At 76.1% G+C, this 57,671-nt stretch carries 51 protein-coding genes and 1 pseudogene (2 of these 52 cut by a window edge); 34 read left to right on the top strand and 18 right to left on the bottom strand.

The features are described 5' to 3' along the window. The 3 genes from hglS to H7K62_RS24140 form a co-directional block, all read left to right on the top strand. Positions 1-1,051 carry the 3' portion of a 2-oxoadipate dioxygenase/decarboxylase gene (gene hglS / locus H7K62_RS15875; protein ID WP_186720065.1) on the top strand. It extends 362 nt beyond the left edge of the window, so 1,051 of the gene's 1,413 nt are visible here — the last part of the coding sequence; its start codon lies beyond the left edge, outside the window; it ends in the stop codon at positions 1,049-1,051. Positions 1,052-1,076: 25 nt separating this feature from the next. Next, complete coding sequence (amaB, locus tag H7K62_RS15870; protein ID WP_186720063.1) at positions 1,077-2,615, top strand: L-piperidine-6-carboxylate dehydrogenase; 1,539 nt, start codon at positions 1,077-1,079, stop codon at positions 2,613-2,615. 104 nt (positions 2,616-2,719) lie between these two features. After that, positions 2,720-3,571, top strand: coding sequence for a cold-shock protein (locus H7K62_RS24140; protein ID WP_370591807.1), 852 nt, complete (start codon positions 2,720-2,722; stop codon positions 3,569-3,571). Positions 3,572-3,659: 88 nt separating this feature from the next. Here the strand turns inward: H7K62_RS24140 and H7K62_RS15850 are convergent, their stop codons facing one another. Continuing rightward, positions 3,660-5,279: an APC family permease gene (locus H7K62_RS15850; protein WP_222437703.1), complete on the bottom strand. Its 1,620-nt coding sequence runs from the start codon at positions 5,277-5,279 to the stop codon at positions 3,660-3,662. Between the two features lie 157 nt (positions 5,280-5,436). Between H7K62_RS15850 and fabG the strand changes: the two genes are divergently transcribed. From fabG to H7K62_RS15835, 3 genes are read left to right on the top strand one after another with little or no spacing between them, the layout of a single operon-like run. Beyond that, on the top strand, positions 5,437-6,201 hold the full coding sequence (fabG, locus tag H7K62_RS15845) for a 3-oxoacyl-ACP reductase FabG (protein WP_186720059.1): 765 nt from the start codon (positions 5,437-5,439) through the stop codon (positions 6,199-6,201). A 17-nt stretch (positions 6,202-6,218) separates the two neighbouring features. Further along, the gene (locus tag H7K62_RS15840) at positions 6,219-7,112 is read left to right on the top strand and encodes an LLM class flavin-dependent oxidoreductase (protein WP_222437702.1); all 894 of its coding nucleotides are present in this window, start codon (positions 6,219-6,221) and stop codon (positions 7,110-7,112) included. 43 nt (positions 7,113-7,155) lie between these two features. Then, entirely contained in the window at positions 7,156-8,025 is an 870-nt protein-coding gene (locus tag H7K62_RS15835) for an aldo/keto reductase (protein WP_186720057.1), read from the top strand. A 10-nt stretch (positions 8,026-8,035) separates the two neighbouring features. Here H7K62_RS15835 and H7K62_RS24135 read toward each other — a convergent pair whose 3' ends face one another. From H7K62_RS24135 to H7K62_RS15820, 3 genes are read right to left on the bottom strand one after another with little or no spacing between them, the layout of a single operon-like run. Beyond that, entirely contained in the window at positions 8,036-9,655 is a 1,620-nt protein-coding gene (locus tag H7K62_RS24135) for a SpoIIE family protein phosphatase (protein ID WP_186720048.1), read from the bottom strand. Positions 9,656-9,679: 24 nt separating this feature from the next. Continuing rightward, positions 9,680-10,723 (bottom strand): YeiH family protein, encoded by a 1,044-nt coding sequence (locus H7K62_RS15825; protein WP_186720045.1) that lies wholly within the window; start codon positions 10,721-10,723, stop codon positions 9,680-9,682. Next, the gene (locus H7K62_RS15820) at positions 10,710-11,006 is read right to left on the bottom strand and encodes a GlsB/YeaQ/YmgE family stress response membrane protein (RefSeq protein WP_186720044.1); all 297 of its coding nucleotides are present in this window, start codon (positions 11,004-11,006) and stop codon (positions 10,710-10,712) included. The genes H7K62_RS15825 and H7K62_RS15820 overlap by 14 nt, the downstream gene beginning before the upstream one ends. Positions 11,007-11,183: 177 nt before the next feature. Between H7K62_RS15820 and H7K62_RS15815 the strand changes: the two genes are divergently transcribed. Continuing rightward, complete coding sequence (locus H7K62_RS15815; protein ID WP_186720037.1) at positions 11,184-11,678, top strand: flavin reductase family protein; 495 nt, start codon at positions 11,184-11,186, stop codon at positions 11,676-11,678. An 18-nt stretch (positions 11,679-11,696) separates the two neighbouring features. Here the strand turns inward: H7K62_RS15815 and H7K62_RS15810 are convergent, their stop codons facing one another. From H7K62_RS15810 to H7K62_RS15795, 4 genes are all read right to left on the bottom strand, one after another. After that, positions 11,697-12,680 (bottom strand): coiled-coil domain-containing protein, encoded by a 984-nt coding sequence (locus H7K62_RS15810; protein ID WP_186720035.1) that lies wholly within the window; start codon positions 12,678-12,680, stop codon positions 11,697-11,699. 34 nt (positions 12,681-12,714) lie between these two features. Beyond that, positions 12,715-14,880 carry a coiled-coil domain-containing protein gene (locus H7K62_RS15805; RefSeq protein WP_186720033.1) on the bottom strand — a complete coding sequence of 722 codons (2,166 nt, stop codon included), beginning with the start codon at positions 14,878-14,880 and terminating at the stop codon, positions 12,715-12,717. Between the two features lie 88 nt (positions 14,881-14,968). Further along, positions 14,969-15,787: an SGNH/GDSL hydrolase family protein gene (locus H7K62_RS15800; protein ID WP_186720031.1), complete on the bottom strand. Its 819-nt coding sequence runs from the start codon at positions 15,785-15,787 to the stop codon at positions 14,969-14,971. Positions 15,788-15,826: 39 nt separating this feature from the next. Continuing rightward, positions 15,827-16,513 (bottom strand): uracil-DNA glycosylase, encoded by a 687-nt coding sequence (locus H7K62_RS15795; protein ID WP_370591806.1) that lies wholly within the window; start codon positions 16,511-16,513, stop codon positions 15,827-15,829. Between the two features lie 45 nt (positions 16,514-16,558). Here H7K62_RS15795 and H7K62_RS15790 point away from each other — a divergent pair, with 45 nt between their 5' ends. The 7 genes from H7K62_RS15790 to H7K62_RS15760 all read left to right on the top strand — a co-directional run bounded on the left by H7K62_RS15790 (position 16,559) and on the right by H7K62_RS15760 (position 24,718). After that, positions 16,559-16,819, top strand: coding sequence for a DUF3263 domain-containing protein (locus H7K62_RS15790; RefSeq protein ID WP_370591805.1), 261 nt, complete (start codon positions 16,559-16,561; stop codon positions 16,817-16,819). A 60-nt stretch (positions 16,820-16,879) separates the two neighbouring features. Then, on the top strand, positions 16,880-17,482 hold the full coding sequence (locus H7K62_RS24130; protein ID WP_186720029.1) for a LytR C-terminal domain-containing protein: 603 nt from the start codon (positions 16,880-16,882) through the stop codon (positions 17,480-17,482). A 380-nt stretch (positions 17,483-17,862) separates the two neighbouring features. Next, on the top strand, positions 17,863-18,069 hold the full coding sequence (locus H7K62_RS15780) for a cold-shock protein (protein ID WP_186720027.1): 207 nt from the start codon (positions 17,863-17,865) through the stop codon (positions 18,067-18,069). A gap of 302 nt (positions 18,070-18,371) precedes the next feature. After that, positions 18,372-20,000 carry a chaperonin GroEL gene (gene groL, locus H7K62_RS15775; protein ID WP_186720025.1) on the top strand — a complete coding sequence of 543 codons (1,629 nt, stop codon included), beginning with the start codon at positions 18,372-18,374 and terminating at the stop codon, positions 19,998-20,000. Positions 20,001-20,106: 106 nt separating this feature from the next. Next, positions 20,107-23,184, top strand: a complete 3,078-nt coding sequence (locus tag H7K62_RS15770) for a glycoside hydrolase family 2 TIM barrel-domain containing protein (protein ID WP_370591804.1) — start codon at positions 20,107-20,109, stop codon at positions 23,182-23,184. Positions 23,185-23,219: 35 nt separating this feature from the next. Further along, positions 23,220-23,828, top strand: a complete 609-nt coding sequence (locus H7K62_RS15765) for an RNA polymerase sigma factor (protein WP_186720023.1) — start codon at positions 23,220-23,222, stop codon at positions 23,826-23,828. Further along, complete coding sequence (locus H7K62_RS15760) at positions 23,825-24,718, top strand: hypothetical protein (RefSeq protein ID WP_186720020.1); 894 nt, start codon at positions 23,825-23,827, stop codon at positions 24,716-24,718. The genes H7K62_RS15765 and H7K62_RS15760 overlap by 4 nt, the downstream gene beginning before the upstream one ends. Positions 24,719-24,725: 7 nt before the next feature. Here the strand turns inward: H7K62_RS15760 and H7K62_RS15755 are convergent, their stop codons facing one another. Next, complete coding sequence (locus tag H7K62_RS15755) at positions 24,726-25,709, bottom strand: carbohydrate kinase family protein (RefSeq protein WP_186720019.1); 984 nt, start codon at positions 25,707-25,709, stop codon at positions 24,726-24,728. A 96-nt stretch (positions 25,710-25,805) separates the two neighbouring features. Here H7K62_RS15755 and H7K62_RS15750 point away from each other — a divergent pair, with 96 nt between their 5' ends. From H7K62_RS15750 to H7K62_RS24115, 4 genes and pseudogenes are all read left to right on the top strand, one after another. Continuing rightward, positions 25,806-26,573 carry a DeoR/GlpR family DNA-binding transcription regulator gene (locus tag H7K62_RS15750; RefSeq protein WP_186720018.1) on the top strand — a complete coding sequence of 256 codons (768 nt, stop codon included), beginning with the start codon at positions 25,806-25,808 and terminating at the stop codon, positions 26,571-26,573. Beyond that, positions 26,570-27,961: a 6-phospho-beta-glucosidase gene (locus tag H7K62_RS24125; RefSeq protein WP_186720017.1), complete on the top strand. Its 1,392-nt coding sequence runs from the start codon at positions 26,570-26,572 to the stop codon at positions 27,959-27,961. The genes H7K62_RS15750 and H7K62_RS24125 overlap by 4 nt, the downstream gene beginning before the upstream one ends. A gap of 9 nt (positions 27,962-27,970) precedes the next feature. Then, a pseudogene (locus H7K62_RS24120) lies at positions 27,971-28,849 on the top strand (alkaline phosphatase family protein); the annotation flags it as partial. Positions 28,850-28,897: 48 nt separating this feature from the next. Continuing rightward, complete coding sequence (locus tag H7K62_RS24115; protein WP_370591813.1) at positions 28,898-29,563, top strand: HAD family hydrolase; 666 nt, start codon at positions 28,898-28,900, stop codon at positions 29,561-29,563. A 60-nt stretch (positions 29,564-29,623) separates the two neighbouring features. Here the strand turns inward: H7K62_RS24115 and H7K62_RS15735 are convergent, their stop codons facing one another. Beyond that, positions 29,624-32,764 (bottom strand): alpha-mannosidase, encoded by a 3,141-nt coding sequence (locus H7K62_RS15735; protein ID WP_186720015.1) that lies wholly within the window; start codon positions 32,762-32,764, stop codon positions 29,624-29,626. A gap of 43 nt (positions 32,765-32,807) precedes the next feature. Beyond that, entirely contained in the window at positions 32,808-33,605 is a 798-nt protein-coding gene (locus H7K62_RS15730; RefSeq protein WP_186720013.1) for a DeoR/GlpR family DNA-binding transcription regulator, read from the bottom strand. Between the two features lie 196 nt (positions 33,606-33,801). On the opposite strand from H7K62_RS15730, the gene H7K62_RS15725 reads away from it, so the two are divergent. From H7K62_RS15725 to H7K62_RS15665, 13 genes are all read left to right on the top strand, one after another. Further along, complete coding sequence (locus H7K62_RS15725; protein ID WP_186720012.1) at positions 33,802-35,091, top strand: extracellular solute-binding protein; 1,290 nt, start codon at positions 33,802-33,804, stop codon at positions 35,089-35,091. Positions 35,092-35,114: 23 nt separating this feature from the next. Then, positions 35,115-36,074, top strand: coding sequence for a carbohydrate ABC transporter permease (locus H7K62_RS15720; protein WP_186720008.1), 960 nt, complete (start codon positions 35,115-35,117; stop codon positions 36,072-36,074). An 86-nt stretch (positions 36,075-36,160) separates the two neighbouring features. Next, positions 36,161-36,937: a carbohydrate ABC transporter permease gene (locus H7K62_RS15715; protein WP_186720163.1), complete on the top strand. Its 777-nt coding sequence runs from the start codon at positions 36,161-36,163 to the stop codon at positions 36,935-36,937. A gap of 11 nt (positions 36,938-36,948) precedes the next feature. Beyond that, positions 36,949-38,172 carry a GNAT family N-acetyltransferase gene (locus H7K62_RS15710; RefSeq protein WP_186720006.1) on the top strand — a complete coding sequence of 408 codons (1,224 nt, stop codon included), beginning with the start codon at positions 36,949-36,951 and terminating at the stop codon, positions 38,170-38,172. A 15-nt stretch (positions 38,173-38,187) separates the two neighbouring features. After that, complete coding sequence (locus H7K62_RS15705; RefSeq protein ID WP_186720004.1) at positions 38,188-39,297, top strand: Gfo/Idh/MocA family protein; 1,110 nt, start codon at positions 38,188-38,190, stop codon at positions 39,295-39,297. Continuing rightward, positions 39,294-40,223: a TIM barrel protein gene (locus tag H7K62_RS15700; protein ID WP_186720002.1), complete on the top strand. Its 930-nt coding sequence runs from the start codon at positions 39,294-39,296 to the stop codon at positions 40,221-40,223. The genes H7K62_RS15705 and H7K62_RS15700 overlap by 4 nt, the downstream gene beginning before the upstream one ends. 9 nt (positions 40,224-40,232) lie before the next feature. Next, positions 40,233-41,120 (top strand): DUF4031 domain-containing protein, encoded by an 888-nt coding sequence (locus H7K62_RS15695; protein ID WP_186719995.1) that lies wholly within the window; start codon positions 40,233-40,235, stop codon positions 41,118-41,120. Continuing rightward, positions 41,117-41,566: a molybdenum cofactor biosynthesis protein MoaE gene (locus H7K62_RS15690; RefSeq protein WP_370591803.1), complete on the top strand. Its 450-nt coding sequence runs from the start codon at positions 41,117-41,119 to the stop codon at positions 41,564-41,566. The genes H7K62_RS15695 and H7K62_RS15690 overlap by 4 nt, the downstream gene beginning before the upstream one ends. Before the next feature lie 86 nt (positions 41,567-41,652). After that, entirely contained in the window at positions 41,653-43,047 is a 1,395-nt protein-coding gene (locus H7K62_RS15685; RefSeq protein WP_186719993.1) for a sensor histidine kinase, read from the top strand. After that, on the top strand, positions 43,044-43,715 hold the full coding sequence (locus H7K62_RS15680) for a LuxR family transcriptional regulator (protein WP_186719992.1): 672 nt from the start codon (positions 43,044-43,046) through the stop codon (positions 43,713-43,715). The genes H7K62_RS15685 and H7K62_RS15680 overlap by 4 nt, the downstream gene beginning before the upstream one ends. A 65-nt stretch (positions 43,716-43,780) precedes the next feature. Continuing rightward, the gene (locus H7K62_RS15675; RefSeq protein ID WP_186719991.1) at positions 43,781-44,626 is read left to right on the top strand and encodes a hypothetical protein; all 846 of its coding nucleotides are present in this window, start codon (positions 43,781-43,783) and stop codon (positions 44,624-44,626) included. 1 nt (position 44,627) lies between these two features. Next, positions 44,628-45,530: a signal peptidase I gene (locus tag H7K62_RS15670; RefSeq protein WP_186719990.1), complete on the top strand. Its 903-nt coding sequence runs from the start codon at positions 44,628-44,630 to the stop codon at positions 45,528-45,530. Then, positions 45,527-45,838: a hypothetical protein gene (locus H7K62_RS15665; RefSeq protein ID WP_186719989.1), complete on the top strand. Its 312-nt coding sequence runs from the start codon at positions 45,527-45,529 to the stop codon at positions 45,836-45,838. The genes H7K62_RS15670 and H7K62_RS15665 overlap by 4 nt, the downstream gene beginning before the upstream one ends. 8 nt (positions 45,839-45,846) lie before the next feature. Here H7K62_RS15665 and H7K62_RS15660 read toward each other — a convergent pair whose 3' ends face one another. Together H7K62_RS15660 and moaA are read right to left on the bottom strand one after the other, a co-directional pair. Then, positions 45,847-46,107, bottom strand: coding sequence for a MoaD/ThiS family protein (locus tag H7K62_RS15660; protein WP_186719987.1), 261 nt, complete (start codon positions 46,105-46,107; stop codon positions 45,847-45,849). Between the two features lies 1 nt (position 46,108). Next, positions 46,109-47,272, bottom strand: a complete 1,164-nt coding sequence (gene moaA, locus H7K62_RS15655) for a GTP 3',8-cyclase MoaA (RefSeq protein WP_186719985.1) — start codon at positions 47,270-47,272, stop codon at positions 46,109-46,111. Between the two features lie 224 nt (positions 47,273-47,496). Between moaA and H7K62_RS15650 the strand changes: the two genes are divergently transcribed. Continuing rightward, positions 47,497-49,680, top strand: a complete 2,184-nt coding sequence (locus H7K62_RS15650) for a hypothetical protein (protein ID WP_186719983.1) — start codon at positions 47,497-47,499, stop codon at positions 49,678-49,680. 534 nt (positions 49,681-50,214) lie between these two features. On the opposite strand, the gene H7K62_RS15645 is transcribed toward H7K62_RS15650, so the two are convergent. After that, positions 50,215-51,054, bottom strand: coding sequence for an aldose 1-epimerase (locus tag H7K62_RS15645; RefSeq protein WP_186719981.1), 840 nt, complete (start codon positions 51,052-51,054; stop codon positions 50,215-50,217). Positions 51,055-51,081: 27 nt separating this feature from the next. Here H7K62_RS15645 and H7K62_RS15640 point away from each other — a divergent pair, with 27 nt between their 5' ends. Next, positions 51,082-52,017 (top strand): XdhC family protein, encoded by a 936-nt coding sequence (locus H7K62_RS15640; RefSeq protein ID WP_186719979.1) that lies wholly within the window; start codon positions 51,082-51,084, stop codon positions 52,015-52,017. Here H7K62_RS15640 and H7K62_RS15635 read toward each other — a convergent pair. From H7K62_RS15635 to H7K62_RS15625, 3 genes are read right to left on the bottom strand one after another with little or no spacing between them, the layout of a single operon-like run. Next, positions 52,007-52,297, bottom strand: a complete 291-nt coding sequence (locus H7K62_RS15635; protein WP_186719977.1) for a WXG100 family type VII secretion target — start codon at positions 52,295-52,297, stop codon at positions 52,007-52,009. The genes H7K62_RS15640 and H7K62_RS15635 overlap by 11 nt on opposite strands. Before the next feature lie 51 nt (positions 52,298-52,348). After that, a complete protein-coding gene (locus H7K62_RS15630; protein WP_222437700.1) occupies positions 52,349-54,007 on the bottom strand; it encodes a sensor histidine kinase in 1,659 nt (552 codons plus the stop codon). A 17-nt stretch (positions 54,008-54,024) separates the two neighbouring features. Further along, the gene (locus tag H7K62_RS15625; protein ID WP_186719975.1) at positions 54,025-54,753 is read right to left on the bottom strand and encodes a response regulator transcription factor; all 729 of its coding nucleotides are present in this window, start codon (positions 54,751-54,753) and stop codon (positions 54,025-54,027) included. Positions 54,754-54,905: 152 nt separating this feature from the next. Between H7K62_RS15625 and H7K62_RS15620 the strand changes: the two genes are divergently transcribed. Continuing rightward, entirely contained in the window at positions 54,906-56,270 is a 1,365-nt protein-coding gene (locus tag H7K62_RS15620) for a sugar porter family MFS transporter (protein WP_186720160.1), read from the top strand. Here H7K62_RS15620 and xylB read toward each other — a convergent pair. Then, a protein-coding gene (xylB, locus tag H7K62_RS15615; RefSeq protein WP_186719973.1) for a xylulokinase crosses the window boundary here: on the bottom strand, positions 56,254-57,671 show its 3' portion. Its footprint extends 22 nt past the window's final position; 1,418 of the gene's 1,440 nt are visible here — the last part of the coding sequence; its start codon lies beyond the right edge, outside the window — the gene reads right to left on this strand; the stop codon is at positions 56,254-56,256. The genes H7K62_RS15620 and xylB overlap by 17 nt on opposite strands.

The raw sequence follows: 57,671 nt of genomic DNA, 5'->3' as shown, positions 1-57,671 counted from the left end.
GCTCGCGGCCAACCCGTTCCGGGTGTTCACCTCGATGCTCGCCGTGGACGACGCGCGCTTCTTCGACGCCCCCACCCGCGAGCGCCTGCAGCGGTTCGTGGAGGAGCGTCGCCTGTTCGGCGAGCCCCTGCTGTCCCTGGCCGACCGCGCCGCTGCCGAGGGCGGCCTGCCCGCGGCCGAGGCCGACGAGCTGCTGCGCCTCGCCACCGACGCCTTCCGGCTGTCCACCGAGCCCGTGGACCGCGCCTGGTACACCCACCTGGAGCGGATCTCCGCGGTGGCGGCCGACATCGGCGGGGTGCCCGCCACGCACATCAACCACCTCACGCCGCGCGTGCTCGACATCGACGACCTGTACCGGCGGATGTCCGAGCGCGGCATCACGATGATCGACGAGGTGCAGGGCCCGCCCGCGTGGGAGGGCCCCGACGTGCTGCTGCGCCAGACCTCCTTCCGCGCCCTGGCCGAGGAGCGGACCTTCCGCGAGGCCGACGGCTCCGTCACCACGGGCTCGCTGCGGGTGCGCTTCGGCGAGGTGGAGCAGCGCGGGATCGCGCTGACCGCCGCTGGGCGCGACCTGTACGACCGGCTGGTCGCCGAGGTCGACACCCGCCGCGCCGCCGGAGACCAGCGCACCCGCGTGGAGGTGGCCCGCGACGTGTGGCGCGAGCACCTGCCGCGCACCGAGGCCGACCTCGTGGTCGCCGGCCTGGCCTGCGGCGAGGTCCGGCTCGTCGACGGCGCGGCGCTGCCCGACGCCCAGGCCGACGGCTCGCTGTCGCTGCGCGCGCTCGTGGACGCCGGCGCCGTCGTCGTCGACCCGGTGGTCTACGAGGACTTCCTGCCGCGCAGCGCGGCGGGCATCTTCCAGTCCAACCTCACCGACGCCGGCACCAAGGACGCCGAGCTGGCCGGCGCCGAGTACGACGCCGACCGGCTCTCCGCGATCCTCGGGAAGACCGTGCTCGACCCGATCGCGCTGGCCACCGACCAGATGCAGCGCTCGGTGGACGCCCTGTCCGCCCAGCTGCACCTCCCCGTCACCCGCTGACCCCGATCCAGAGGACGCACCCGCCATGACCGCACTGACCGGAACGATCCCCGCCGCCGGCGCCCTGGCCGCCGACGTCGCCGCTGCCCTCGACGCGCTCGGCGTGGACCGCGCGCTGCTCACGGGCACCCACGAGTGCCGCTCGCCGATCACCGGCGAGGTGCTCGCCAGCACCCCGGAGCACACGGCCGCCGACGTCGAGAGCGCCGTCGCCGCCGCGCACCGCGCCTTCCCGACCTGGCGCGACGTGCCCGCCCCCGTGCGCGGCCAGCTGGTCAAGCGCTGGGGCGAGCTGCTCACCGAGCACAAGGAGCACCTCGCCACGCTCGTGCAGGCCGAGGTCGGCAAGATCCGCTCCGAGGCCCTCGGTGAGGTCCAGGAGATGATCGACATCTGCGACCTGGCCGTCGGCCAGAGCCGCCAGCTCTTCGGCAAGACCCTCCCGTCCGAGCGCCCGGGCCACCGCCTGGCCGAGACCTGGCACCCGCTCGGCGTGGTGGGCGTCATCAGCGCCTTCAACTTCCCCGTGGCCGTCTACGCCTGGAACACCGCGCTCGCGCTGGTCTGCGGCGACACCGTGGTGTGGAAGCCCGCCGAGACCGCGCACCTGTGCGCGCTCGGCACCGACGCGCTGCTGGCTCGCGCGGTGCGCGAGGTCGGCGCCCCTGAGGGGCTCCACGGGGTGGTGCTCGCCGACCGCGTGGCCGGCCAGGCGCTGGTCGACGACGAGCGGGTCGCCCTCGTCTCGGCCACCGGCTCGGTGCGCATGGGCCGCGAGGTGGCCCCGCGCGTGGCCGCCCGCTTCGGGCGCGTGCTGCTGGAGCTGGGCGGCAACAACGCCGCCGTCGTCGCCCCCAGCGCCGACCTCGACCTGGCGCTGCGCGGCATCGTCTTCGCCGCCGCCGGCACCGCCGGCCAGCGCTGCACCACGCTGCGGCGCCTCATCGTCCACACCTCGGTGGCCGACGCGCTGGTCGAGCGCATCGCCGCCACCTACGGGGGCCTGCCCATCGGCAGCCCCACCGCCGACGGCGTCCTCGTGGGCCCGCTCGTCTCGCAGGCCGCCTACGAGGCGCAGCAGGCAGCGCTGGAGCAGGCCGTCGCCGAGGGCGGCGAGGTGGTGGCCGGCGGGAAGCGCGTGCTGGCCGACGAGGCCCCGGGCGCCTACTACGTCGAGCCCGCCGTGGTCCGGATGCCCGCGCAGTCCGCCGTGGTGCAGGAGGAGACCTTCGCACCGATCGTCTACGTGCTCACCTACGACACCTTCGACGAGGCGATCGCCCTCAACAACGGGGTGCGCCAGGGGCTCTCGAGCGCGGTGTTCACGCGCGACCTCGAGGAGGCCGAGCGCTTCCTGTCCGCGGGCGGCTCCGACTGCGGCATCGCGAACGTCAACATCGGCACCTCGGGCGCTGAGATCGGCGGTGCCTTCGGCGGGGAGAAGGAGACCGGCGGCGGGCGCGAGTCGGGCACCGACTCCTGGCAGGCGTACGTGCGTCGCGCCACCAACACCGTCAACGCCTCCGGGCAGCTGCCGCTGGCGCAGGGCGTCGAGTTCGTCTGACCAGGTGGTGTGCAGCCGCCGCTTTTGCTGTCACACTGGACTGTGGTGCACCAGGTCAAGCCCTGCGCACCGGATACGTACACGAAGATGACGGAGACTGTGGGATGCCCCAGGGCGTAGTGAAGTGGTTCAACGCGGAGAAGGGTTTCGGCTTCATCGAGCCGGACGACGGCGGGCCTGACCTGTTCGTCCACTTCTCGGCCATCGCGAGCAGCGGGTACCGCTCGCTCGACGAGGGGCAGCCGGTCGAGTACACCGAGGGTCGTGGCCAGCGCGGGCCGCAGGCCGAGGACGTGAACCCGGTCGGCCAGGCTCCCGCGGCTCCCCGTGGTGGCGGCCGTGACAGCTTCGGCGGCGGCCGCGGCGGCCGCGACAGCGGTGGCTACGGCGGTGGCGGCTACGGCCGCCAGGCCGCTCCGGCCCCCCAGCGCGGCGGCGGTGCCGCTGGCGAGGGCACCGTGAAGTGGTTCAACGCGGAGAAGGGCTTCGGCTTCATCGAGCCCTCCGACGGCGGCCCGGACGTGTTCGTGCACTTCTCGGCCATCGCTGACAACGGCGGCTACCGCGAGCTGGCCGAGGGCCAGCCCGTGGAGTTCGAGTCCAGCCCCGGCCAGCGCGGCCCCCAGGCCGACTGGGTCCAGGCCCTCGGCCCGGCCCCGGCCGCCCCGCCGCGCGCTCCCCGTGAGCCCCGCGCCGGTGGTGGACGCGGCGCCGAGCGCCCCCGTGGTGGCGGCGGCCCCGTCATCGCCGAGGGCCAGGCGACCGTGAAGTGGTTCAACGCCGAGAAGGGCTTCGGCTTCCTCGAGCCCGACGACGGCGGCCCGGACGTGTTCGTCCACTACTCGGCCATCGCCGACCAGGGCGGCTACCGCGAGCTGACCGAGGGCCAGCGCGTGGAGTTCCAGGCCAGCCAGGGCCAGCGCGGCCCGCAGGCCGACACGGTGCAGCCCATCTGAGCTGACGCTCCGAGCTGACCGGCTCGAACGCCAGGAGCCCCCGACCGCACCAGCGGTCGGGGGCTCCTCCGCGTGCGGAGGCGGCGCGTCAGGAGCGCTCGACGGACTCCTCCAGCACGGTCCTCCCGAGCGAGGCGTAGGTCTCCGGACGAGCCCGGCGCAGCCACACCGCTCCCAGCGCCGGCAGGACGAAGCAGGCCCCCACGACGTAGGGGATGGCCGTGAAGAACGGTGAGACCGAGCCCGGGCCACCGGCGAAGCTGATGTTGCTGAAGAGCAGGTAGATCACGTAGAGCATCCCCAGCCCGCCGAGGGCCGGCACGACGCCCGTGGTCCAGACGCTGCCCCGGTGGACCTTCTTGACCTGGAAGTACCAGACCACTGCGAAGGAGCAGATCGCCTGCACCAGCAGGATGGCCATGGTGCCCATGAGGGCCAGGAGCGCGTACTGGTACTGGTTGGCGCCCTTCGCCACGTCGCTGCCGTCGGTGGTGAGCACGTAGAAGCCGACCGTCAGCAGCGCCGTGACCACCGTCTGCACCAGGGACGCGGTGTGGGGCGACCCGTGCTTCGGGTGCGTCGACCCCAGCGACCCGCGCAGGGCGGGCAGGTCACGGCCCATGGCGAACAGGTACCGCGCCGCGGCGTTGTGGAAGGCCAGGGCGCAGGCGAAGGAGCCCGAGACGATGAGGAACAGGTAGACGTCGGTGACCCACCGACCGCCCAGGTTCGCCTCCGCCAGGCCGGTGAACAGGCCGATGGAGTCGTTCGCCGCCTTGTCGACCGAGGCCTGGGCGCCGTTGCCGACGATCACCAGCCACGACACCAGCGTGTAGAAGGCGCCCAGCCCGACCACGGCGATGAGGGTGGCCCGGGGGACGATCCGGCGCGGGTTCTTGGACTCCTCGCCGTACACCGCGGTGGTCTCGAACCCCACCCAGGACCAGAGCGCGAAGAACAGGCCGATGGCGCCCGAGCCCGCGGGGAGCAGTGCGGCGGGCGTGCCCGTCTGGATGCCGTACCCGCCGCCCTCGGGCAGCCCCGAGAAGGCCGCGAAGGGGTTCAGCGAGCCCAGCTGCCACCCGTCGGGGCCGCCCCCGTGCGCCACCACCGAGGCCGCGAGCGCCACGAGCAGCACCACCTCCGCGACGAGGAACACCCCCAGGACCGCCGCGGCGAGGGAGATGTCGAAGTAGCCCAGCACCGCGGTCACCGCGATGCAGGCGGCGGCGAGCACCAGCCAGTTGACGTCCCAGCCGAACCACTGGCCCAGCGCGTCGTGGGCGAAGTAGCTGAAGACACCGACCAGGGAGGCCTCGAACACGACGTAGGCCATGGTGGCCAGCGCCCCCGAGGCCGTGCCCCAGACGGTCCCGAGGCCGTGCGTGATGAAGCCGTAGAACGCCCCCGCGGTGGTGATGTGGCGGGCCATGGACACGAACCCCACGGCGAAGAGCGTGAGGATGACCGTGGCCACCACGAAGCCCGCCGGGGCGGCGAGGCCGTTGCCCCAGGCGATGGCGATGGGCACGTTGGCGGTGACGGCGGTGATGGGGGCGGCGTTGGCCACCGCCATGAACAGGACGGCGACGAGCCCGAGGGACCCGGCCTTGAGGGCGGCGGGCGGCGGGCCGCTCGTCGGGACGGCCGCGGCGGGTCCCTGCTGGCCGGGGATCTTCGGGGTGGTGCCGGTGGTCTCGGTGGCCACGACTGGCCCTCCTGGAGCGTGGGGGGACGGTGCCGGCCCGAGCGGGACCGGTCGGTGGCCGGCAGGTTCCTCCCGCTGCGAGGCGAGCGCGTCACCGCTGTGTGACCAGCGTGTTTCAGCCCCTCCGCGGCGGTGCCGGGTGTGGTCTGGTGCGGCCATGACCCCGTTCTCCTCCCTCGCCGGCGTTCGCGTGGCCGTCACCGGCGCCAGCCGCGGCATCGGCCTGGGCATCGCCCGCGGCTTCGCGCGGGCCGGCGCGCGCGTGCTGCTCACGGCCCGCGGTGAGGCCGACCTCGCCGCGGCCGCCGCCGCGCTGCGCGGCGAGGGCGGCGCCGTGCAGCACGCCGCCCTCGACGTCGCCACGGGAGCCGGCTGCGCCGCCCTGGCCCGCGCCGCCACCGACCTGCTGGGCGGCCTGGACGTGCTCTGCGCCAACGCCGGCATCTTCCCCAAGGCCGAGCTGGCCACCATGACCGAGGCCGACCTCGACGAGGTGCTCGCCGTGAACGTCAAGGGCACCGTGCTGGCCGTGGCCGCCTGCGCCCCGCTGCTGGGCGCCTCCGGACGCGGCCGCGTGGTCCTGACCTCCTCGATCACCGGACCCCTCACGGGAGACGCCGGCTGGTCGCACTACGGCGCGAGCAAGGCCGCGCAGCTGGGGTTCATGAGGACGGCGGCGCTGGAGCTCGCCCCGCGCGGCGTCACGGTCAACGCCGTCCTGCCGGGCAACGTGCTCACCGAGGGCCTGCGCGACCTGGGGCCGGAGTACCTCGACACCATGGCCGCCGCCATCCCGCTCGGGCGCCTCGGGTCCGTGGACGACATCGCGGCCGCGGCGCTCTTCCTCGCCAGCGCGGAGGCCGGGTACATCACGGGCCAGAGCATCGTGGTGGACGGCGGCCAGGTGCTCCCCGAGGGGTAGGTGGCAGGCTGCGCGTCGTGCCCAGCAGCGCCGCTCAGCCGCAGCCGTCGTCGTCCTCCTCGTCACCGGCGGTGGGGGTGGTCGTCCGCCCGCAGCAGCCGCCGGAGGCGCTGCGCGAGCACGCCACCACCGCCGAGGCCGCCGGTGCCGACGAGCTGTGGCTGTGGGAGGACTGCTTCTGGGCCGGGGGCCTGACCTCCAGCGCCATGGCGCTGGCGTGGACCTCCTCGATCCGCGTGGGCCTCGGGCTCATGCCCGTGCCGCTGCGCAACGCCGCGCTGACGGCCATGGAGGTCGCGGCGCTGGCGCGGGCCTTCCCGGGCCGGTTCCTGCCGGGCGTCGGGCACGGCGTGCTCGACTGGATGGGGCAGGTCGGTGCTCGCGAGGCCTCGCCCATGACGCTGCTGCGCGAGCACCTGGACGTGCTCGCGCCGCTGCTGCGCGGTGAGCGGGTCAGCGCCGACGGCCGCTACGTCCACCTCGACGGCGTGCAGCTCGACCACCCGCCGCAGGCGGTGCCGCCGCTGCTCGTGGGCGCGCGCGGACCGAAGACGCTGGCCCTGGCGGGGGAGCGCTCCGATGGCGTCATCCTCGACGCCGGGCCGTCGCCGGAGCAGGTGGCCGAGTCCGTGGGGCACACCGGGCGGGCCGGGGACCCCTCCTTCCAGGTGGTGGTGTTCGTGCCGTCGGCGGTGGGGGAGCGCGCCCGCGCGCGCATCGACGCCGAGGCGGTCGGGTGGGGCAACCACCGCCCCGCCACGCCGCTGGTGGGGGCGCCGGAGGAGGTGGCGGCGCTCGTGCGCGCCTACGGTGAGGCCGGCGCGACCTCCGTGGTGCTGCAGCCGGTGGGCGACGGCGAGGACGCCCTCGACGTGGTGCGGCTCGCCGGGGCGGCAGCCCGCCTCATCTGACGTCTGAGGTGTAGATCTCCGCGGACGGGGTACAGACCACACCGTGAGCGACACGACGCAGAAGACCGGAGCCGTCCCGACGATCACCCTCAACGACGGGCGCACCATCCCGCAGCTCGGCTTCGGGGTGTTCCAGGTCCCGCCGGAGGACACCGCCGAGGTGACCGGGCGCGCGATCGAGATCGGCTACCGCCACATCGACACCGCTGAGATGTACGGCAACGAGAAGGGCGTCGGCGAGGCCGTGCGCGCCTCCGGCATCGACCGCGACGAGTTCTTCATCACCAGCAAGCTCAACAACGGCTTCCACCGCCCCGACGACGCGCGGAAGGCCTTCGAGAAGACGCTGTCCGAGCTGGGGATGGAGCAGGTGGACCTGTTCCTCATCCACTGGCCGCTGCCGACCCTCTACGACGGCGACTTCCCCGCCACCTGGCGCGTGCTGGAGGAGTTCTACCGCGACGGGCGCGCCCGCTCGATCGGCGTCTCCAACTTCACGCCGTCGCACCTGCGCCGCCTGGCCGCCGAGACCGACATCACCCCGGCGGTGAACCAGGTCGAGGTGCACCCGTACTTCACCAACGACGCGGTGCGCGCCCACGGGGCCGAGCACCAGATCGCCACCGAGGCGTGGTCGCCGATCGCCCAGGGCCGCGTGCTGGACGACCCGACCATCAGCGAGATCGCCGAGCGCGTCGGCAAGAGCACCGCGCAGGTCACGCTGCGCTGGCACGTCGAGCGCGGAGACATCGTCTTCCCGAAGTCGGTGACGACCGAGCGCATGCAGGCCAACTTCGAGATCTTCGACTTCGAGCTGGCCGACTCCGACGTCGCCGCCATCACCGCCCTCGACAAGGGCGAGGCCGGGCGCACCGGGCCGGACCCCGAGACGTTCGACTACGTCCCCAGCTGACAGCCCCCGGTCAGGGGGTGCGGACGGCGAGCACCACGACGTCGTCCGCGGGCCGGCGCGGCAGCGCCGCTGCGAGCAGGGCGTCCAGCAGCCCCTCCAGCGGCGCTGCCGCGTGCTCGGCCACCAGCGGGCCCAGCAGGGCCGCCAGCGCGGCCGTGCCCTCGTCGAGGTCCCGGTCGCGCCGCTCCACCAGCCCGTCGGAGTGGAGCAGGAGCACCGACCCGGACGGCACCGTGACCACGTGGTCGGTGCGGTGGGTGCTGGGGTCGACCCCCAGCAGCAGCTCGGGCCGGCGCGCCAGGACGCGCGTGCGACCCCCCGGCGAGACGAGCAGGGGCGGCGGGTGGCCGGCGTTGGCCCACCGCCAGCTGCGCGCGCCCGCGCGCCCTGGCGGCGTCAGCACCCCCGCCACCACGGTGGCCGGCGCGGGGACCTCCAGGCGCCGGAAGGCGTCGTCGGCTGCGGTCAGCGCCCGTGAGGGCAGGCCGTCGACCGCCAGCAGGAAGGTGCGCACGGCACCGCTGGCCCGGCCCATGACGGCGGCGGCCTCGACGTCGTGCCCCGCGACGTCGCCCACCACGAGCGCCAGCCGCCCGCCGTCGAGGGGCACGGCGTCGTGCCAGTCGCCGCCGACGTGGTCGCGGCGCCCCGCCGGCAGGTACCTCGCCGCCAGCTCCACGTCGAGCCCGCGCGGCAGGGGTGCCAGCAGCGCCCGCTGGAGGACCTCCGCGGCGCTCGCGCGGTCGGCGAGCAGCAGCGCGCGCCGCACCGCCTGGCCGGTGGCCCCGGCGCAGGACCGCACCACGTCCAGCACGACGTCACCCACCCGGTCGTCCTCGCGCCAGCCGACCGTCAGCGCCCCGACCACGGAGTCCTCGGCCACCAGGGGCACGACCACCCCCGACCTCAGGCCCGAGCGGCGGATCCGCTCGGCGACCGCGGGGAAGTCCGCCTCGACGTCGGCCTGACGGCGGAAGACCAGCTCCTGCCCGGTGCGGCACACGTGCGGGGCGGGTCCGGGGTGGTCCAGCGGGAGGTCGGCCCAGGCCTCCTCCACCTCCGGGGGCATCTGCGCCCGCGAGGCCGTGCGCACCCGCCGCGCGGGCCTGTCGAGGACCGACAGGCCGCCGTAGTCGGCTCCCAGCTTCTCCGTGGCCACCGCGACGACGGCGGCGGCCACCTCGTCCAGCGTGCGGGCCGCGCCCAGCGCCGTCGAGACCTCCAGCACCAGCCGGGTGCGCTCCAGCGAGGCCGCCACCTCCGCCGCAGCGCGCCGGCGCTCGTCGGAGCTGCGGGCCACCACGAGCAGCAGCCCGTCGAGCGGGACCGCCTGCAGCTCGTACCAGCGGGGACCGCCGATGCGCGCCTCCCACGTGGTGGTGGTGCCGGTGCGCACCGCGCGCCGCATCGGCTCCTCGCTGGTCGCGGTGCCGGGCACCGCCTCCCACAGCACCCGCCCGACCACGGCGGCCGGGTCCAGCCCGCTGGCCGCCGCGGCCGCGGGGCTGACCCAGACGACCTCCCACCGGGGGCCGAGGACGGCCACCGGGTCGGGGAAGCTGGCGAGGGCGCGCCGCCACCAGCCCTCGGGCACGGCGGCGGTGGCCCCGCCGTCAGCGCCCCCGTGCACCGGCCGATCGAACCACGGCGCGCCTCACAGGCCCAGCAGGCGCACGCCCGCGTAGGCCACCGCGGCCACCAGCACCCAGGACGCCAGTCCCAGCACCAGCGAGCGCCCGCCGGTGCGCACCAGCACCCGCAGCCGGATGCCGGTGCCGAGGGCGTAGAGCGCGACCACCAGCAGCACCGTCTGCACCACCTGCGCGGCCTCGAGCAGCCCGGCGGGCAGGAGCCCGGTGCTGCGCACGACCACCGCCAGGAGGAAGCCCACCACGAACAGCGGCAGCAGCGGCACCCGGTGCTGCGGGCCGGCGTCGTCCCCCACCGCACCGGCGGCGGCCGCCCGGCGGGCCGCGCGGCGCGCCGACAGCCCCACCCCGGCCACCAGCGGAGCCAGCAGCGCGACCCGCGCCAGCTTGACCACCACGGCGGTCTGCAGCGCCCCGTCCACGCGGCTGGCCGTGGCCACCACCTGGCCGACGTCGTGCACGCTCGCCCCCACCCAGGCGCCGAAGGCCAGCGGGTCGAGCCCCAGCGGACCCGCCAGCGGTGGCAGCACGAGGATCGCCAGGGAGCCGCACAGCGTCACCAGGGCCACCGCGGTGGTGACGTCCTCCTTGCGGGCCTCGGCCAGGGGCTCCACCGCGGCGATGGCCGAGGCCCCGCAGATGGAGAACCCGGTGGAGACGAGCAGGCTGCGACCGGGGGGCAGCCCCAGCGCCCGTCCGAGCAGCAGCGTGCCGAAGAAGGTCAGCGCCACGGTGACGACGACGACGACCAGGCCCTCCCAGCCGAGCGCGAGGACCGCCGCCAGCGGCAGCTGCAGGCCCAGCAGCACCACGGCCGTGCGCAGCAGCCGGCGGCTGGCGAACGCCGTGCCGGGGGCGAGGGCGGCGCGCTGCAGCCCGGTGTTGGCCACCACCACGCCGAGCACCACGGCCACGGTGGTCGGCCCCAGGCCGGGGACCAGGGAGGAGACGACGAAGGCGATCGCGGCGGCCGCCGCGGCGACCAGCAGGCCGGGGACGAGGGGGCGCGCGGCAGCGGTCCCGCGGCGGGGGGCGTCAGCCGCGGCCATCTCGGGCCCCTCCCCGGCGCAGCGGGAGGAGCAGCAGCGCCACGGCGAGCGCGGCGCCCGCGGCGGCCCCCGCCCAGGCGGTCCCGGTGAGGAACGCCCCGCCCCCGCCCTTGGGCCCGAGCAGGTAGCCCGCGAAGCCGCCCGCGAAGGCCAGCGCCACGCCGGTCAGCACCGCCGTGGACGGAGCGGGGCGGCGCCGCCGCGGGGACAGGAGGAGCCCGAGGACGCCGGCGACGGCCCCCAGGACGACGAGGGTCGCGATCCCGACCGCTACGCGCTGCACGCCGCCACGCTAGCCAGCCCGGGCGGGCTCGCGTTGACACGGCGGGGGCGCCAGGGGACGATCGACGTCGCCCATCCAGAGCGGCCGAGAGACCTGGCTCGTCGACGCCGCAGCAACCAGCACGTCCCCCGCGGACGAGGCAGGTGCTCCCGCCAGGACCGATGGAGGAGATCCCTCATGACCTGCACCAGCACCGACGCGCCCGTGGTGGACCTCGCCGGCGCCTTCCGCACGGTGGCCTCGAGCGCCTGGGTGGTCACCACCCGCGCCCCCGAGCGGCCCGTCGGCTTCACGGCGATCTCCGTGGCCTCCGTCTCGGTGGCACCGCCGCTGCTGTCCTTCAACGTCTCGCGCTCCTCCTCCAGCCTGGAGGCGCTGCTGGCGGAGCGCCGGGTGGCGGTGCACCTGCTGGCCGACCACCAGGAGGCGCTGGCGCGCCGCTTCGCCGCCCCCGCCGACGGCCGCTTCCCCGACGACGGCTCCTGGGCCTACGACGAGACCGGCCTGCCGGAGCTGCACGGCGTGGTCGCGCGGCTCGCCGGGCCGGTGCACGACGTCGTGGAGGCCGGGGACAGCGTGCTGCTCCTGGTGCGGCCGCAGGTCACCGCGGTGGCCGGCGGGACGCCCCTGGTGCACCACGCCCGGGCCTACCACCGCCTCAGCGCGGTCTGAGACGCCGACCGGGGCGCGTCAGCCCCGCTGGGCGGAGCGCGGCTCGTCCTCGCGCAGGTCCAGGACCGCCGTCTCCTGGGCGTCGTCGAGCCCGGTCACCGGGACCGAGCCGGCGGCTGCCGATGTGCCGCCCGAGAGCGTGGCCAGCATCTGCCGGACGTTGGCCAGCTGCGCGTTGATGCTGTCCCGGCGCGCCGTGGCCGCGGCCAGCTCGCGCTGCGACTCCGCGCGGACCCTGTCGGCCTGCTCGCGGGCCTGTTCCACCAGCGCGGCGGCCTGCTCCCGGGCCGAGGTGAGCAGCTCCTCGGTGCGCGCCGCCACCTCCTGGTCCACCGCGTCAGCGCGGTCGCGGGCCTGGGCCACCAGCCGCTCGGCGCGCTCCAGCTCCTCGGCCTGGGTGCGAGCCCTCTCGGCGGCCTCGACCTCGGTGCGGTGGCGGCGCGTCGCGAGCGCCAGCTCGAAGTCGGCGGCGGCCTGCGCCGCGCGGGCCCGGGCGTCCTCCCAGGCGGCCTCGGCCTCCTCCTGGCGCGCCACGGCGTGGCGCTCGGCGGCGTCCACGACGTCCTCGGCGCGCCGCTGCGCGTCGGCCAGCACCCGCTGCGCCTGCAGGTCGGCGTCGGCGCGGACGGCGGCGTCGTAGCGGTCTGCCTCGCTGCGGACCAGGCGGGCGTGCGCGTCGGTCTCGCTGCGCAGCGCCTCGGCCTCCGCCTCCGCGCGCGCCAGCACGTCGGACGCCTCCTCCTCGGACAGCGCGAGGATCTGCGCGACGCGGGCGCCGAGGTCGGCGTAGCGGGGCTGGAGCGCCTCCGGGCTCACCACCTCGGCGGCGTCCTCGGCGGCGCGCTCGGTCAGGCGGTGCTCCAGCGCCTGCACCTGCTCCGAGAGCTCGGCGGCCACCTCGCGCGCCTCGCCGAGCGCCTCGGTGACGTGGTGGACGTGCTGGTCGACCTGGGCGGGGTCGTAGCCGCGCAGGACGGTGCGGAAGGAGCCGGTGTCGGGCATGGTGCCTCCGGGGGGTCGCCGGGGACGGGCGCCCTCACCGTGGCAGGGACGCCCGCTGGCCGCTCGTCGAGGAGGCCTCAGGCGCCGCCGGGCGGACCGCGGCGCCACCGCGACCCCGTGCGGCGAGCGCCTCGATGATGCCTGACAGCTGTCCCAGCTCCGCAGCCGCGGTCTCCCGCAGACGGGTGAGCTCCGCCACTTCCGCGGCGAGCCGATCACGCTGGGCGACGGCGGCCGCGCGCTCGCGGTCGGACTCGCTGCGGGCCTCGAGCACCAGCCGGACGGCCTCGGCGCGGGCCTCCCGGCGAGCGTCCTGCGCCTCGCGCTGCGCGCGGGCCACCTCCTCGGCCACCCGGGCTCGCAGCGCACGGGCACCGTGCTCGGCCTCCTCCGCGCGGCGCTGCGAGCGCTCGCGCGCCGTGCCCTCGGCGGCACCGGCCGCCGCCAGCAGCTGGTCGGCCTCCTGGCGGGCCGTGCGCACGAGGCGCACCGCCTCGGCGCGGGCGGACTCCAGCTCCTCGACGGCGCTGCGGCGCAGCTGCTCCGCCTCCTGCTCCAGGCCGCCCAGGCGCGTGCGCACGCGCTGGCTGGCCGTGCTCACGACCGCCTGCAGACGGACCCGGGCGCGCCGCACGGCCGCGGCCGCCTCGGCGTGGCCGCGGCTGCGGGCGGCGCGGGCCTCCTCCTCCGCGGCGGTCAGGAGCGCGTCCACGGTGCTCGTCGTCCAGGCAGTCTGCTCGGCGGCGGCCGCGAGCTCCTTCTCGGCCTGCGCTCGCGCCTCGCGGCGCACCCGCCGGGCCTCCTCGGTGGCCTGCTCCCGGGCGAGGGTCGCCTCGTGGCGCGCCTGGGCGAGCTCGTCGGCGCCGGCGCGGCGCGCGGCGGCGGCGTCCGCGGCGGCGGCGGCCAGCACGCGCTCGGCCTGGGCGTAGGCCTCGGCGGTGGCGCGCTGGGCCTCGATGTGGCCGGTCTCGCGGACCGTGTCGGCCTCGGCGATGGCCTCGGCGCGCTCGCGGGCGGCCGCCTCCCGGGAAGCGGCCATCAGCTGGTCGGCCTCGGCGCGCATGCCGGCCAGCAGCCGGTCGCCCTCCTCGCTGGCGCGCTCGTGGGCGGTGCGGGCCAGCTCCTCGGCGGCGGCGCTGTCGGCCATCGCCTGCGTGACCATGGCGTCCGCCGTGCTCGCAGCCGCCTCGACCACCATGGCCGCCTGCTCGGCGGCGTCCTCGACGATCTGCTGGGCCTCGGCGTGCGCCTCGGCCATCGCGGCGGCCGAGCGGCCGCGCAGCGCGGCCACCTCGGCGGCGGCGTCCTCGTGCTGGGCGCGCAGGGCGGTGACGGCGGCCGACAGGTCGGACGCCTCCCGGCGCAGCCGCGAGGACTCCTCGCGCAGCTCGACGGCGCGGAGCTCGGCCTCCTCCACGGTGCGGCGCGACTCCGCGTCGGCTCCCCGGCGCACCCGCGCGGCGTGGGCCTCGGCGGCGGCGCGCACCGCGTCGGCGTCGCGGCGGGCGGCGTCGGTGAGCTCCTCCGCCTCGCGCCGGGCCTGCTGCGGCAGGTCCCGGGTGCGGCGCTCGGCCTCGGCGCGCACCGCGGCGGCCTCTTCGCGGGCGCGGGCCACCAGGGCCAGGGCCTCGCGCTCGAACTCCTGACGGGCGCGGGCCGCTTCGGCGGCCGTGGCGCGGCGCAGGGCGGCGGCGTCGGCCTCGGCGGCGGCGCGGACGCGCTCGGCGTGGTCCTGCGCCAGGCCGAGCAGGTGGATGGCCCGCTCGGGGGCCTCGGGCCGGGGAGCCGGCCGCTGCGGGCGGGAGACCGGCGGAGCGGCCTCGTGCGCGAGCGCGGCCGGGGCGGCGGGACCGGAGGGCGGCAGCACGACCGGGGACGACAGCGCCCGGCCGCCGGAGCGCGGGCGCACCGGCAGGTCGTCGAGGTCGGGGACCGGGGTCCGCCGGGCGCTGGGCCGGGGCTGCGCCGGCACGGCGTCCGCCGGTGCCTCGTCGGGCCCGGTCGCCCAGCGCCGCCGCTCGGACCTGCGCCGCTCCGGGGCGTCGGTCAGGGCGGAGGTGTCGACGGGGCCGCTGAGGGCGCCGTGCGGGATGCCCGCGGGGGAGGTGGAGCTCAGGTAGCTGCCCTCGGGGACCTCGGGCACCACGGCCGTCGCGCCCCCGGCGGCGCCGGTGAGCCGCTGCGGCCGGTCCGTCCTCATGCAGCCGATGGTGGCACGCGAGGGGCCTCGGAGAGGAGCTTTCGCGGTCTGTCGGAGCGTCGTGTCGTGCTCGACCCGCGCGCCGGCCTCAGCGGTCGAGGGGCAGGGGGTCCGGCCGCTTGGCGGTCAGGCCGTCCCCGCTGGAGCGGCCCTCCAGCCGCCGCCGCACCCACGGCGCCAGGTGGGTGCGCGCCCAGGCGGCGTCCTGCCCGGCGCGCGCCAGGCGGGTCGGAGAGGGCTGCGGGGGCAGTGGGGTGGACCACAGCCGCTCGGCCTCGCCGAGCTCCCCGCCGTGCAGGCCGCGCACCGTCGCCGCGGCGAGCAGGGCCACCCGCTCGTGGCCCTGGGGGGCCAGGTGGATCCGGTCGGGCGCCCACAGCCGCAGGTCGTACAGGGCCCGCATCGACCACAGGTCCAGCACCAGGGCGTCCCAGCGCTGGGCGATGCGCCACACGTGGAGGTTGAAGGTGGCTACGCGCCCGCGGGTCATCCGCACCACCGGCAGGCCCACCGGGTCGAAGCCCGCGCACAGCAGGACCTGGGCGCCGGCGGTGCGGGCCGTCCCCACTGCGTCGTCGAGGGAGGTCGCGAGGGCGTCCACGTCCACGCTGGGCCGCAGGATGTCGTTGCCGCCGGCGCTGATGCTCAGCAGGTCCGGGGCCAGCGCCAGCGCGCGCGGCAGCTGCTCGTCGAGGACCTCGCGCATCCGCTTGCCGCGCACGGCCAGGTTGGCGTACTCCAGCGACCGGCCCGCGGCGCGCGCGTCGTCGTCGAGGAGCTCGGCGAGGCGGTCGGCCCACCCGCGGTGCCGGCCCGGGGTGCGGGGGTCGGGGTCGTCGATGCCCTCGCTGAAGGAGTCTCCGACGGCGACGTACCGCCGGTACGTGCGCAGCGGTGCAGCGTCCACGCGGCGCACGCTAGCGCCCCTCGCCCAGGAACTCGTTGCTCAGGGCAGCGACCAGTCCACCGGGTCGGCGCCCTGCGCCCGCAGGGCGTCGTCCACGGCGGTGAAGGGGCGGGAGCCGTGGAACCCCCGTGAGGCCGACAGCGGGCTCGGATGGACCCCGCTGATGACGGCGGTCCCGGCGAGCAGCGGCGCGGCGGTCTGCGCGTCCCGCCCCCACAGCACCGACACCAGCGGACCGCCCCGGGTGGCGAGGGCGCGCACGGCGGCGTCGGTGACGCGCTCCCAGCCGAGGCGCCGGTGGGAGCCGGAGTCCCCCGCGCGCACGGTGAGCACCCGGTTGAGCAGCAGCACGCCCCGCTCCGCCCACGGCGAGAGGTCCCCCGTGCTGGGGGAGGGCAGCCCCGTGTCGGCCACCAGCTCCTTGAGCAGGTTGCGCAGCGTCGGGGGCAGCGGCCGCACGTGCGGTGCCACGGAGAACGCGAGCCCGACCGCGTGCCCGGGGCGCGGGTAGGGGTCCTGTCCGAGCAGCAGCACCCGCACCGCCTCCAGCGGCTGCTCGAAGGCGCGCAGCACGTGCTCGGGCGCCGGCAGCACCTCCTCGCCGCCCGCGCGGCGCGCGGCGAGCTCGGCCCCCAGGCGGGCCAGCTCCTCCTCGACGGGCGCCAGGGCGGCGGCCCAGCTGGGGTGGACGGCGGCGAGCGGGGACGGCGGGAGGGGAGCGGGCACGCTCCCACGCTGCCCTGCCGGGCGCGCCTCTGCCAGGGTGGGGCGGTGGCGCTGTCGCAGCGGGACCTGGAGGTGCTGGCCCTGGAGCGGCGCACCTTCCGCCGCCGCGGCGAGAAGGAGCAGGCGGTCCGCGACGAGCTGGACATGTCGGCCACCCGCTACTACCAGCGCCTCAACGCCCTCCTGGACGACCCGGACGCCCTCGCCGTCGACCCGGTGCTCGTCGGACGGCTGCGGCGGCTGCGCGCGCAGCGCACCGCGGGGCGCGACCTCGACGTCGACCCCCAGCCCGAGCCCGGCCCCTGACGCGCCGCGCGTCAGCGCGTTCCACCCTCGCAGCGCCCCCCGAGCACGTACCGTCGACGCGTGAGCTCGCCGTACCCGCGTGACGACTTCGACGCCGTCACCCCGCCGCGCGACGGCCGCCGCGGCGCTCACCGCGCCGCGCCCGCGCGCCCCGGCGGCGTCCTCGCGCCCGTGGTCGTGGCGCTCGTCGTGGCGGCCTCGGTCGGCGTCGGCGTCGTCGCCTACAGCACCCTCGGCAACCCCGCCTCCGCGTCCGGCGCCGGCGCGGCCGCGGCAGCAGCCGGGACCGAGCCGTCCGCCGCCGCCCAGGACCCCTCCGCCGGCGCGGGCGCCGCCTCCGCTCCCGCGGCGTCCCCGGCCGGGTCGCCGAGCGCGAGCTCCTCGGCCTCCGCGGGCGCGAAGGCCCCCGTCGTCGTCCTCAACGGCACCTCCACCTCGGGCCTCGCCGCGAAGGAGGCGGCGAAGGTGCGGGCCCAGGGCTGGCAGGTCGCCAGCACCGGCAACGCCAGCGCCGCCCAGCGCTCCGCCCACGCGGCCACCACCGTGCTGTACCCCAGCGCGCAGCTCGAGGGCTCCGCGAAGGCGCTCGCGGCCGCGATCGGCGCCACCGCGGCCCTGGACCCGTCGGCGCAGGCCGGGTCGCTGACGGTCCTCCTGCGCTGACCCGCGCCCCCGCCCGTCCTCCGCGGGTGGGACAGCGCCTCGGACGGGGGGCAGGCCCTGCGGAGCCCCACCGGCGGCGGCCCCGAGATCCGTCTGCCGCAGGTCGCGCGGGGTGGTGGGCGCCGCGCGCCGCCCGCGGACGCGGCGGCGGCGCGGCCCGGAGGCCGCCGGCACGCCGCTGACCTGCTCGTGGACCTCGCCCAGCGGGCTCGCGGGCCGCTACCCTGCGGCTCGGTCGATCAGTTCAAGTGGCGACAGGACTCCTCCAGCACGCACGCCAGGGGGGCCGCACGGGGGGCCGCGAGGTCCCACGGACTCCAGACCCGGGGTCGGGCGCACTGCCCCTCCTCGACCACCGCACCGCTGCAGGAGCACGCACCATGGCACTCGGAACCGTGAAGTGGTTCAACGCTGAGAAGGGGTACGGGTTCATCACCGTCGACGGTGGCCCGGACGTCTTCGTCCACTGGTCCGCCATCCAGATGGACGGCTACCGCTCCCTCGAGGAGGGGCAGGCCGTCGAGTTCGAGGTCGGCACCGGTCAGAAGGGCCCGCAGGCGGAGGCCGTCCGCCTCGCTGGCGCCTGATCCCCTGGTCCGACGGCGCCGTCCCCCGCGGGGGGCGGCGCCGTCGGCGCGTCCGGGGTGCGCCCGACGGGAGGGCGTGTTTGCACTCGGCGGGTGAGAGTGCCAATCTGGTACCTGGCACTCGGTGACCCCGAGTGCCAGCACAGGACCTGGGAGCCCAGCGCTCCCCGGCCGTGCTGGGCGAGCCGCAGGCCCCCGGGTGCAGGCCCGGCGGGACGGCGGCGTCCGTCGCGGGCGCCCGGCCGGTCGGCAGCACCACCCGAACCGCCTGATACGCCACCCGTTCCGGAGGAGCACCGCTCATGGCGAAGACCATTTCCTTCAACGAGGAGGCCCGCCGCGGTCTCGAGCGGGGCATGAACACCCTCGCCGACGCCGTCAAGGTCACCCTCGGCCCCAAGGGCCGCAACGTCGTGCTGGAGAAGAAGTGGGGCGCCCCCACGATCACCAACGACGGCGTCTCGATCGCCAAGGAGATCGAGCTCGAGGACCCCTACGAGAAGATCGGGGCCGAGCTCGTCAAGGAGGTCGCCAAGAAGACCGACGACGTCGCGGGTGACGGCACCACCACCGCGACCGTCCTCGCCCAGGCGATGGTCCGCGAGGGCCTGCGCAACGTCGCCGCCGGCGCCAACCCGATGGCCCTCAAGCGCGGCATCGAGAAGGCCGTCGCGGCCGTCTCCGACCAGCTGCTCGCCAACGCCGTGGACGTCGAGACCCGCGAGCAGATCGCGGCGACCGCCTCGATCTCCGCCGCCGACGCCGCCATCGGCGACCTCATCGCCGAGGCGATGGACAAGGTCGGCAAGGAGGGCGTGATCACGGTCGAGGAGAGCAACACCTTCGGCCTGGAGCTCGAGCTCACCGAGGGCATGCGCTTCGACAAGGGCTACATCTCGCCCTACTTCGTCACCGACGGCGAGCGCATGGAGGCGGTGCTCGAGGACCCGTACATCCTCATCGCCAACTCCAAGATCTCCTCGATCAAGGACCTGCTGCCGCTGCTCGAGAAGGTCACCCAGTCGGGCAAGCCGCTGGTGATCATCGCCGAGGACGTCGAGGGCGAGGCCCTGGCCACGCTCGTCGTCAACAAGATCCGCGGCATCTTCCGCTCCGCCGCCGTCAAGGCGCCGGGCTTCGGCGACCGCCGCAAGGCCATGCTCCAGGACATCGCGATCCTGTCCGGCGGCCAGGTCATCTCCGAGGAGGTCGGCCTCAAGCTCGACACCGCGGGCCTGGACCTGCTGGGCCGCGCCCGCAAGGTGGTCATCACCAAGGACGAGACCACCATCGTCGAGGGTGCTGGCGACGCCGACCAGATCGCTGGTCGCGTCAACCAGATCCGCACCGAGATCGAGCGCAGCGACTCCGACTACGACCGCGAGAAGCTCCAGGAGCGCCTCGCCAAGCTCGCCGGCGGCGTGGCCGTCATCAAGGCGGGCGCGGCCACCGAGGTCGAGCTCAAGGAGCGCAAGCACCGCATCGAGGACGCCGTCCGCAACGCGAAGGCGGCCGTCGAGGAGGGCATCGTCGCCGGCGGCGGCGTGGCCCTCATCCAGGCCGGCTCCAAGGCCTTCACCGACCTGCAGCTCTCGGGTGACGAGGCGACCGGCGCGAACATCGTCAAGGTCGCCATCGAGGCCCCGCTGAAGCAGATCGCCGTCAACGCCGGCCTCGAGGGCGGCGTCGTGGCGGAGAAGGTGCGCAACCTCCCCGTCGGGCAGGGCCTGAACGCCGCCACCAACGAGTACGTCGACATGGTCGGCTCGGGCATCATCGACCCGGCCAAGGTGACGCGCTCCGCCCTGCAGAACGCCGCCTCCATCGCGGCGCTGTTCCTCACCACCGAGGCCGTCATCGCCGACAAGCCGGAGAAGGCCGCTGCGGCCCCGGCCGGTGGCGACGGCGGCATGGGCGGCATGGACTTCTGATCCAGGAGCCCAGGCAGCTCGGCCAGACCGGCTGAAGCCCGAAGGGCGGCACCCCTCGCCGGGGGTGCCGCCCTTCGTCGTCCCCGGGGTCCGGCAGAGTTGGGCCGTGAGCGCTGACAGCGACGTGCGTGCCACGACGCGCCCCCACTGGTTCGAGCAGCACGACCCGTCCCAGGGGGTGCTGCCCGCCCGCGCCGCGCTGCGCTCGGACGCGCCCGAGCTCGACCTGTCCGGCCACTGGCGCTTCCGCTGGAGCCCGCGCGCCGACGTCGAGGAGTCCTTCGCCGAGCCCGGCTTCGACGACTCCTCCTGGGACCTGCTCGCCGTGCCCGGCCACTGGCAGCTCGCGCCGCAGAACGCCGACGGCCGTTACGGCCGGCCCGCGTACACCAACGTGCAGTACCCCTTCCCGGTCGACCCGCCCTTCGTGCCGGACGAGAACCCGACCGGCGACCACCGCGTCGTCGTCGTCGTCCCCGACGACCTCGCCGCCGTCGTGGCGGCCGGAGGCCGCGCGGTGCTGCGCTTCGAGGGCGTCGACTCCGCCTTCCGGGTGTGGGTGGACGGCTCGGAGGTGGGCCGCTCCGTCGGCTCCCGCCTGGTCAGCGAGTTCGACGTCACCGACCACCTCCCCTCCGAGGGGGAGGAGGTCGTCGTGGCCGTGCGGGTGCACCAGTGGTCCTCGGGCTCCTACCTGGAGGACCAGGACATGTGGTGGCTGTCGGGGATCTTCCGCGACGTGCGCCTGCTGGGCCGCCCCGCGGGCGGTGTCGACGACGTCCACGTGCACGCCGGCTACGACCACGCCGCCGGCACCGGCTCCCTGCGCGTGGAGGTGACCACGGCCGGCGGTGCAGCAGCTCGCGTGCTCGTGCCCGAGCTCGGCCTCGACCTCGCGCCCGGCGAGGCGGCCGTCGTCCCCGTCGACCCGTGGAGCGCGGAGTCCCCGCGCCTGTACGACGCCGAGGTGGCCACCGCCACCGAGCGCGTCCGTCTGCGCATCGGCTTCCGCACCGTCGCGATCGTCCCGTCGGACACCGGCGACTGGGACGTCTTCACCGTCAACGGCGCCCGCACCCTCCTGCGCGGCGTCAACCGCCACGAGGTCTCCGCAGACCGCGGCCGCTCCACCACCCCCGCCGAGGACCTCGCCGACGTGCTGCTCATGAAGCGGCACGGCGTCAACGCCGTCCGCACCAGCCACTACCCGCCGCACCCGCGCTTCCTCGACCTGTGCGACGAGCACGGGCTGTGGGTGGTCGACGAGTGCGACCTGGAGACCCACGGCTTCTGGTTCACCGGCTGGCGGCGCAACCCCTCCGACGACCCGGCGTGGGAGGCGCCCATGGTCGACCGGATGGTGCGCACGGTGCACCGCGACAAGAACCACGCCAGCGTGGTCATGTGGTCGCTCGGCAACGAGTCGGGCGTGGGCCGCAACCTGACCGCCATGGCGCGCGCCGCCCGCGAGGTCGGCACCGGCCTGCCCCTGCACTACGAGCACGACTGGGGCTACCACGACGTCGACGTCTACAGCCGCATGTACGCCTCCCACGCCGAGGTCGAGCGCATCGCCCGCGGCGCGGAGGCGCACCTCGGCAGCGACGAGGCGATGGAGCAGGACGGGCAGACCGCCGGTCCCCGCGACGACGCCGCCGACGCGCGCCGCCGCCGGCTGCCCTTCGTGCAGTGCGAGTACGTGCACGCCATGGGGCTGGGCCCGGGCGGTGTGGCGGAGTACCAGGACCTCTTCGAGTCCTCCGACCGCGTCCTGGGCGGCTTCGTGTGGGAGTGGATCGACCACGGCCTGCGCCAGGTGGTCGACGGCCGCGAGCGCTGGGCCTACGGGGGCGACTTCGGCGAGGTCGTCCACGACGGCAACTTCGTGGCCGACGGCCTGGTCTTCCCCGACCGGACGCCCTCGCCCGGGCTGCTCGACGTCGCGACCGCCTACGCGCCAGTGAAGGTGGTGCCCGCCGCTGGCGCGCCCGCCGGGGCACCGGCGGTGACGGTCACCAACCGCTACGACGTCCGGGACCTGTCCGGCGTCTCCCTGCGCTGGGTGCGGGAGGACGACGGTCAGGAGGTCGCCAGCGGTGAGCTGGCCACCCCCGACCTCGCGCCCTGGGCCTCCGCCGACGTCGCGCTGCCGCCGGCGGCCCTGGTGCCGGCGCGCGCGGGGGCTGCCGAGCGGTGGGTCACGGTGACGGCCACCTCCCGCGCGGACGAGCCGTGGGCCGCCGCCGGGCACGTGCTCGGCTCCGGCCAGGTGGCCCTGGACGCGCCGCCGGCGCCGTCCCCGTCCCCCGCGGGGGGAGCCGCGCCCGTCCGGCGTGGGGCCGACGTGCTCCTCGGTGGCGCGGCGTTCGAGGCGAGGACCGGCGCGCTCCACCGCCTCGGCGGGCTGCCGGTGGGCGGCCTGCGCCTGGACCTGTGGCGCGCGCCCACCGACAACGACGAGGGCGAGAACGGCAAGATCGCCGACGCCTGGCGCGAGGCGAAGCTGCACCAGCTGACCCACCAGGTGCGCGACGTGCGGGTGGAGGACGGCTCGCTCGTGGTGGTCACGCGCGTGGCGCCCCCGCTGCACGACCACGGGGTGCTCGCCACCTTCCGCTGGACCGCGCTGGAGCCCGACCCCGCCGGTGGTGCCGCGGTGCGCCTCGACGTGCACGTGCAGCCGCAGGGCGAGCAGTCCCTCCCGTGGCCGCGCCTCGGGGTGCGCCTGCACCTGCCCCGCGCCCTCGACCGCGTCGCGTGGTTCGGCCGCGGACCGGGCGAGGTCTACCCCGACACGGGCCTGGCAGCCCGCGTGGGGCGGTTCAGCGCCTCGGTGGCGGAGCTGCAGACGCCGTACGTCATGCCGCAGGAGAACGGCCACCGCGCCGACGCCCGCTGGCTGGAGCTGACCGGTGGGGAGCCGGCCGGGAGCCCGCGCACGCCAGGCCTGCGCGTGGAGGGCAGCCCCACCACGGGCTTCACCGCCCGCCGGTGGACCACCGAGCAGCTGGCCGCCGCCCGCCACCACGCCGCGCTCGTGCCCGGACCCGACCTGGTGGTCACCCTCGACGCCGCGCTGCACGGCACCGGCACCGCCTCGTGCGGACCGGCCGTGCTGCCGCAGTACGTGCTGCACCCGGCCGAGCGCACGTTCTCGCTCACCCTGCGGGAGCTGCCCGCCTGAGAAACAGCGGGGGGCGTGCCGGCAAGGGGTGGGGTGTGAGCCCGCCCCAGCCCCCTCCGGCCGAGAGCGCCGAGCAGCGCTTCCGGACGCTGTACGCCGATGTCCACGACGACGTCCTCCGCTTCGTGCGGCGCCGCTCGCCCGTCGAGGCGGTGAGCAGCGCGGAGGACGTCGTCGCCGACGCGATGCTCGTCGCCTGGCGCCGCTTCGACGACGCTCCGCGCCGCCTCGACGCCCAGCGCGCCTGGGTGTTCGGGATCGCCCGGAACTGCCTGCTGACGGCCCACCGCGGGCGAGGCCGGCGTGGTGCGCTGGCGGTGCGCGTCACCGACGGTGCGGCCGCCGCGGAGGCGGCGACCAGCCCGCACGACGAGCTGGTCGCCGGGCTCGACCTCGCCGCCGCCTGGCGGCGCCTGTCCTCGGTCGAGCAGGAGGTGCTGGCCCTCACCGTCTTCGAGGACCTCACCTCCGCGCAGGCGGCTCTGGTGCTCGGCACCACGCCCACCGGCTACCGGCTGCGCCTCATGCGCGCCCGCCGCGCGTTGCGCTCCCTCCTCGCCGTCGACGACGACGCCGCGGAGCCCGCTCCGGCGCCGCGCCGCGCCTCCCCGCCCGCGACCGACGCCCTGGAGGCGACCCGATGAGCCAGAGCCGCATCCCCGACACCTCTCTCGACGCCGCCCTGCGTCGTCTCGATGCGGCACCGCGGGCGCCCCTCGACGACGTCGCCCGTGTGCGCGCCACCTCTGCGCTGGAGCGGACGCTGGCGGTCGGGCAGCTGCCTGGCGCGCGCACCGCCGGGCGGCGCGACCCCCTCGTCCCCCGTCCGCGGCGCAGCAGGGTCCGCGTCGCGCTGCTCGCCGGTGCTGCCGCGGCCGTCGCGGTGGGCGTCGGGGCCACCCAGGTGCTCGGCGGTGGCGCCACGGCGTACGCCTCGTCCTGGGTGCCGGTGCCGAGCGCCGCCAGCCCCGCCGACGTCGCCGCCGCCCGTGGGGCCTGCGCCGGGTCCGCGACCTCTGTGGCCGGTGACCGCGCCGACCAGCTCCAGCCGCGTCTGGCCGAGCGCCGCGGTGATCTGGTGGTCGTCGCCCTGGACGACGGGACCGCCACGCCCGTCACGCTGACGTGCGTCGTGGCGCTTCCGCCCGGTGGGCGTGCTGCGTTCGTCGCTGCTGGTGGTGGCGGGGGCGGTGCGCGCCCCGCCTCGGACGCCCTGGGTCCGCCGGGGATCTTCCAGCAGACCACCCCGGGTGACGAGCTGTCGATCGTCGACGGCCTCGTCGGTGACCGGGTGCGGGCGGTGACCGTGCGGACCGCCGAGGGGCGGGTGGTCGAGGCGACGGTGCAGGACGGTCACTACGCCGCCTGGTGGCCGGGCCTCGCGATGAGGCGGACCACCGAGCCCTTCCCGGAGGGGAGCGGCGGTGGCTGCGCCGGTGACTGCGACGGCACGCGGCTGGTGGAGGACTTCACCCTCGACGTCACGCTCGCCGACGGCACCGTGGTCCGGGGCCTGTCTGCCTCCGGCGTCTGAGTGGTCCTCAGGCGGTCCAGGCCTCGAGGTGCTCCAGCGCCGAGCGGCCGTCGGGCGGCAGCTGCCCCCACCACGCGGAGAGGTCCGCGCGGGTGGGGGCGCTGCTGGCCCCGCCGGCCCGGCGCACCGACAGCGCCGAGCACACCACGGCGGCCTGCAGCCGCTGGTGCAGGGACCAGTCCTCCAGCCCGGCGGCCATGAAGGTGGCCACGAACACGTCGCCGGCGCCGGTGGTGTCGACCACCGGGTCGTCGAACAGCCCGCCGAGCTCGGTGCGCCCGGCGCCGCCGACCTCGACGCGCACGGCCCCGTCGCACGCGACCACGCCGCGCGCACCGCGCGTCACCACCGCCAGCGCCACGTGCTCCGCCAGCACCGCGGCGGCGTCCTCCACCGACCCGGTGCCGGTGGCGCGCCGCGCCTCGTCGTCGTTGGGGACGAAGACGTCGACGTCGGCGAGGTGGGAGCGCACCTGCGCGCCCCAGCCGGGGGTGTCGACGTAGCCGATGCCCCCGACCACGGTGCAGCCGCGCTGGCGCAGGCCCCCGACCCACAGCGGGACCGGCGCGGAGACGTCCACGTGCAGCGCTCGCGGCAGGCGGCGCGGCCCGGGCTGCTGGGTGAGCTGGCGCCAGCGGGGCACCTCGTGGGTGACGAACGTCCGGTCGCCACCGGCGACGACGGCGACGGACACCGGCGTCCTGACGGCCTCGCTGCGCTCCGCCCCGTCGAGCACCAGGCCGGGCTCGCTGCTCAGCGCCGCGACGAGCCGGTCGCCCCACTCGTCGGTGCCGAACCGGGTGAGCAGCGCCGTGCGCGCCCCGACGCGGGCCGCGGCGACGGCGCGGGTGGCGGTGCCGCCGGGGCTGACGTCGAGGGAGGTCGCGTAGACCTCGCTGCCGAGCGTCGGCAGCGCGTCCACGCCGCCCATGACCAGGTCGAGGTAGACGGGGCCGAGGAAGGCCAGGTCGACGTCGGTGGGCTGCGCCATGACGCCGGATCCTGGCACACCTGCGCGGTTTCGCGCAGCGGAGCGATCCGACCCGTGATCGTTGACCGAAAACGCGCAGTGCGCTTGACTGGATGCGTGCAGACGCGCCAGCGCCGCGAGCTGATCCTGGAACGGCTCGACGCCGACCGGTTCGCCTCCGTGAACGACCTCGCCGAGGCGCTGCAGGTCAGCCCCTCCACCGTGCGCCGCGACCTCCAGCAGCTCGGCGCCAGCGGCGACCTGCGCCGCACGCACGGCGGCGCCGTCGTCCTGAGCCGCACGTCCGACGGCGCGCTCGAGCACCCCTACGCCACCACCGCGCAGGCCGGCGCCGAGCTCAAGGCGGCCATGGGGCGTGCAGCGGCAGCGCTGGTCCCCGACGGCGCCGTGGTCGCCCTCGACATCGGGACGACGACGCCGCTGGTCGCACGGCATCTCGCCGGGCGGCCCGTCACCGTCATCACGAGCAACCTCGCGGTCCTGGACGAGCTGCGCGACGACCCCGCCGTCGACCTCGTCCTGCTCGGCGGCACCGTCCGCCGCAACTTCCAGACCCTGGTCGGCGCGCTGACCCTGCAGGCGCTCGCCAGCATCAGCTGCGACGTCGCCGTCCTGTCCTGCACCGGAGTGCGACCCGATGGCCGGGTCGTCGATGACATGTCGGTCGAGGCACCGACGAAGGAGGGCCTCTTGGCTGCCGCAACGCAGACCGTGCTGCTGGCGTCGCAGGCGAAGTTCCCGGGGACGGGCTCGCTGCAGACGACGTCCCTGGACGCCGTCGACGTGCTCGTCACCACCCCGGGCGCTCCCCGGGAGGCCCTCGACAGGGTCACCGCCGCCGGTGGACGGGTGGTCGTGGCGTGAAGCTCACCATCGTCGGCGGTGGGGGCTTCCGGGTCCCCGACGTCTACCGCGCGCTCCTGGCCGACGCCGGCAGCCCGCGCATCACGCAGGTGTGGCTGTACGACGTCGGCGCCGACCGCCTCGAGGCGGTCCGGGCCATCCTCGCCTCCGCGGCGCGCCGGGCCGTCCTCGCCGGCGCCGACGCGGCCTCGATCCCGGAGGTGCACGCCACCACCGACCTCGACGCCGCCCTGTCCGACGCCGACTTCGTCTTCTCCGCCATCCGCGTGGGAGGGCTCGCCGGCCGGGTCGCCGACGAGCGCGTGGCGCTGGCCCTCGGGCTCCTGGGCCAGGAGACGGTGGGCCCCGGCGGCATCTCCTACGGCCTGCGCACGGTGCCCGTGATGACGGCGATCGCGGAGCGCATCGCCGCCGTGGCGCCGCGCGCGGTGCTCATCAACTTCACCAACCCCGCCGGCATGATCACCGAGGCGCTCCAGCGGGTGCTCGGCGACCGCGCCGTCGGCATCTGCGACACCCCGTCGGGCCTGGGCCGGCGCATCGCCGCCGGGCTCGGCATCGACCCCCGCGAGGTGCAGCTCGACTACGCCGGCCTCAACCACCTCGGCTGGCTGCGCCGCGTGCTGCACCACGGCGTGGACCTGCTGCCGCAGGTGCTCGCCGACGACGCGCTGCTCGGGTCCCTGGAGGAGGGCGCGGTCTTCGGCGTCGACGCGCTGCGCACGCTGGGGAACATCCCCAACGAGTACCTCTACTACTACTACTGCAACCGCGACGCCGTGCCCGCCATCCTCGAGCGGCCCCGCACCCGCGGCGAGCAGCTGGTGGTCGACCAGGCCGACTTCTTCTCCCGCGTCCGCGGCGCAGCCGACCCGTGGCAGCTGTGGCAGGACACCTCCGCCGCCCGCAGCGCCACCTACATGGCCGAGGCCAAGCCCGACGACCACGTCGCCGACGCCGAGGACAGCCCCTTCCAGGGCGACGACGGCTACGCCGGGGTGGCGCTGTCGGTGATGCGCGCCGTGGCGCGCGACGAGCCCGCGACGCTGATCCTCAACGTCCGCAACGGCGGCACCATCCCCGGGATGCCCGCCGACGCCGTCGTCGAGGTCCCCGTCCGCGTGTCGGCCCAGGGCATGGTCACCCAGCAGGTGACCCAGCCCGACCTGCACCAGCTGGGCCTCATGCAGCAGCTCAAGGCCTGCGAGCGGTACACGATCGACGCGGCGCTGTCCGGATCGCGGACCCAGGCGGAGAAGGCGTTCGCGCTGCACCCGCTCGTGCAGTCGCTGCCGCGCGCCAGGGCCCTGCTCGACGGCTACACCCGGGAGGTCCCCGAGGTCGCCGCCGCGCTGGCCGCCTCCTCCGGAGCAGCGCACACCTGCTGAGATGTCCGCGTGAAGCTGCTGATCATCGGGCTGGACGGACTCCGCGTCGACGTCGCCCTGCCCGGGGCGACCGCCTCCGACCCGGCCTTCGCGCAGCCGGAGCAGGACCGGGAGCCCGCGGGGGAGGTGCTGGCCCCCACCCTCCAGCGCCTCCTCGACCAGGGCGGCCGGCTGGTCCCGGTGTGGATGGCACCCCCCACCGACTCCGGCCCCGGCTGGTCGTCCCTGCTGACGGGGACCACGCACGAGGAGCACGGCGTGTGGGGGAACGACTTCGCGGGCCACCGGCTCTCCCGGTGCCCCGACGTCCTCTCGCAGGTGTGGTCCGCTGACCCGCGGGCCCGCACCTTCGCGGCGGCGGGCTGGTGGCCCCTGGTCGACCCGGACGGGCCCGGGCCCGTCATCCACCAGCGCCTCGACCAGCAGCGGGCGGGCCAGCACGTCGTGGTCAAGGCGACCGACACCTCCGAGCGAGCCCGCTCCGCAGACCGCCAGGTGGTCTCGGAGGCCGCGCGGGTGCTCGGCCACGACGGCCCCGACGCCAGCTTCGTCTACCTCGAGCGCGTCGACGAGGCCGGTCACGACCACGGCGCGGCGAGCCAGGAGTACCGCGACGCGGTGGGGGAGGTCGACGAGCAGGTCCGGCACCTCGTCGAGACCGTCTCGCAGCGCCACGAGCAGCTCGGCGAGCGGTGGCTGGTCGCGGTCACGACCGACCACGGGCACAAGCCCGAGGGCGGCCACGGCGAGGACGAGGTGGAGGTCCGGCGCTCCTTCCTCCTGCTGCACGAGGTCGGGGCGGACCTCAGCGCGCTCGACCTGCCGACGGCGCTGCGCAGCGAGCAGGTCACCCCGCTCCTGCTCTCGCTCCTGGGGGTCTCGCCCGGCGCGCGGGCCGCCGACCCCGGTCCGACCTCCAGGCAGTGCTCCCTGCGCGTGCTCGACCCGGCCGCCGGGCCCGCGGGCGCCGTGGTGGACGCCGCCGCGGTCGTCGTCGACTGCGACGGCCTGCTGGTGGACTCCGAGGGCGCCTGGCTGGACCTGGTGCGGGAGGTGCTCGACGAGCGGGGGCTGCACGCCGTCCCGGCGGCGGACCTGCGGGGCCTGTCCGCGGCGGACACCGCGCGCCGCGTGCGCGCGCTGGACCCGACGGTCGACGCCGACCTGCTCGTCCGCCACCTCGACACCCGCTACTCAGCGGCCCTGCGCTCCGGCGTGCCCCGCATGCCGGGAGCGCTGGAGCTGCTCGGCGCCCTGCACGGGGTGGTGCCGCTGGCGGTGGCCAGCAACGGCACCCGCACCGACGTCACTGCGCTGCTGCGCGACGCCGAGCTGCTCGACCTCCTCGAGGTCGTCGTCGCGGTGGAGGACGTCGCGCGTCCCAAGCCGGCCCCGGACCCCTACCTGCTCGCCGCGTCACGGCTCGGGGTGGACCCCGCCTCGTGCGTGGCGCTGGAGGACTCCGCGGCGGGCGCCACCGCCGCGCGCGCCGCGGGCATGACGGTGGTGGGCGTCAACGCGGACCCGCGGGTGGTGCTGCCCAGCCACCTGCGGGTGACGGGCCTGGACCTCGTGGGCCTGGAGCAGCGCGGGTCGAGGTAGTGCCGGTGGTGGTGGAGCAGCGGCCGGGCCCGGCGGGGGGCAGCGGACCCGGCCGCTGGATCAGGGGCGCCGCACGCGCAGCGTGAGCACCTGGAACGGGCGCAGCAGCACCTGGACGTCACCGGCGTCGGAGAGGGCCAGCTCCTCGGCCCTCTCGCCGGTCAGCGCCGTGCCGTGCAGGTCCGCCACGTGCACGGACGCCGCCGGGAAGCCCAGGTGCAGCGTGCTCGCACCGCGGGCCCCGGTCGGCTCGTAGACGCGCAGCAGCACGTCCCCGGAGCCGTCGTCGGCGAGGCGCACGGACTCCACCAGCGCGTCGCCGCTCGTCGTCGCTGCCACCGACGGGACGGACACCGCCCCCGCCACCGCGCGCAGCGGCAGGTTCAGCTCGTACCCGTGGCGCAGCGCCTCGCGCGGCGTGGCGGCGGGGGCCACGGCGTAGGTGAAGCGGTGGCTGCCCTGGTCGGCCTCGGGGTCGGGCACGCGCGGGGCCCGCAGCAGCGACAGGCGCACCGTGGTCGCCGTCCGCGCCGGCTCCCCGGCGCCGCCGCCGGTCGCGGAGCGGGTGACGTCGTGGCCGTAGGTGGAGTCGTTGGCGACGACGACGCCGGAGCCCGGCTCACCCACGTGCACCCACCGGTGCGCCGAGACCTCGAAGCGCGCCGAGTCCCAGCTGGTGTTGGTGTGCGTGGGCCGCACGACGTGCCCGAACTGGATCTCGGAGGAGAACCGGTCGGCGTGCACGTCCAGCGGGAAGGCCGCCTTGAGCATCTTCTCGCGCTCGTGCCAGTCGACCTCGGTCTCCACCTCGAGGCGGTCCGACCCGGCGCGCAGCACGAGCAGCTGCTCCACGCGGCTCCCCCCGAACGCCCGGACCACCCTCACCGAGGCCACGAGCGGTCCCGCGTCCACCACCTCGACCGACTCCGCGTCCACGAGGTCGACCACCTGGCGTCGGTAGTGCGCGTCGACGTCCCAGGCGTCCCAGTCGTTGGGGAAGTCGGTGTGCAGCTGCAGGAGGTTGGCCCGCCGCCCCGGCGCCACGAACTCGCGCCCGGTGGCGACGTCGGTGATGGAGGGCAGCAGCCCGTCGCCGTCGACGACGACGCGCAGCACCCCGTTGTCGAGGACGGTGCCGCTGTCACCCCGCTCGACGCTCACGCCCAGGACAGCGACGTCATCGACGCCGAGCGGTGTCGCCGCCTGCGCGTCGACCGCCGCGAGGACGGCGGTGCGCCCGTCAGCCAGGCGCTGGCCGCGCTCGTCGTCGTCGAGACCACCGGTGCCGGCCGGGAGCACCGCGACGCCGCGGAACGGCAGCGGCGAGGTGTTGAGCAGCGACAGCCCGCTCCCCGTGGCCAGCGACGCGGCGGCCCCCTCCACGAGCGCGCCCAGCTCGGCGGTCACGCGGCCGTAGGTCTCCTCGGCCTGGCGGTGCACCCAGGCGATGGAGGAGCCGGGCAGGATGTCGTGGAACTGGTGCAGGAGCACCGTCTTCCACAGCGCGTCCAGCTCACCCTCCGGGTAGCTCGCACCGGCACCCAGGGCGGCGGCCGTGGCCCACAGCTCCGCCTCGCGCAGCAGGTGCTCGCTGCGGCGGTTGCCGCGCTTGGTGCGCGCCTGGGACGTGTACGTGCCGCGGTGCAGCTCGAGGTAGAGCTCGCCGGACCACACCGGGGCGTCGGCGTACTCGGCCTGCGCGCGGGCGAAGAAGGCGTCGGGGTGTTCGATGACCACGCGGGGGCTGCCCTCGAGGTCTGCCGTGCGCCGGGCCTTCTCCACCATCTCGCGGGTGGGGCCGCCACCGCCGTCGCCGTGGCCGAACGGGTACAGCGACGTGGTCGCCCGTCCCTTGTCCTGGAAGTTCTTCACGATGTGCGACAGCTCGGCGCCGTCGAAGTTGCCGTTGTAGGTGTCCGCCGGTGGGAAGTGCGTGAAGATCCGCGACCCGTCGATGCCCTCCCACCAGAAGGAGTGGTGGGGGAACTTGTTGGTCTGGTTCCAGGAGATCTTCTGGGTGAGGAACCAGTCGAACCCGGCCAGGCGCGCCAGCTGCGGGTAGGCGGCGGTGTAACCGAAGGAGTCGGGCAGCCACACGCCGTGGGGCTCCACGCCGAGCTGCTCCCGGAAGTACTTCGTGCCCACGACGATCTGGCGGGCGAGGGCCTCGCCGCCGGGCAGGTTGCCGTCGGCCTCCACCCACTGGCCGCCCACGGGGGCCCAGGTGCCGTCTGCGACGGCCTTCCTGATGCGCTCGAAGACCACCGGGTAGCGCTCCTGCGTCCAGGCGTACTGCTGCGCGGAGGAGCACGCGAAGACGAGGTCGGGGTACTCCTGCGCCAGCGCGGCGACGTTGGAGAAGGTGCGGCTGTTCTTGCGCATCGTCTCGCGCAGCGGCCACAGCCACGCCGAGTCGATGTGGGCGTGCCCGGCGGCGGAGACCACGTGGGCGCTGGCGGTGGCGGGCTTGGCCAGCGCCGGGGCCAGCGCGGCCCGCGCGGCCGCGGCGGTGCCGGACACGTCGTGCAGGTCGAGCGCGTCCACGCAGCGCTCGAGGGCGAAGAGCAGCTCAGCGCGGCGCGGGTCACCGGCGCCCAGCTCCTCGGCCAGCTCGCGGGCCACCTCGACGTCGAGGGAGAGGGCGTAGACCTCCTCGTCGAGGACGGCGAGGTCGGCCTTCGTGAACCTGTAGATCGGGTCGGTGCCCGCGGTGTCGGGGTGGCCCAGCGGGGTGGGCAGCATGCCCTTCGCGAGGATGTCGGGGTTGGCGGCGGCCTCCAGCAGCAGGTCGACGCGCTCCCCGCCGGCGGCGGGACGGGCGACCGGCACGTACTGGTTGCGCGGCGCCACTCCCTTGATCGGCACGCCGTCGGCGGTGTGCACGAGGCCTTCGGCCTGGTTGCCCGGCCAGTCGCCCACGAAGCCGAGGTCGATGACGGCCTCGACGCGCTCGCCGGCCCAGGCCGCGGGCACCTCGCCGGTGAGGCGGAACCAGCTGGTCGACCAGGGGCGGCCCCACCTCGTCCCCGTCGCGAAGGGCTCGTAGGTGGCGGTCAGGGCCTCGGCCACGGGGACGGGCTCGCCGGGGACGTGCCAGACCTCCAGCTGCAGCGGGGTGGTCTCGCGGTAGACCGCCGGGGCGATGCGCTCGCGCAGGATGCGCTCGACGCGCTTCGCGACGTGGCGGGTGTCGTCGTGCACGGGACTCCTCAGTCGGTGGTTCTCAGGCGGGGCCGGGGACGTCTCAGACAGCGGTCAGGCGGCCGCCGGCCGCGGCGGCCGGGACGACGTGCGCCCGGCGCACCTCGACGCCGGCGGCCCGCAGCGCGGCGCAGGTGGTGGGGTCGGCGCCGTCCTCGGTGACGACGACGTCGAGCGCGCCCGCGTCGCAGACCCGGGCGATGCCCGAGCCGGGGAACTTGGACGCGTCAGCGGCGAGGACCACGCGCTCGCTCGCGGCGATCATGGCGCGCTTGATCGGCACCTCGACGATGGTCGTGTCCATGACCGACCCGTCGGGGCTGATGCCGCTGGTGCCGAGCACCAGCACGTCGGCGCGCACCTGGCGCAGCGCGTCCTCGGCGAGGAAGCCGACCAGCGAGCGGTACTGGCGCCGGTGCACGCCGCCGAGCACGACCAGCTCGACGGCGTCGTCGTCGCGCAGCTCGTCGAACACGGCCATGTTCGTGGTGATCACGGTGATGGGCCGACCGCGCAGGTGGGTGGCCACGCGGAGTGCGGTGGTGCCGATGTCGAGCAGCACCGTCTGCCCGTCCTGCACCATCTCGGCGCAGGCGAGGGCCACGGCCTCCTTCTCGGGCACCCGCACGTCGGCGACCTGGGCGAACGGCTCGTCGCGCTCGGGCAGCGGCACCGCGCCGCCGTAGACCCGCTTGAGCAGGCCCTCCTCGTCCAGGGCGATGAGGTCTCGCCGGATGGTGGCGGCGCTCTGCCCCAGCCGGTCGACGAGCGCGGTGATCGACACGGGGCCGTCCGCGCGCACGATGCTGAGGATCATCTGGTGGCGGCGCTCGGCGAGCATGCAGCGGACAGTAACTTGCAAACTTCTGCAGAGGAAGGGCCCCGGCGCGGCGGTTGGACCCCCGCCGTCGTCTCCCGCTCGGGAAAACTTCGTCAGGTCATTGCGCAAACCTTCAAACCCGGTCATGCTCACGCACCACTGCACTGACGCAGACGGTGCGCGTGTCGTCGTTCTCACCACCGGAAGGGCTCCTCCCATGAACCTGTCCCGCCGCGACCTCATCCGCGCCGGCGGTGTCGCCGCCTTCGCCGCGCTCGCCACCTCGGCCTGCAGCAACAAGGCCGCCGGCGGTGTCAGCGGTGCCGGTGGCGGCAGCACCGACGGCACGACGCTCTGGTACTGGGGCGGCGGCCTGTCCGACAAGGTGGTGGCGAACGCGGCCACGCAGTTCCCGGACGCGAAGATCAAGGCCTCCGTCATCGGCGGCGACTTCAAGCAGAAGCTGCAGACGACGCTCGCCGGCGGCCGGTTCATCCCCACCATCACGGGCGTCAAGGGCGAGGACATGCCCTACTTCCGCTCGGTGGCGGACAAGTTCACCGACCTCGGCCCGCTCGGCGCGAGCTCGCTGGCCTCCAGCGGCCTGCAGTGGAAGTGGGACCAGGCCAAGACCCAGGACGGCAAGCAGATCGGCTTCCCGATCGACGTCGGCCCGACCGCGATGTTCTACCGCAACGACCTCTTCGCGCAGGCCGGCCTGCCCTCCGAGCCCGACGCCTTCAGCGCCGCCACCACCACGTGGGACGCGTTCTACGCCCTGGGGCAGGAGCTGCACGCCAAGATCCCGACGGCCTTCGTGGTCTCCCAGCTCGCCACGGTCTGGGACATGGTCACCGGCCAGACCTCGCAGCGGTTCATCGACCAGAGCGGGAAGTTCGTCGGGGACAGCGACGAGATGCACGGGGCGTGGAAGACCACGGTCAAGGCGCAGCAGCTGGGTCTGAACGCCAACGCCTCGCAGAGCCTCAACCAGGCCCTGTCCAGCGGTGCCGTGGCCGCCGAGCCGGGTGCCGCCTGGCACGCCCTCGACATCTCCCAGGGTGCACCGGACACCTCGGGCACGTGGCGGGTGGCCAAGCTGCCGGTCAAGGCCAGCAACCTGGGCGGGTCCTTCCTCACCATCCCGGCCGCGACCAAGGACCCCGAGACCGCCTACAAGATCATCGCGTGGATCCTCAGCCCGCAGAACGAGGCCCAGGGGTTCACCGACGCGGCGATCTTCCCGGCCGACCCGGCCGCCTGGGAGCTGCCCGCCCTCACCGGGGGCGACCCCTTCTTCGGCGGCCAGAAGACCATCGACATCTTCGGCCCGGCCGCCAAGGAGGTGCCGAGCCAGTACGAGGCGCCCGCCGACGCCGCGGTGGCCGCTCCGTACAAGGACCAGCTCTCCCTGGTCGAGACCAGCGGCAAGGACCCCGAGCAGGCCTGGAAGGACGCCGTCGCGGCCGCCAAGGACGTGTTCGCCCGGGCCGGCGGGCAGTCGTGACCCAGGAGGTCCAGGAGCGCCCGGTGGACCGCGGGTTCCGCCGGGCCTCCTCCCGCCGCCCCCCGGCCCGCGCCCGCACCGGGGGGCGGTCCGGCGGGGTGCGCCGCTGGTGGCCCCAGTACGCGGCCATCAGCCCGTTCTTCGTGCTCTTCGCCGTGTTCGGGCTGTTCCCCGTCGCGTTCTCGGCCTGGCTGGCCTTCCAGCGCTGGAACGGGCTCGACCCCATCACCTTCGTGGGCCTGGACCAGTTCCGGTTCCTGGCCAGCGACGCGACGTTCCGCAAGGCGGTCGTCAACACCGTCATCATCTGGATCCTCGCCACCGCGCCGATGCTCGTCATGAGCCTGGCGCTGGCCGCGATGCTCAACGCGGTGAAGCGGTTCAAGACCTTCTACCAGGTGGTGCTGTTCCTCCCCAGCGTCACCTCGATCGTGGCGATCGCCATCTTCTTCAAGGCGATCTTCGACAACCGCTACGGCGTGGTCAACGGGCTGCTGCACGCCCTCGGGCTGCCGCCGGTGGCCTGGCTCGACGGCTACTGGACCATCAAGATCGTCATCGCGCTGCTCATGACCTGGCAGTGGGTCGGCTACAACGCGATCATCTACTACGCCGGCCTGCAGGCCATCGACGGGGAGGTCTACGAGGCCGCCAAGCTCGACGGCGCGGGCCCGCTGCGCACGTTCTGGTCGATCACCATCCCGCTGCTGCGGCCCGTGGTGCTCTTCACGGTGGTCATCTCCACCATCACCGGCCTGCAGAGCTTCGCGGAGCCGCAGGTGCTCTTCGGCACCAACGCCTCGAGCAACGCCAACGCCGGCGGCCCGGGCGGAGCCGGCCTGACCATGGTCCTGTACTTCTACCAGCAGGCCTTCACCAACAACAACTACGGCTACGGCGCCGCCATCGCGTACGGCGTCTTCGCCGTCGTCGCCGTGTTCGCCCTGGTCAACTGGCGGATCACCGCCCGCTCGGAGAAGTGAGGCGCCCCGTGTCCAGCACGACGACGAGCCGCAGGCCCCGGGGTGTGCGCACCCCCGCCCGGTGGGCCCACATCCCGCTGGTGCTCATGAGCCTGGTGCTGCTCTTCCCGTTCTACTGGTCGGTGGTGATGGCCAGCGGGACCATGCGCGACTTCTACTCCTACCCGCCGAAGCTGCTGCCGGGCTCGGAGCTCCTGAGCAACGTGCAGCAGGTGCTGACCCAGATCGACTTCTTCGGGTCGCTGGGCAACACGCTCGTGGTGGCGGTGACCACCACGGTGCTGGTGCTCTTCTTCGACTCGCTGGCGGCCTTCGCCTTCGCCAAGTACCAGTTCCCCGGCAGCCGGTGGCTGTTCGGACTCCTGCTGCTCTTCTTCATGCTGCCCGCGCAGCTCTCGACGGTGCCGCAGTTCATCACGATGATCAACATCGGGCTCGTGGGCACGCTCAGCGCGCTCATCATCCCGGCCGCCGCCAACGCGTTCGGCATCTTCTGGATGCGCCAGTACATCTCCGGGGCGCTGCCCGACGAGCTGCTGGACGCCGCCACCCTGGACGGCTGCGGGTTCTTCCGCCAGTACCTCCTCGTGGTGCTGCCGGTGATCCGGCCCGGGCTGGCGTTCCTGGGCATCTACACCTTCACCGCCGCCTGGAACGACTACGTGTGGCCGCTCATCGTGCTCGTCGACCCCAGCAAGGTGACGCTCCAGGTGGCCCTGTCGCAGCTGAACACCAACCTCGCCACCAACTACACGGTGGTCATGGCCGGCGCGCTCATGGGCGTCATCCCGCTGCTGGTGGTCTTCCTGCTCTTCGCCAAGCAGTTCGTCGCCGACTCCGTCAAGGGCGCGGTGCGTGGCTGACCGTGGTTGAGGTGCGGCTCGCGCGGGCGCAGGAGGGCGCGCTCGCGCGGCGCCTCGCGGGTGCGGTCTTCTCGGCGCGCACACCCCCCGCCCGGCCGGGCGCCCCCCGCGACGACGGCGACCACGACGGCGACCACGACGGCGACGACCACGGCGAGGGGCCCGGGGCCGGGACGCTCCTGGTCGTGGCCGTCGAGCCCACCGGTGCCGTGGTGGGCTGCGCGCAGGTGCGCCTGCGGGGCCAGTGGTTCGGCGGTGCCCGCCTCGACGCCGCCGCGGTCTCGGCCGTGGCCGTGGACCCGGCCCACCGCGGGCGGGGCGTGGGGGCCGCACTGGTCACCGGGGCGCTGGAGCACGCCGCCGCGGCGGGCGCGGTGGTGGCGGCGCTCGTGCCGTCAGCGCACCGCTTCTACGCCGCCTGCGGCTTCGGGGTGGCCGGCCGTCGGCCGGTCTTCGAGCTGCGGGCCCGGGACCTGCTGGCCGAGCTGCCGCGGGTGCGCCGCCCCGAGGTGCTGCGCCCCGCGGAGCCCTCCGACGCCGGAGCCGTGGCCGACCTCGTGGAGCGCCGCGCCGCCGTCGTCGACGGCGCCGTGGACCACCGCTGGCGCGCCGGCGGCCCGGCCGACGACCCGAGCGGCCCGGGAGCCTGGGTGCTCGAGCGCGACGGCGCGGTCCGCGGCTGGTGCCAGCTGGACCGCAGCGCCCCGACGCAGCCCGGCGCCACGTACGACGGCGTGGTGCGCGACCTCGTGGGCGGGTCGCCGGATGACGAGGTGGCCCTGTGGCGCCACGCGGTCGCCGACGTGCCCGCCGCCGCGGTGGTCCACGCCCTCCTGCCTCCCGGGAGCCTGCTCGAGGGGCTGCTCGAGCGCCAGGTGGTGCCCGTGGAGGACGGCACGTGGATGCTGCGGCTGCTCGACCCCACCGCGGCGCTCGCCGGGCGCGGCTACCCGCCGAGCACCAGCGCGGACGTGGCGCTGGTGCTCGACGCCCCGGCAGGCGGGCCCCCGGAGGTGGGGCTGCGCGTGACGGCGGGCGCGGCGCGGGTCGGGCCGCTTCCGCCGAGCGCACCGCGGGTCGGCCTGGCCGTGGCGGACCTCGCGTCCGTCTTCACCGGCCACCTCGATCCCGTGCAGGCCCGCGCCCGGGGGCTCCTCCGGTGCGACCCGGGCACCGCGCACGCCCTGCGCGGCCTGTTCGCCGGCCCGCCCGCCGTCCTGACCCGGTCCTTCTAGCTCCCAGGAGACCCCGTGATCCCCGTCGACAGCGCCACGCCCCTGGCCGTGGGGGTGGTGGGCACCGGCACCATCGCACGCGCGGTGCACCTGCCCCTGCTGGCCCGCTCCCCGCAGACCACCGTCGCGGCGGTGAGCGACCTCGACACCGCCCGCGCCGCGCAGGTCGCCGCCGCCTACGGCGCGCGCGCGCTGACCACGGCCGAGCTGCTCGCCGACGCCGCCGTCGAGGCGGTGCTCGTCACCACCCCCGGTGACCACCCGACCCTCGTCGAGGCCGCGCTGCGGGCGGGCAAGCACGTGCTGGCCGAGAAGCCGCTGGCCCTGGCATCTGACGACGCCGAGCGCCTGGGCGCGCTCGCCGCCGTGTCCGGCCTCGTGCTGCAGGTGGGGTACATGAAGGCCCACGACGCCGCGCTGCCGGCGCTGCGGGCGGCCCTGGACGAGGTCGGCGAGGCGCGGGTGGTGCAGGTCCGGGTCCGCCACCCCACCGACGCCCCCCAGCTGGCCCACCTGCGGCCCGCCGGCCCACCGCCGCAGCTGGACGAGGCCGCGCTCGCGAGCGTCGCCGCCTCCGACGCCGCTGACGCCGCCGCGGTGCGGCGCGCGGTGGGCGAGGTGCCGCAGCCGTGGCAGCGCCTGTACCGGCAGGTGCTGTGCGGGTCGGTGCTGCACGAGCTGGCGCTGCTGCGCGCCACCGGCCTGGGCCTGCCGCGGGTCACCCGGGCCCACCTGTCCGCCTGGGACGGCGGGCAGCCGCCGGTGCTGCTCGTCTCCGGGGAGCTGCCCGGGGGCGCCGCGCTGGAGCTGGTGTGGGCGTGGCTGCCCGACTTCCCGGAGTACCAGGAGGTGCTGGAGGTGAGCGCCACGGCGGGGTCGGTGCGCCTGGAGGTCGCGGCGCCCTACGCGGTGGACGCGCCCAGCGCCCTGGAGGTGCTCAGCCACCGGCCGGGCGGCGGCGCGGCGCTGCGCCGGGAGGTGCTCGGCCGGGACGGGGCGTTCCAGCGGCAGCTGGAGGCGTTCGTCGCCAGCGTGCGGACCGGCGCGCCCGTGACCGGGACGGCGGACGAGGCGGCCGAGGACGCGCGCTGGCTCGCCGACCTCCTGACCCTCCTGCGCGCATGAGCGTCCACCTGGCGGGCGCCCCCGTGAGCTGGGGCGTGTGGGGCCCGCACCACGGGCCCGCGGACGGCGGCCCGCAGCAGGTGCTGGCGGGTGTGGCGCAGGCCGGCTACGGCGGTTCGGAGCTGGGCCCGCCCGGCTACCTGGGAGATCCCGCCGAGACCGTGGAGGCCTTCGCGGCCCACCGCCTGCGCCCGGCGGGTGCCTACGTGGGCGTGCAGCTGACCGCTGGCGCGCTGACGCACGCCGACCGCGCCGACGTCCAGCGGGCCTGCGCCCTGCTGGCCGCCACCGCGCGCCGCGCGGACTCCGACGGCCTCCCGGGGCCGGCGCCCGTGCTGGTCCTGGCCGACGCCGGCGCGCCGCAGCTCCAGACCGCCCCGCGGGACCCCTCCGACAGGTCCAGCGGGCTCGACCGGCAGCAGTGGGACGGGGCGGTGCGGGTTCTCGGCGAGGCCCAGCGCGTCTCCGCGGAGCACGGTCTGGTCGCCGCGGTGCACCCCCACCTGGCCACGTGGGTGGAGTCCGGCTGGGAGGTGGAGCGGCTGCTGGAGACCACCGACCTGCCGCTGGTCCTCGACACCGGGCACCTGCTCCTGGCCGGTGTCGACCCCGTCACCGCGCTGCGCGACTGGGGTGGTCGCACCGCCCACGTCCACCTCAAGGACGTCGACCTCGCCACCTGCGAGCGGGCCCGCGCCACCGGGCCCGTCCCGCTGCGCAGCTGGTGGTCGCGCTCCTGCACCGCCCTCGGCGACGGCGACGTCGACGTGGCCGGCTTCCTCGCGCAGCTGCGCGCCTCCTGGGGCGGCGGGTGGCTGGTGCTCGAACGGGACGTCGAGCCCACCGGCGCCCCCGAGCTCGCCGCCATGACCGCCGCGCAGACCGCCGACCTGCGCACCGCCGACGGCCTGCTGCGCGCGCCGTAGGGTCGCTGCGTGGCGGTGCTGGTCGACGACGCGCGCTGGCCGGCGCACGGCCGCCTGTGGGCCCACCTGGTCAGCGACACCTCCCTGGCCGAGCTGCACGCGTTCGCGCGCGCCGCGGGGGTGCCCGCGCGCAGCTTCGACGCCGACCACTACGACGTGCCCGACGCGCTCGTGCCGGCGCTGGTGGCAGCGGGCGCGGAGCAGGTGGGCGGCCGGGAGCTCACCCGCCGGCTCATCGCCTCGGGGCTGCGGGTGACCGCGCGGGACCGGCGGGAGGGAGCCCGGCGGCAGCCGCCGGACTGGCCGGACCCGGCCGGCACCCGCGGGCTCCTGCTGGCGGCCGGCGCGGGCACGCGCTTCGGCGGTCCGAAGGCGCTGGCGCGCGACGACGACGAGCCGTGGCTGGTCCAGCGCGTGCGCGCGCTGCGCGAGGGCGGCTGCGACCACGTGGTCGTGGTGCTCGGCGCGCAGGCGGACGCCGCGCGGGAGCTGGTGCCGCCCGGCGCCGCCGTCGTCGTCGCCCAGGACTGGGCCGAGGGGATGAGCGCGTCCCTGCGGGCGGGCCTGGCCGCGCTGGCCGCCCAGGAGCCCCCCGTGGCCGCCGCCCTCGTGGCGCTCGTGGACACCCCGGGGCTGCGCCACGAGGTCGTGCGCCGGGTCCTCGGCGCCGCCGCGCCCGCCCGTCCCGCCGCGTCCGCGCTGGCCCGCGCCACCTACGGCGGCCGGCCCGGGCACCCGGTGCTCCTCGGCCGCGCCCACTGGTCGGCGGCCGCGGCGGCGGCCCGGGGAGACCGCGGCGCCGGCCCGTACCTGCGCGCGGCGGGGGCGGCCCTGGTGGAGTGCGGCGACCTCGACGACGGGGCCGACGTCGACACCCGGCCTACGCTGGCCCGGTGACCGCCTCCCGCTTCGACGAACCCGCCCGCGCGGTGGCGCTGGCCGACGTCACCGAGGAGCCCCTCGACGTCGAGGCGCACGCCGCGCTCGTGGGCAGCCGCGCCGCCGGTGCCGTGGTGACCTTCTCGGGGGTGGTCCGCGACCACGACCACGGGGCGGGCGTCGACCGCCTCGTCTACGTGGCGCACCCGACCGCCGGGCGGGTGCTCGCCGAGGTGGTCGCCGACGTGACCGCCCGCCACCCCGTGGACGCCGTGGCCGTCTCCCACCGGACCGGTCCGCTGGCGGTGGGGGAGGTCGCGCTCGCGGTGGCCGTCTCCGCGGCCCACCGGGGCGAGGCGTTCACCGCGGCGGCGGCCCTGGTGGACGAGGTCAAGGACCGGCTGCCGGTCTGGAAGCACCAGTTCCTGGCCGACGGCACCGACGAGTGGGTCGCCTGCCCCTGAGCCCCTCCGGCGCGCCTGCGTGACGCCCGCCCCGCCACTGCCTACCGTCGCACGTGACTGGTGTTGCGGATGTGACGGGAGGTGCGATGGGCGGGGTCTACCGCGGTCCCGACCGCCGACCCACCGCGACCACCGGACCCGCAGCGCACGACCGGCGGGCGGTGGGCGCCGGCACCGCGGCCGGTGCCGGGGCCGCGGTGCTCGTGGACGTCGCCACCGGGACCGACCCGCACGCCGCCCTGGCCGTGGTGGTCGGTGCCGCGCCGCTGGTGGTGGCGACCGTCCTGCTGCTCTGCGCCTGGCGGGTGGGCGGGCGCGCCCACCCCGCCCACGCCGCCGTCGCCCTGGCGCTCGCCGGCGGCGCGGGACCCCTCGTGGCCTGGGTCGCCAGCAGCGCGGCGCCGGCGACGGACACCGGAGCCGTCACCGCGGTCGCCCTGGCCGCCGGACTCCTGGCCGCCGTCCCCAGCACCCGCTCCGCGCACCGGGGCGTCGAGGTGGACACCGCGCTGCGCCCGGGCGCCGCGGTGCTCGCCGGCTGCGGTCTCGTGCTCGCGGCCGGCGCCGGCGCCGCCGTGGTGGCCGGAGCCGGCTGGCTGCCACCGCTCGCCCCCCTCCCGGGGCAGCCGTGGTCGCTGCTGTGGCCCGCAGCCCTCGGGGCCGCGGGCGGCGGGGCCCTGGCGCACGCCCTGGTGGCCCTGGGAGCCGCCCTGCGCGCCCAGCGGGTGCGGGGCCTGCGGGCGCTGGCGGGGCTGCAGCGCTCCGCCGCCGAGCGCCACGAGGACCGGCTGCGCCGCCACGACGCGCGCAGCGCGCTGGCCGCCGTCCGCGCCGCCAGCGCCGTGCTCAGCGGGGAGCAGCCCGCCGTGGTCGGCGGTGCCGAGCAGCGGGCGCTGGCCGCGGCCCTGCACGCCGAGCTCGGCCGCGTCGAGCGGCTCCTGGGGGAGCCCGGCGCGACGGTCCCCGCGCCTGCTGCGCCGCACCGGCCCGGGGTGGTGGACCTGCGTGAGGCCGTCGTCCCGCTGGTCACCGCATGGCGGGCGCGGGGCCTGGACGTCACCGGTCCACCCCCGGGACCCCCCGTCCTCGCGGTCGGCCACCCGGACGCGGTCCGCCGCGCCGTGGCCAACCTCCTGGACAACGCCTCCCGCCACGCGCCCGGAGCCGCGGTGGAGCTCACCGCGGTCCCGGGGGAGCACGACGACGGCGCCGCGCTGCTCGTGGTGCAGGACGACGGGCCCGGCGTCCCCGCCCACCTGCGCGAGGCGGTCTTCGCCGCCGGCACCCGCCTCAGCCCGGCCGTGCCCGGGCAGGGACTGGGCCTCGCGTCCGCGCGCGCCCTGGCCGAGGCCGACGGCGGCTCGCTCCGCCTGGCCCCCACCGACCGCGGCGCCCGCTTCGAGCTCCGCCTGCCCGCAGCCCGCCAGCCCGTCCAACCGCCCGTCCACCCGCCCGTCCAGGAGGAGGTGACCGCACGGTGACGCACCGACGCGTCGTGCTGGTCGACGACCACCAGCTGCTCTCCCAGGCGCTCGCGGCGGCGCTGCGTGCCGCGGGCCTCGCGGCGCAGGTGCTCCCGCCGCCGCGCCCGGACCTCCACGGGGGGCTCGTGGCGGAGCTGTCGCAGGACCCGCCGTCCGTCGTCGTCGTCGACCTCCACCTCGGCGCCGGCGACCCGACGGGCGGAGACCGGCTGGTGGGCGAGCTGGCCCCGGTGGCGCCCGTGCTGGTCCTCACCGCCGAGGAGGACCCGGCGCGCTGGGGCCGCTGCCTGCGCTCCGGTGCCTGGGCGGTGGTGTCCAAGCAGCGCCCGCTGGCCGACGTCGTGGCGGCGGTGGAGGCGGTGGCCGCCGGTGAGGAGGTGCTGCGCGCCCGGGAGCGCACCGCCCTGCTCCTGGCGGCGGACCGCGCCGAGCGCGAGGAGGCCGAGCGCCTGGCCCCCTTCCGGTCCCTGACGCCGCGCGAGCAGGCGGTCCTCGACGCGCTGGTGGACGGCGTGGCCGCAGCCGACATCGCCGACGGGGCGTCCGTCTCGGAGGCCACGGTGCGCACCCAGATCAGGGCCGTGCTCACCAAGCTGGGCGTGCGCTCCCAGCTGGCGGCCGCGGCAGCGGCCCGCCGCGCCGGGTGGGCGCGCGAGGCCGCGTGAGGCCGCCGGAGGTTCATCGATTTCGACGATGACCGCGCCCGTCCGGGCCCCCGACCCTGGGTCCCATGAACGGACGGATCATCAAGGCGGCCCTGGCCGGCGGCGGCGCGCTCGCGCTGCTCGGCGCGGGCACCACGTACGCCGCGTTCTCCTCCACGAGCACCGTCACGGCCGCGCGGATCACGGCGGCGAGCTTCTCGGTGGGTGCCGCGACGGCCGGTGCCCCCACCGGCGGCGCCCTGGTGCCCGGCGGCGCCGGGGTCTCCCAGGCCTTCCTCGTGGAGAACACCAGCGCCGTGCCGGCCTCCGTGGGCGTGTCCCTGGCCAACCTCGTGAACCGCGAGAACGGCTGCAGCGGTGACGAGGTGCTCTACGACGCCGACTGCGCCAGCAACGCCGGCGGCCTCGGCGACCTGGCCAACCAGGCCCTCGTCTCCGCCGTGGCGTTCCCCGCCGTTCCCGGCAGCGGTGTCGGGGCGCGCTGCCCCGCGGCCACCGCGGGCCGCGCGGGCGTCCTGGTGGGGCCGGTGCCGACCGCGCCCGTGACCACCACCAAGACCGTCACCTCGCCCGGGTCGACCTCCACCTCCACCTCCGTGGAGACCTACCGGGCCGACCCCGCCTCGCTCGCCGCGGTGGTCAACGGTCCGCGGTACTTCGACTTCTCCGACCTGGCGCCGGTTCCGGCGGGCGGCGCGGAGTGCGTGCGCGTCACCCTGACCCTGCCGCTGCGCGACGACAACAACGCGGTGCAGGGGGACACGGCCGACTTCGACGTGCGGCTCCGCCTCGCCCAGGTCGTCACGCCGAGCGCGAGCCCGTCGAGCCCCACCGGCACGACCTCCCCGAGCTCCGCCTCCCCGAGCTCCGCCTCCCCGAGCTCCGCCTCTCCGAGCGCGGCCAAGACCTGACGTGTCCGCGTCGTCGGCGGCGCGCACGGGCCGCCACACCGCGGTGGTCCCCCGACCCGCGCGGGCCGCGGCACGGGGAGCCGCGCGCAACGCCCTGCGGGGGCTGGTGACGGTCCTCGCCGTAGCGGCGCTGGTGGCGGTCCTGGCGGCCCTGGGCGCCGCGGTGGTGGTGCCGCGGGCCGCGGGCGCGACGCCCCTGGTGGTGCTCACCGGCAGCATGGCGCCCGGCATCCCCCCGGGGTCGGTGGCGGTGGTGCGCCCGGTGGACCCGGCCTCGCTGCACGTCGGCGACGTGGTGACCTACGAGGTGGCCGGCGGGGGAGCGCTGGTCACCCACCGCGTGGTGGGCACCGGGCACGACGCGTCCGGCGCGCTGCAGCTCACCACCCGCGGTGACGCGAACGACGACGACGACCCGCTGGTCCCCGCCAGCGCCGTCCGGGGCGAGCTCTGGTACTCCGTGCCGTGGGTCGGGTACGCCAGCGACCTGCTGCGCGGCAGCGCCGGCGGGCTCTCGGAGCGCGTCGTGGCGGTGCTCCTGGCGGGGGTCGGGCTGCTCGTGTACGCCGGCTGCCAGGTGGTCGCGGAGGCGCGGGAGCGCCGCCGGAGGCCGGCCGCCCCGGCCGCGGCGTGGCCGGGGCGCACCGCGAGCCGCGAGCTGGCCGTCGTGACGCTCGAGGCCGGCGACGCCCTCGACGTCGACGCCTTCGAGCGCGCCGTGGAGGCCTGCGCCGGCTCGGTGCTGGCCACCACGGACACCACCGTCAGCGTGGCGCTGACCGCGGCGCCGGCGGTGGTGGACGAGGCGGTGGCCCGGTTCAGGGCCCTGGCGCGGGCTGACGTGCAGCGCAGCGGCGCCCTGTCCGCCCCGCTCGGCCCGGGGTCACCGCGGCTGGGGGCGTGACGCGCTCGCGCGCGCGGCAGCTCGTGGCGCTCGCAGCGCTCGGCGCCGGCGCAGCCGGCTGCTGGCTGACCGGCAGCGCCGTCGGTGCGGCCGCGGGAGCGCTGGCCTCGGGGACGGGAACCACCCGCGCCGAGCTCAGCGGCACCGCCGTGGCGCACGCGACCGTGACCGCCGGCACCTGGCGCGCCGCCCCCGCCCGCACCGCAGCGCCCCACCCGTCCGCGACCGCGAGCCCGTCCGCGCCGGTCACCCCGAGCGCCAGCGCAGCGCCGTCGTCGCCGTCGTCGTCGCCGTCGCCGTCGTCCTGAGGGTCCGGTCAGCCGCCGGCGAACGGGGGCAGGACGTCCACCTGCAGCCGGCGTCCCGCCGGTGCCACGAGCCGCTGGCCGCGGTCGCGCACAGCGACCTCGTCCGCCAGCAGGCTCGCCACCTCGAGCACCGGCACGAGCCGGGGGTGGCGCCGCGCCAGCACGGCCACCAGCTGGGCGGCCGTGGCGTCGTCGTCGACCTCGACCAGCTCCTCGTCGACGCCCGCGGCGGCGGCCGCACCCGCGAAGTAGCGCACCTGCAGCTCCACCTCAGCCGCCGATCGCGCTCATCGGGCGGGTGGGGCGCTGCCCGAAGCCGACGGCGTCGGCGTCGTCGCTGCCGTGCCCGGCGACCTTGCCCCACATGGCACCGCGCCAGGCGTCGGCCAGCTGCTCGTCCGTGACGCCGCCGCGCAGGAGGGCGCGCAGGTCGTGCTCGCGGGAGCCGAACAGGCACTCGCGGACCTGGCCGTCCGCGGTGAGCCGGGTGCGGTCGCAGTCTGCGCAGAACGGGCGCGTCACCGAGGCGATGACGCCGACGGTGCCCAGCTCCTCGCCGTCCGCGGGGGTGTCGGGGTGGCGCACGTGCCACAGCTCCGCGGGGGAGGACCCCCGCACCGAGCTCGGTTCCGGCGTGAGCTGGAAGCGCGCGGCCAGCGAGGCGAGCACCTCGGCGGCGTCGACCATCTGCGAGCGGTCCCAGGCGCCGTGCGGGTCCAGCGGCATCTGCTCGATGAACCGCAGCTGGTAGCCCTCGCGCAGCGCCCACTCGAGCAGGTCAGGCGCCTCGTCGTCGTTGACGCCGCGCAGCAGCACGGCGTTGACCTTCACCGGGCCGAGGCCCGCGTCCGCGGCGGCGCGCAGACCCGCGAGGACGTCGTCGAGGCGGTCGCGGTGGGTGATGGACGCGAAGCGCTCGCGCTGCAGCGTGTCGAGCGAGGCGTTCACGCGGGTGAGGCCCGCCGAGGCGAGGGCGGCTGCGCGCCGCTCCAGCCCGAGCGCGTTGGTGGTCAGCGACGTCTCGGGCGCGCGACCGTCAGCCGTGCGCAGTGAAGAGGTCGCCGCGACGATGCGCTCGAGGCCCTTGCGCAGCAGCGGCTCGCCGCCGGTGAAGCGGACCTCGTCGACCCCGAGCCTCTCGACGGCCACGGTGATGAGCCGCACCACCTCGTCGTCGCTGAGCAGCTGCGAGGCGGGCGTCCAGTCCAGGCCCTCCGGCGGCATGCAGTAGGTGCAGCGCAGGTTGCAGCGGTCGGTGAGGCTGACGCGCAGGTCGGTGGCCGTGCGGCCGTGGCGGTCGAGCAGCCCGGGCACCTGGGCCCCCGTGGGGCGGTCCGCCGGCAGGGGCCTGACGAGGTCCGCGGCGGCGGGACTGCCGCTCCCGGCGGGCCCAGCGCTGCGCAGCCGGGGGATGCCGAGGGCGATGCTCACCACACCAGCGTAGGTCGCGGGACCGACCCCGACCGGCGGGCGGACGCCCGGACGGGGCACGGGACCCGCGTGCGGACGCTCTCAGGAGCGCCCGTGGCCCCCTGGTCGCAGAGGAGCCCACCCTGGCGCCGTCAGGGGCGGTGGGGCGCGCCTGGAGGTGCTCCGGCGCAGGTCAGGGGCCTTTCCGGGGTTGCAGAAGCGAACACCTGTTCGGTAAGATCAGGTCCGTGAGCGGCGGCGAGCGCACCAGCGGAGGCACCCCCTCCGCCGCGCCCACCCCTCCTCCGCGGCGGCGTCGCCGGCGGCGGGTACCGGGGGTGCTGGCCCCGGGTCCGGTGCGGGGTCCACGCCCGGAGCGGCACCGTCCCGCCCGGGACGCGATCGCCGCTGCCGGTCGCCTGCCCGGCCCTGACGCGCTCAGCGAGGTGCAGCTGTGCTGCGCCTACGACCACCTCGATGCCGACCTGCGCCCGGTCTGCGGTCCCGACGATGCCACCGACGCCGTCGTGTTCGCCTTCTGCTGCTGGCTGGCCGGCCAGGACGAGGCCGGTCGGGCGGTGGTCGCGGCGGTGCGCGCCGAGCGCGAGGACGTGGCCACCGCCGCGCGGGTGCTGACCCGGATGCGCACCAAGGAAGCCCTCATCGGCTCGATCCAGGCCGGACAGATCCGTGACCTGGCGGAACTGTCGGTGCTGTACCGGCGCGCCCGCCGCGGTCCCGCCCTCCCCGACGACGACGACGGTGGTGGTCGTGGTGGCGGCGTGGGTGCGGCGTTCGCCGGCCAGGCGCAGGCGGTGGCTGCGGCGGGCCTGGAGGACCTGGTCGCTGAGCTGGCTCCGGCGCTGGGGTGGACGGAGTACACCGCCGCCGCGCAGGTGCTGTTGGCCGCGCGGGTGGTGGCGGTGATGCCGCACGCGTTGGACCGTCTGGCTGCGGGGCAGCTGAGCATGGCGGGGCTGACCGCGACCGCCAACCGTCTCGCCGAGGTGGACCCGGTGGCGGCGGCGACGATCGACGAGCACCTGTTCGGCCCCGAGGCGGTCGGGGTCGGGTTGACCCTGGCCAGTCTGCGCGACGAGGTCGACCACCAGGTCCACCTGCACGACCCGGAAGCGGCGACGCGGCGGGTGCGGGCCAAGACCTCCGCGCGGCGGGTCTGCTACACCGCACTCGGCGACGGGCAGGCCAGGCTGAGCCTGATCGGGCCGGTCACCGCGGTGGCCGCGGTAGCACTGAAGGTGCGAGCGGCGGCCAGGGCGAACCTGGCCGCTGCCCGCACTGCCGCCCGCGAGGGGGTGCCCGCCCCCGGGGGTGGGGATCCCTACGCCGATGACCCCGACCAGCCTGATGAGCGGCCAGCGGCCGCGCACGCCTTCGACGCCGCCGTGACCGCGTTGGGGGCGGTGCGCCCGGAGGCGTTGGACGCTTCCAGCGCGGGGTGGGCCTCCGGGACGAGCGTGGAGATCCGCATCAGCCTGCCCGCGCTGGTCGGCGTCGATGATGACCCCGGCTACGTCGAGGGGTACGGGTGGGTGCCGGCGTGGCTGGTGCGTCAGCAGCTGCGCTGGGCCAGCTGCCGGTTGCGGCGGGTGCTGACCGATCCGTTCACCGGTGACCTCATCGCCGTGGACGGGCACACCTACCCCGCGTCGTGGCTCACCGACCCCGGCCCCGGCCCCGACTCCGGTCCCGGTCCCGGTCCCGGAGGCCCTCAAGCCCCAGGTGGCGACAGCGGACCACCACCACAGCCACCGCCCTCGCCACCGTCCGGTGGCAGGCGGGCGGGGTTCTTCCGTGGCCGACCGATCCAGCAGCTGCCACCACCACCGGCGGACCTCACCTCTGTCACTGACCTCGATGACGTCGGTGACCCCGTCGAGGCCAACGAGCTCGCCGATCCCTGCCAGGCGGGGACCTGTGAGCCGGTCGACCCCGCCGCCTGCCCCGTGAGCCGCATCGGCGGTGGCCCTCACGACCCACCCGAGGCGCTGCGCCGCCACCTCATCGCGCTGTGGGGTACCTCCACCGGTCCCGGGGACCGCCTGCCCGCGGGGAAGGCGGACCTGGACCACGTCACCGCCTGGGGGCACCTGCCCGGTCAGGGCGGTCCGACGTGCGCGTGCAACCTGGACCCCAAGTCCCGCCGCGCCCACCGGCGCAAGCACGCCGGTGATCCCCGCACCGCCGCCGACGTGGCGTGGAGCGCGCGCTGGCAGCACTGGCGGTGCGCCGCTGGGCACGCCCACTGGCGCTCGCCCTTGGGCATCGACCACGTCACCCGCCCGCGCCGGTACACCGACCCGATCCCGAGGTACCGCGCGTGGGCACCCCCGTCGCGGGTGCCGTCGACCGGTCCGGTGCGCAGGCCGGTCGACCCCACCCGCGGCTTCCCCCTCGACCCGCCCTTCTGACGCGCGGGACGATCGCCTCGTGGAGCCACCGGACCTCGTCACCAGGACCTGGCCCGGCCAGCCGGGCGCCCCCGTCGTCGTCCTGCTCCACGGCAGCGGTCAGGACGAGACGTCGCTCCTGGCCTTCGCCCGCGGCGCCTGCCCCGGCCACGAGGTCGTCGGCGTGCGCGGACGCATCCCCTGGGAGGGCGGGTTCGCCTTCTTCCGGCGCCACCCCGACCGCGCCCTCGACGACGGCGACCTCCGCCTCGGGGCAGAGGCACTGCGACGTCTCCTCCGCCGCCTGCACCACGATCGCGGGCAGCGTCCGGTGCTGCTCGGCTACTCCAACGGCGCCATCGTGTCCGCCGCCGTCCTGGCCCTGGATCCCGGGCAGGTACGCGCCAGCATCCTCCTGCGCCCCCTGGCACCCCATCCCGACCGCGACTTCCCGCCGCTCGACGGTCATCCGGTCTTGCTGGTCAGCGCGGCGTTCGACCGGAGGCGCGACCCCCGGAGACGGCCCGCGGCTCGCCGGCCTCGCGGCGTGAGGGGTCAGAGCTCGGTGGTCCACCGCCAGGTCATGTGCAGCACGTGCGCCTCACCGGGGGCGACGCTGTGCGCCAGGCCCAGCGCCGCGGCGTCCGGAGGACCGGTCTGCGGCTCCACACACACGGCTTCGTCGCGCTCGGTGAAGACCACGCCGTACTCGGCGTCGGAGCTGACCTGCAGGCGCGCCACCCCCGGCCAGGTGATGGTGGCCGGCCAGACCACCCCGGCCAGCGCCTCGTCGATGCGGTGCTGGTTCGGGGCACCGGCCGGCAGCGGGCCGCGGCGCCCGTCGCTGATGCCGTCGTCGTCCTTGACCATCACCGCGGTGGCGGGGTCCGCCAGGGGGACCTCGAGCTCGGCCTCGGCACCACCCACGAAGCGCGGGTGCCACGGGTGCATGCCGATCCACGCGGGCATCGGCCCGTCGGCGTCCGAGCCGTCGTTCCAGCACTCCAGGCGCAGCTCCAGCGACGACGGCGAGAGGTCGTAGCGGATCTCGGCGTGCCCGGGCCACGGCCAGTGCTCCCCGAGGTCGCAGCGCAGCACCGCGTGGTGGGCCTGCGCCTCCACCACCTGCCACGGGACCCGCGCCACCGTCCCGTGGATGGCGTGCGGTGCCTTGTTGGGCGGCAGGTCGACCGTCCGGCCGTGCCAGGTGAGGCGGGCGTCCCGGACCCGGCCCGCCCACGGGACCATCGGGAAGGCGCCCCAGCCGTGCGGGGTCTCGCTGTAGCGCCCCACCAGCTGCAGGTCACCCGCCGCCCCGGGCACGAGCAGGGAGGCGATCCGGGCCCCGAAGGCCTCGTCCACGGTGAGGCGCGTCGCGCCCGAGGTCAGCTCCACGGGCCCAGCCTGGCGCAAGATGCCCTGGTGCTCGACATCATCGACGCCGTGGTGGCCGCCCGCGCCGCGGGGCGGCGCGTCGTCCTGGCCGTGGTCGCCGCCACCTGGGCGTCGTCGCCTCGCCCCGTCGGGTCGGCGATGGCCGTGCTCGACGACGGCACCGCTCTCGGCAGCGTGTCCGGGGGCTGCGTGGAGGGCGACGTCCTGGTGCGCGCCACCGAGGCCTCCGCGCCAGAGCTCGTCCACTACGGGGTCACCGACGACGACGCCGCGGCCGTCGGCCTGCCGTGCGGCGGCGCCCTGGACGTGCTCATCACGCCGCTCGACGACGAGCTGGCGGCCCGGCTGGACGCGCTGGCGGCCGCGCGTGACGCCCGCCGCGCCGCGCACGTGGCCCTGCCGCTGCCCGGCGGGGGAGCGGTGGACCTGGTGGTCCGCCCGCCGGAGCACCTCGTGGTGGCCGGTGCCGGGACCGCCGCCGAGGCCCTCGCAGCCCAGGCCCGGCTGCTGGGGATGCGGACCACGGTGGTGGACGCGCGCGAGGCCTTCGCCACCGAGCACCGCGTCCCCTCCGCCGACGAGGTGGTGCTCGACTGGCCGCACCGGTGGCTCGCGGCCCAGGCCGCGGCCGGCCAGCTGGGCCCGGCGACCTCCCTCGTGGTGCTCACCCACGACGCCAAGTTCGACCTGCCGCTGCTCGAGATGGCCCTGCGCCTCGACCTGGGCTACGTGGGGGCGATGGGCTCCCGCAGGACCTGCGCCGCCCGCCGCGCGGACCTCGCGGCTCGCGGCGTGGAGGAGGCCGAGCTCGCCCGCCTCCACGACCCCGTCGGCCTGGACCTCGGGGGGCGCACCCCCGCGGAGATGGCGCTCAGCATCGCCGCCGAGCTGGTGGCGGTCCGCCACGGGCGCACCGGCGGCCTGCTGCGCGACGGCACCGGGCCGCTGCGCGTCAGCGGCTGAAGACGCGCACCGCGTCGGCCTCGGCCTGCTCGTAGGTGCGGCCGGTGGACGCCAGGGCCTGCCCGATGGACTCCAGCGACGCCCGCACCTGCTCCTGCGTGGCGCGCCACTGCGCGACCACGCCCTGGAAGGAGGTGGACGCCGCGCCCTGCCAGCTGCTCTGCAGGTCCAGCAGGTGGCGCATCATCGCGTCGACCTCGGTGGTGATGACGCTCGCGGACCCCGCGACGGCACCGCTGGCGCTCTGGACCTCGCTGCTGTCGACCTGGAACCTGCTCATGGGGACCTCCGCTGCTCGTGGCCGCCGCGGGCTGCGGGGCACGCCACGACGCTAGGGAAGGCCGGGCTGCGCGCGCTGGTCCGAGGCGCCGCCTGTGGACAGAGCACCGTCGTCCACAGGTCCGTCCACAGGTGTGGGTGGCTCGTCGTCGTCCTGCTGGTCCTCCGCGGGCGGAGCGTCAGCCAGCGGGAGCGCCACCTCGATGGTCGCGCCACCGCCCGGCGTCTGCACCACCCGCACCGCACCGCCGTGCGCCTGCACGATGCCCGCGACGATCGCCATGCCCAGCCCCGCGCCGCCGCCCGCGCCGCGCTGGCGCGAGGAGTCGGCGCGCCAGAACCTCTCGAAGACGCGCGCGGCGTCCTCCGGGGGGATGCCGGGGCCGTGGTCGCTGACGGCCCACACCGCCCACCCGTCGCGCTGGCCCACGCCCAGCTCCACCGGCGTGCCCGCCGGGGTGTGCCGCAGGGCGTTGCCGATGAGGTTGGCCAGCACCTGGCGCAGCTTGGCCTCCTCACCGATCACCACCACGGGCCGCGGCGGCGCACCGTCCACCCCGGTCACGCCGATGGCGCGGTCCGGGGCCAGGGCCCGCGCGTCGTGCCGCGCGTCGGCGACGATGGCGAAGAGGTCCACCGGGTCGCGGCGCATCGGGCGCTGCTCGTCGAGGCGGGCGAGGACGAGGAGGTCCTCCACGAGGCCGCCCATGCGCGTCGCCTCGGACTCGATCCGGCTGAAGGCCGTGGTGACGTCGGCCTCCTTGCGCACGATGCCCATCCGGTGCATCTCCGCGAAGCCGCGGATGGCCGACAGCGGCGTGCGCAGCTCGTGGCTGGCGTCGGCGACGAAGCGGCGCATGCGACCCTCGGAGGCCTCGCGCGCGGCGAGCGAGGTCTCGATGTCGTCGAGCATGCCGTTGATCGCGGCGCCCAGGCGGCCCACCTCGGTGCCGGGTGCGACCACCGGCACCCGGCGGCTCGTGTCACCGCCGCCGAACGCCGCCGCCACGGCCTCGACGTCGCGCAGCGGCCGGAAGGCGCGGCGCACGCCGTACGCGCCCAGCACCACGCAGGCGACGACGACGACGACGCCGACCAGCACGAAGTACGCGGCGACGTCCTTGAGCGTGTGGTCGACCGGTGTGAGCGACCGGGCCACGGCGACGGACTCCCCGGAGGTGGATCGCAGCGGGACGGCGATGACGCGCCACTCCTCGCCGTCCGCAGACCTGATCGTGACCCCGCGGTTGCGGTGCTCGTCCACCCACGCGCTGGTGATGCCCTCGAGCCGGGTGACCTTCGCCGGTGGTGCACCTGCCGCCGGCCGCGGTGACAGTCCCAGGACGTTGCCGTCGCTGTCGCTGACCTGCACGACGTAGTCGGTCGGCCCCCCCTGCTGGGGCACGCTGTTGGCGTCGAGGATCTCGGGCGCCGTCGTCAGAGCGGTGCGCAGCTGCTCGTCGGTCTGGGCGAGCAGCACGCGCTGCAGCACGAGCAGGGTCACGGTGCCGGTGAGCAGCAGCGCGACGATCAGCAGGCCCGTGACCACGGCGATGAGCCGGGCGCGCAGCGAGAGGGCGTGCCCGTGCTCCATCACCCGCTCACGGGCGGTGCCGTACGCCCCCCGCACCCCGCGCGGCGCAGTCCGGGGGACGGCGTCCGTCGTCGTCGTCGTGTCCTGGGGGGCCTGCTCGACCGCGCGGTCCGTCACGGGGCTCCCGTCGGGGATCAGGCGGCCGGGGGGAGGCGCAGCACGTAGCCCACGCCGCGACGGGTGTGGATCAGCGGCTGCACGGCGTTGCCGTCGGCGTCCGTCCCGGTGTCGATCTTGCGGCGCAGGTAGGAGATGTAGGACTCCACGATCCCCGCCTCGCCGCCGAAGTCGTAGTGCCACACGTGGTCGAGGATCTGCGTCTTCGACAGCACCCGGTTGGGGTTGAGCATGAGGTAGCGCAGCAGCTTGAACTCGGTGGGGGACAGCTCCACGGCGTGCCCGGCGCGGTGGACCTCGTGGCTGTCCTCGTCCATCTCGAGGTCGGCGAAGACGAGGCGGCCCGCGGCCGGGTCCGCACCGGAGCCGGTGCGCCGCAGCACCGCGCGGATGCGCGCCACGACCTCCTCCAGGCTGAACGGCTTGGTGACGTAGTCGTCGCCGCCCACGGTGAGGCCGGCGACGCGGTCGGCGACGTCGTCCTTGGCGGTGAGGAACAGCACGGGCACGTCGCGGCCGCGCTCGCGCAGGCGGCGGGTCACGGCGAAGCCGTCGAGGTCGGGGAGCATGACGTCGAGGACCACGAGGTCGGGGCGGGTGCGCTCGGCCTGGCTGAGCGCCTCCTGCCCGTCCGCGGCCGTGTGGACCTCGAAGCCGGCGAAGCGCAACGAGGTCGACAGGAGCTCTCGGATGTTGGGCTCGTCGTCGACGACGAGGAGGCGCGCCTCGGCGGCTGTGCTGGTCATGGGAGGAGTCTGGACGCCGACCCTGGGAGTTGTCTGCACGTCCGGTGCTAGATCGCCGTGCGCTGGGAGGGTGCCGGGTGTCTGCTGGGCGCGTGTCAGAGCGGACGCGGGAGCACGTGCAGGCCAGCAGGGGGTCGGCCATGACGCCGGCCATCGTCGCGACGGCCGCCGTGTCGGCGCTGGCCTCCCTGCTCTACGGCTACGACACCGGCATCATCTCCGGCGCGCTGCTGCAGATCAGCGACGAGTTCGGCATCGAGCACGGGATGGAGCAGGTGATCGCCGGCGGCATCCTCCTGGGGGCCGTCGTCGGTGCTCTCGTGTGCTCGCGGCTGTCGGAGCGGCGGGGTCGGCACGTCACGATGATCATCATCGGGTCGGTCTTCGTGGTCGGCGCGCTGCTGTGCTCGGTGGCCCCCGACGCCTGGACCCTGGCCGCGGCTCGCGTGGTGCTGGGCTTCGCCGTGGGGGGTGCCACGCAGACCGTTCCGATGTTCGTGGCAGAGCTGGCCCCGCCCGCCGTGCGCGGCCGGCTGGTGCTGACGTTCCAGGTGGGCATCGGCGTGGGCATCGTCGTCTCCACCCTGGTGGGCGCGAGCCAGGCGCTCAGCTGGCGCTGGTCGATCGGGCTCGCGGCCGTGCCGGCCGCGGTGCTCCTGCTCCTGGTGCTGCGCCTGCCGGAGAGCCCCCGCTGGCTCGTCGGGCAGGACCGGGAGGACGACGCGCGCGGCGTGCTGGAACGCGTGCGCCCCTCCGGCAGCGACGTGGGCGAGGAGCTGGACGAGATCGTTGGCAACGTCCGCGACGAGCAGTCCGAGAGCGACGGCCACCGCGGCTGGAGCGGCCTGCGACAGGCGTGGGTGCGCCCCGCGCTGCTCGTCGGCTGCGGGATCGCCCTCTTCACCCAGCTGTCCGGGATCGAGATGATCATCTACTACGCGCCGACGATCCTCACCGACAACGGCTTCTCGCGCTCCGCCGCCCTGGACGTCAGCGTGGCCCTCGGCGTGACCTACCTCGTGATGATGCTGGTCGGGCTGGCGATCGTCGACAGGGTCGGTCGACGGCGCCTGACGCTCGTCATGGTCCCCGGGGCGGCGCTCGCGCTGGTGGCCCTGGGCGTGGTGTTCATCGTCTCCGGCGACGACGTGCGCGGGTCGATCCCGTTCATCGTCGCCTGCCTGGTCGTCTTCATGCTCTTCAACGCCGGGGGCCTGCAGCTCATGGGCTGGCTGACGGGCTCGGAGGTCTACCCGCTGGCCGTCCGCGCCGCGGGCACGTCGGCGCAGGCCGCGGTGCTGTGGACGACGAACCTCGTCATCACGCTGACCACCCTGTCCGTCATCAACGGGATCGGCCCCGGCCCGACGATGCTCGTCTACGCCGCCTTCAACGCGGCCGCGTGGCTCTTCGTGTGGAAGAAGATGCCGGAGCTGACGGGCCGGAGCCTGGAGTCGATCGAGTCGCACCTGGGCGAGGGCCGGTTCGCCCCCGCCGACTTCAGACCCCGTCGGTGAGGTCCCGCACCTCGGCGTAGCGGGCGCGCACCCGCTCACCGGACGCGCGCGCGTCGTCGTCGAGGTCGAAGACCTGCGCCGGGGCGAGCGACCACTCCGGAGGGGCGTCGGCGCCGGAGAGCACCCAGGCCGCCTGGCGGGCCCCACCGTCGGCGACGTACTCGCCGGGCTGGGGGACGACGACCTGGCGGCCGAGCACCGACGGCGCCAGCTGCTGCACCGCGGCCGAGCGGGCGCCACCGCCGACCATGAGCACCCGGCGCACGGAGACCCCCTGCGCCTCGAGCGCGGCGATGCCGTCGGCCAGGCCGCACAGCAGGCCCTCCACGGCGGCGCGCGCCACGTGGGCGGGCGTCATGGTCTTCAGGGTGAGGCCGTGCATCGCGCCGGTCGCCTCGGGGCGGTTGGGGGTGCGCTCGCCCTGCAGGTAGGGCACGAGGACGAGGCCGTCGGCGCCCGCGGGGGCCGAGAGCGCGAGCTCGGCGAGGCCCGCGTGGTCGACGCCGAGCAGCTTCGCGGTGGCGTCGAGCACCTGCGCGGCGTTGAGCGTCACGACCAGCGGCAGGTGGCGCCCCGTGGCGTCGGCGAAGCCGGCGATCGTGCCGGAGGCGTCGTGCACGGCGGTCTCGGTGACCGCGCCCACCACCCCGGACGTGCCCAGGGACAGGACGACGTCGCCCTCGCGGGCCGCCAGGCCGAGCGCGGCGGCGGCGTTGTCGCCGGTCCCGGGGGCCAGCAGCGCGCCCTCGCGGCCCCAGGCCGCGGACAGCTCCCCGCCGGCCTCGGACGGGCCGACCACGCGGGGGAGCAGCGGCGAGCGCCCGCGGAAGGCCAGCTCGAGCAGGTCGCGGCGGTACTCCCCGCTCTCCGCGGAGAAGTACGCCGTGCCGGAGGCGTCACCGGCGTCGGTGAACAGGCCCTCCAGGCCGACCGCCTCGAAGCCGCCGGCGAGGCGCCACGTCAGCCAGTCGTGGGGGAGGCAGACGGCGGCGGTCCGGTCGGCGTTCTCCGGCTCGGCGTCGGCCAGCCAGCGCAGCTTGGTGCCGGTGAAGGACGCCACCGGGACCAGCCCGACCGCGTCCGCCCAGGCCTGCGCGCCCAGCTCGGAGACGAGGTCCCGGGCGGCCTGCGCCGAGCGCGTGTCGTTCCACAGCAGGGCCGGGCGGACCACCTCGCCGCGCTCGTCGAGGCAGACCATGCCGTGCTGCTGGCCGCCGACGCCCACGGCGTCGACGTCGTCCAGGCCCCCTGCCGCGTCGACGGCCTCGCGCAGCGCGCGCTCCCACTCGCGGGGGTGGACCTCCGTGCCGTCCGGGTGGGACGCGCGCCCCTTCCGGACCAGCTCGCCGGACTCCGCGTCGCGGATCACGACCTTGCAGGACTGCGTCGAGGTGTCGATCC

Origin of the sequence: Quadrisphaera sp. RL12-1S, assembly GCF_014270065.1 — a bacterium.
In the GTDB taxonomy this organism is placed as follows: Bacteria; Actinomycetota; Actinomycetes; order Actinomycetales; family Quadrisphaeraceae; genus Quadrisphaera.
Note: the sequence above shows the minus strand (reverse complement) of the source record. Positions and strands in the feature narration are given on the sequence as shown.

Coding starts and splice junctions, on each gene's coding strand:
- H7K62_RS15805 (WP_186720033.1), bottom strand. CDS start 14,880: ATGAGGACGGACCGGCCGCAGCGGCTCACCGGCGCCGCCGGGGGCGCG.
- H7K62_RS15780 (WP_186720027.1), top strand. CDS start 17,863: ATGGCACTCGGAACCGTGAAGTGGTTCAACGCTGAGAAGGGGTACGGG.
- H7K62_RS15815 (WP_186720037.1), top strand. CDS start 11,184: ATGACCTGCACCAGCACCGACGCGCCCGTGGTGGACCTCGCCGGCGCC.
- amaB (WP_186720063.1), top strand. CDS start 1,077: ATGACCGCACTGACCGGAACGATCCCCGCCGCCGGCGCCCTGGCCGCC.
- H7K62_RS15825 (WP_186720045.1), bottom strand. CDS start 10,723: ATGGCCGCGGCTGACGCCCCCCGCCGCGGGACCGCTGCCGCGCGCCCC.
- H7K62_RS15675 (WP_186719991.1), top strand. CDS start 43,781: ATGAACGGACGGATCATCAAGGCGGCCCTGGCCGGCGGCGGCGCGCTC.
- H7K62_RS15755 (WP_186720019.1), bottom strand. CDS start 25,709: ATGGCGCAGCCCACCGACGTCGACCTGGCCTTCCTCGGCCCCGTCTAC.
- H7K62_RS15625 (WP_186719975.1), bottom strand. CDS start 54,753: ATGACCAGCACAGCCGCCGAGGCGCGCCTCCTCGTCGTCGACGACGAG.
- groL (WP_186720025.1), top strand. CDS start 18,372: ATGGCGAAGACCATTTCCTTCAACGAGGAGGCCCGCCGCGGTCTCGAG.
- fabG (WP_186720059.1), top strand. CDS start 5,437: ATGACCCCGTTCTCCTCCCTCGCCGGCGTTCGCGTGGCCGTCACCGGC.
- H7K62_RS15760 (WP_186720020.1), top strand. CDS start 23,825: ATGAGCCAGAGCCGCATCCCCGACACCTCTCTCGACGCCGCCCTGCGT.
- H7K62_RS15730 (WP_186720013.1), bottom strand. CDS start 33,605: ATGCTCGCCGAGCGCCGCCACCAGATGATCCTCAGCATCGTGCGCGCG.
- H7K62_RS15715 (WP_186720163.1), top strand. CDS start 36,161: ATGAGCCTGGTGCTGCTCTTCCCGTTCTACTGGTCGGTGGTGATGGCC.
- H7K62_RS24140 (WP_370591807.1), top strand. CDS start 2,720: ATGCCCCAGGGCGTAGTGAAGTGGTTCAACGCGGAGAAGGGTTTCGGC.
- H7K62_RS15810 (WP_186720035.1), bottom strand. CDS start 12,680: ATGCCCGACACCGGCTCCTTCCGCACCGTCCTGCGCGGCTACGACCCC.
- H7K62_RS15725 (WP_186720012.1), top strand. CDS start 33,802: ATGAACCTGTCCCGCCGCGACCTCATCCGCGCCGGCGGTGTCGCCGCC.
- H7K62_RS15635 (WP_186719977.1), bottom strand. CDS start 52,297: ATGAGCAGGTTCCAGGTCGACAGCAGCGAGGTCCAGAGCGCCAGCGGT.
- H7K62_RS15685 (WP_186719993.1), top strand. CDS start 41,653: ATGGGCGGGGTCTACCGCGGTCCCGACCGCCGACCCACCGCGACCACC.
- H7K62_RS15700 (WP_186720002.1), top strand. CDS start 39,294: ATGAGCGTCCACCTGGCGGGCGCCCCCGTGAGCTGGGGCGTGTGGGGC.